Below are 57,671 nucleotides of genomic sequence, written 5' to 3'. Positions count from 1 at the left end.
TCGTTTGGTGCAGTTTGAGTAACGGATTTTCAGTCCTATTTTTACTTAATACCTCCTCACAAATAATCTTTTTCCTACAATTAGCTCATTTGAATTTTTTAAAAAATATGAAAACCACGGTTGAGTCCGGGTGAGTTAATTGTTATAATATGGATATATTTGAAGGAGGTGGAAATATTATGAAAAAGAAAATCACCATGATTATCTCTGCAATTGTAATGGTAGGAGTATTTTCTGTAACACCCTTTGAGTCTACTACGTATGCGTATACGGTACCCCAGTGCATCCTTGACAATGGTGGGGATGGTGGCGGAACCGGGGGTGGAACTGGCGGTTGCTGACATTATAAGATAGAACCAGCCAAATGCTACACAGCCGTCTTCGGCTGTGTAGCATAAATTACCCTATGTAGGGCAAACTAGGAGGTGGAATATGAAATCAATCTATCACTTTCTTATCACAACTATAGGAATATTGATGTTGGGCTCACTTCCGTATTTGTTTTCCGATGAAATTTATCAGCTCCAATCAACTTTAAAGTTATTGCAGACTGGAGCATTAAAAGATGCTTCTTTCCTTAGCCACGATATTGGTTTTCACCCAGTAAACTATCTGGTACATATGTTTGGTACGATCAAAGACCTACTTAATTTAAATGGAATTAACTACTACTTTGAAGGAATGTTTCTACCACTTTTTCCAGAGTTTTTTTATAAATATTTATATTCCATGGCAATATTTTCAGGCGCACTTTTTGTAGGGATATTACTTGCTGTTTTAATTACTTTCATTATCATGTTGATACCAACCAAGTATAAAAAACCCGTAAATTTTTTACTTCTTTTGTTAGAGTCGCTACCAGACTTATTTGTAATTCTACTTCTTCAGACAACTATTAGCTGGCTATACGGAAAAACAGATATCTTACTTTTTGAAACTCTTTCATCATATCAGGAACCTGCTTATTTATTGCCTATTCTATGTCTTGCTACGTTACCGGCAATTTTTCTTATTAAACATCTAGTGCAGTTGTTTGAGGATGAATTAAGCAAGGAATATGTTGAATTCGCAAAAGGAAAGGGTTTACAAAAAAGTTTTATTTTACTTGTTCATATTTCACGAAACACGTTTCTCATTTTATTTTATCAATTCCGAACTATATACTGGTTTGCACTTTCCAACTTACTAATGCTGGAAATTATCTTTAATATGAAAGGTTTCATGCAATTTATGTGGGCTTATGCACCAACTACACCCATTATATTAACTATTGGGTTATTAATGGTTTTTCTACCCTTCTACTTGTTCTTTACCTTTGGAAAAGTAGCATTGATAAAAGGAGGTTTGGTAAAACATGGTATGGAAAATCTTTAAAGAGCCTCTATTTTTAATGGGGATTCTTACTATTTTCTTTATGTTAACGGTCAGTATTTTTTATAGCTTGTTTACCGAACCTCCACAGCCATTAAAAAGTATATTGGTATATAATGAGAATGGCCAGCTTATCGGAAAACACCCTCTGCCCCCTTCTGAAGAATATCTTTTGGGTACAGATTCTCAAGGTGTAAGTATGGTTTATAAAATCATACAGGGAGCGAAATATACCATTGGCTTTGCAATTATAGTAGCGTTGCTTAGGATGATCCTATCTTTATTAGCTAGCATAGCTTTTAGTACATCTCTGAGAAAGTTAAGGCCAACATTGAAAAGCTTTTCAGATTCATTTACATATGCTCCTTCCGCTCTGGTTGTATATATCATACTATCGCCAGTAGTAGTCATTTACAGTTGGGCTTTTACGGGACCTGAGAAAGTTCTTCTAACCTTTACATGTCTCACTCTCATTGCATTACCGACATTAACTTTTATAATTAGTGAGGAAGTTACGGAAATAGGGAAACATGAGTTTATTACCAGTGCACGATCATTAGGCAGTAGCCGGGTCCAAATACTATGGCGCCATGTCGTCCCCTTTCTTTTACCTCGCCTATTCATTTTGTTTGCGCAACAAATCGTTCAGGTGTTATTACTATTTGCACATCTTGGTATTCTGGGACTTTTTATTGGCGGTACAAACCTTATAGTAGAAGATAGTAGCTTGGAAATGGGGAATCAACCGGAGATGATTAGTTCATCTCTTTCCTATGAGTGGGCTGGCTTAATTGCTGCGGCACGAGATGTCATCAATATTTACCCGTGGATGATTTATCCTCCTGTCATCGCTTTAACGCTTACGATTCTAGCAATGATTTTTATCGTGGAAGGCCTGAAATCGGCATTCCTTGACAAGAAGCCCTTCACCATAAAACGAAGGGCAGTTAATCAAACGAAAGATCAGGGTGACCCTATCAATCATGAATCATTTGAGTTTTTGAATGACAACCAAAAAATAATGTAAACCACTTTCGACCATTCACAAAAAAGAAGTAACCACTGCCGACTAGGGTCCGTGTGTTACTTCCAGTTTTATGCTAACATTTCAATTCGTTTTCAATAAAACCTAAGATTGATCCCTATCGACCCTTCCATTCATGTGCAGGTCGTGAATCCTGTCCACGATACATGGAAATCAGCGCCGCTCCAATGGAAAGGATAACAAAAAAACCGCCCACAGTCGCAGTTTGTTCGATAGGCGCACGCTCAATAACCAAACCGCCAATTAAGGATCCAAATGCGATACCCAGATGGAGAGCTGAGTTATTCAGGCTCTGCTGAATGTCGGATGTTGCAGGTGACAGGTTAATAAGATAGGACTGTGTTGCTGGTGCCAATGTCCAGCTGAGCATCCCCCAGATTACCAGAATCACCAAAAACACCGGCAAAGCGAAAGTGGTATATGGGATGGCGAATATAACCAGTGCAAACAGAACAGTTGTTAACATAATAGTGCGCTTCGGGCTTAGGGTGTCCGATAAAGTACCGCCAATTCCCCCACCACTTACCGCAGCGATTCCGAAAATCATATAGATTACGCTAACCCAGGTTCCGTCAACCCCCATGGTTATTTTAACGAATGGGGTTAAATAGGCATATAGAACAGTATGTCCTGTTATAAATAGAAATGTTATAGCCTGCCCAAAAAATATCTTTCGGTCTCTTAATGTAGCAAGTTGTTTTCTGATTGGGCTTGAAGGCTTTGGTTCAATCCGCTCCATTAGTAAGAATACACCAATCATGGAGAATACTGCCAAAACTGTTATCAGTACAAACGGCGCACGCCAACCAAAAGCATTCCCCAATAAAAGCCCGACAGGAAGACCCAGCACAATCGATGCACTGACCCCCATGGATACTATCCCAATTGCCCTCCCACGGTATTTTGGATGAACGATTGACGGTGCAATCGTTAAACATAAAATGATCAGCAATGAACCACTCAATGCTGAAATAATTCTTCCTATAAAGACAACCATGTAAGTCGGACTGAATACAGTCACAATATTCCCCAGCAAAAATACAGCCAGTGATATAAGCATTAGCTGTTTTCGCTCTAATTTGGAGGTTAGGATTAATAATATCGGAGCCCCAACAGCAAAAATCAGTGAAAATACAGTGATCAGGAATCCAACCTGGCCTAAACTGACACCAAGATCCTCTGCCATCAGATCCAATAATCCACCAATTATTAATTCGACCATTCCTACAACAAATGCCACAATCATTAAAAAATATACACGTTTATCCATTTCATGACGCCTTTCGTCTTGCTTAATTTGTCCAAAGACTTATCGTATACCCAAATGAATTATAAAACAAGCTTGTTAACTAAAGAAAAGGAAGTAATCGCTTCTGAACAATAATAGCGATTACTTCCCCCTCCATACTATTTCTTTACAAAGTATATTTCTCCAAGCAATTCCTTCGCCTGATATGCTTCTGACGAAAGCCTTTTTTCAACAAATTCATTCACATCTTCTTTTTCAATGTCGTACATTACTTCAATCTCTTTCGAAAATAGAAGTTCTTCTTTTTCCAGCAAACCGGAAAGTGCAGGCTGTTGCTTTGGTTCAAGCTCTTCTACATCCAGAACCTGTTTAAGTCCGGATATATAGTACTCAAGAGGACGACCACCAACAATTTTCACCCCTTTATTTTCCTCATTCACCATAATAATAGTAGGAAATCCTCTGGCGCCCAAGCTTGCAGCAAGTGAAAAATCTTCATCCAATAGCTGCTGTCCGTCCGGTAATTCCGCCTTATTCACAATATCTTCTCCATCGAATCCAAGCTTATTAACGATATCAATAAGAACGTTTTTATCAGCAATATTTTGATTGAATGCAAAAACTGCTTCCCTGGCACGCCGTAGAAACACTCCTGCTAACGCTTCATTCTGTTTCTGGATCACTTTAAATACGCGGGAAGGTGGGTATGATGAGTGAACAGGGTTACTGTACCAAAGCGTTCCATCAATTGGCATGCGAGTCTGTTGCCCAACTTCCTGCCAATGTCCAGCAACATCTGCTGGCCCTGAGATTCCATTTGCGGGGTCAACCGGTCCGCCGCCCCATTTTTCCAGTAACCCTCCCATAACCGTATGAACATTGAAATAATCGCCATACTGTTCAACAAAGCGACGAAGAACTGGTTCCAATGCCCAGCAATGAGAACAAATTGGGTCTGTCACATAATATAAATCAATCGTTTTCTTTGGTTTGTTTAAATCTATTACCTGTAATTCGTCTCCCCCTGGTACACCGCAAACACCCGTTTCCAAATCACAAATCATGTTATCGTTGTTCGCCATTTAATTTTCCTCACCTTCCATTGGTAATTTAACTTCCATGTATTGCTGTGCCCATTCTTGAATCGGTTTAAGACTATTGGCCAGAGCTCTTCCCTTTTCTGATAATTTGTAAGAAATCGTAACAAACGATCCACTTTCCACTAGTTTCTCAACTAATTCCTCATCTGCTAGTTCAGAGAGCTTCATGGATAACGCTCTAGACGTAATTCCTTTTAAATCACGCTTCATCTCCGAAAAATGAGCCGTTTGATTCTCACATAAGGATAAATAATGGATGATTTGCCCATTCCACTTTTTTCCCAATATTTGAAAGGAGGCCTCAATATATGGACAAGTTTGCATATGCAACACCTCTTTATGAAAAAGTATACCATGTATAAAAATAATATCAAGTATATTTTTTATACTTATATACCTTAAAAAAGAGGCTGGTACACAACCAACCTTTTCTTACAAAATTCGAGTGATAAAAAGTATAAATTAATAATGTTATCCTCTTGTAGATGATTTTTACATTGGAGTTGATATAAAATGCGAAACAACTCGTAGCTTCGCTGTTATATCGCAGGTTATAGAAAATCTGCTGTCCCGCCACTTTCCGATATTTTTATTATTTTTTATGGAACTTCAAAATTAGCTCCACTTCCGTTTTACCACAGTTCAAACTTTTGGCTATTTCGTCAGACGATAGCCCCTTACTATGAAGCTGAAGGATTTGTGCCTGCTGTGACATCTCCGGTGCGTCTGTTACTTTAGATATATTCGGGAGATAGTCCTGATTTTCCTCTGCTTTTTGAGAATGCGAAGTAGCAGCTTCCTTCTGTGACATATAGGTATCCCCTGTTACCCGTTGCTCCGTTACCCTATTGTTATTGGGATTTTGTTCACGGAGTTTTATTTCAAGAATCCGGTTTTCTTCCCTTATCTCCTCTAAATAAGTATCCATCAGTTCGATAATCTCCCGGGAGTCTCCACTTTTTGACGACTGTAATTGCTTGAACAGCTGATAGATTGCTGTCAGTGCAATAATATGCAGAATAAAACTGATGATCAGTAACATTGAAGTCATAAAATCCCTCTATCCATTAAAATCTATTTGCGTGCCGAGGTAGGGATGTGCAGATAATTCCCCACGGCTTTTCTGTCTGGACTGTTTCTCTTGCTCTTTCTCCTGACCGTCAATCTCCTGTTTTTCCTTTACTTTTGTGCCTTCTACATTATCCATTTCCTGTACACGTATACGCTTACGTTCCGCTTCTTTCAATTGACTTCCAGCAAGTGATTCCTGAAAATGCTGGTTTTGTTTCAGCATTTGTTCCTGAAGTTTTCCAGCATCCTGGGTGCGAGGAAGAGCCACCTGCATTTCGATTGATTTCCAGCTCAACAGTCCCACTTCCTTTTATATTATTATAAAAGAATTCATACCTTCTATTTCGCTGGAAAGATGAGAAAACCCTCTTTTTTGCTGAATAATTCCATAAAACATGCCTTTACGTAACAGATTGAATTTTATTCAATGTATTTCTTAACTTAAAAATCGCTTTTTTGTGGATTTGTGAAATTCTTGAGGTAGTTAATTCTAAAACCTGTCCAATTTCTGTTAATGTCAGTTCCTGATCATAAAATAAGCTAATAACCATTTGCTCGTTCTGGTTCAACTGTTTCATACTCTCCACAAGTTCACGCTTCACTTCCGACTGCATTATATGATTGTCAGGTAAAACAGAGGATTCATCAGGTATGGTATAACCAATTCCTTCTTTATGCTCCTGTCCCCCGTCTTTTGGTTTTTCTTCGATGGATAGAATATTGGCGTATAAAGAATCACGAACCAGCGTTTCTACTTCATTTGCAGGAATTTCAAGTTTGTCGGCAATTTCCTTTGACGTTGGGGCGCGATGGTAAATCTGTTCGAGTTCCTGTGAAACAAGTTCAACTTTTTTCGTCTTCTCCCTTATGGATCGTGGCAGCCAGTCTTCTTTGCGCAGCCCATCAATAATGGCACCACGGATACGGAAAGAGGCGTATGTATCAAACTTTAAATCACGCTCAGGCTCAAATTTATTTAAAGCATCAAATAATCCTAGTAATCCAAAGCTCTTCAAATCGTCTTTGCTAACATTACTCGGAAGATGACTGGAAACTCTTTCGACGTGAAAGTTAACTAGATACATATAGTTTTCTATCAATTTATTTGCAGCCTCATTATCCTGGTTATCCAACCAGTTACGCCATAGTGTCTGTTCTAGAGGAGATTTGTTGCCTGTCATAATCTCGCTCCTCCCTCTTTTGAAATCTTAAAGACAGAAATAATTGCCCGTACTTAAATAACTCGTTCGCCCTCTGAAATAGTTCTGATATGCAGCTTTCCAGTTTCAGGATCGAACTCGATTGTTCGTCCGCTATTTCCACCAATGTCTTTTGCTATCAGCCGAATTCGATGGAATTTAAGTCTCTTTTCTACTGCAGCAGCATTACGGGGACCAATGCGCATAAAATCATTTCCTGAGGTAAACTGGAACATTTGCGCACCACCTGCCATTTTAGCTTTCAAGGCGAATTTTTCCGCCCCCGCAACAATAAGTTTATCTACCAATATATCAATTGCTGTATCAGCGTATTTATACTTGTTCAGGTTATCCTGCTTTGCCATAGCGGAGTCAGGAAGCATTACATGGGCTAGACCGGCCATTTGATTTGATAAATCATAAATTACAACTCCGATACACGAACCAAGACCGGAAGTACGTATTTTATCGGGGACACTGACAATATTCAGGTCAGCAATCCCAACTTTTACTACCGTCGCAGTGTCACCCATCATTCTGTATCCCCAATGAATGGAATAGCCTGGCGCATGAGTCGGGGTCAGGCAGAAACAGGAAGTTGCCCTTTATACCATTTTCCGTTTCTCCCTCATTAATCTGTGTATCAATAATAATTGCATAATCAGTCACAGTTGAAACATCAATAAGACCAGCAGAGAGTACAGCCCCAGCCATATCGACACTCAGGTATGGGACGGATGGCTTTAACAGAAGACCGGTAAAGTCAGAAAGCGCCGTTATATAAGATCCTGTAAGTATATTCCCTGTTTCTTTGACGGCAGAAACCACCAGGTCATCCTGCTCAGTATTGTTAAGTAAGTCGACATCTTGTTGCCCGGTTATACTCGTTATTAGCGATTTTGCTTCCTCGATGGTTAGTATGAAATATACCTTTCCAGGAGCCTCACCTTCTATATTTATCATTACCGCTGCTACGGGGGTTTCTGCTCCGCCCACCAGTTCCATAACTTCATCAAAAGTAATGATTTTCACCGAAGGCACCTGCATATCTACTTTTTTATTGATCAGCCTGGACATCGATGTAGCAGCATTGCCTGCTCCGATATTACCAATTTCTTTTAATACATCTATTTGAACTAGTGAAAAAGGATTTTTTTCTTCCATCCTCCCTAACCTTCCACTGTTTTAAGTTCATCGACTTCTTCTTCTGTTAGTACCTTTTGCAGATTCAATAGGATCAGTAACCGGCTATCCAGTTTCGCAACCCCGTCAATATAATCAACGTCAACTGAACCAACAACTTCCGGTGGAGGCTCAATTGCTGATTCTGGAATATCGATGACATCGTTGGCAGCATCCACAATCAGTCCGATTTCCATATCTTCCATATAAACAATAATTATTCGGGTTGACTCTGTAGCCTCGATTTCATTAAGTCCCACGCGGGTCCGTAAATCGATTACAGGAATGACTATCCCTCGAAGATTGATTACACCTTTTACGAATTCAGCTGTCTGCGGAACACGTGTAATAGATTGATAACGCTCAATGGATCCTACCTGCTGTATAGAAACAGCATATTCTTCGTTATTTAACTGAAATACGATTACTTTCCGTTCTTTTACCGACTCATTACTCACCTAAAACCCTCCCGAATGATTATTTTATTAGTGCGTTACTGTCTATTATTAAAGCAACTTCTCCGTCTCCCAAGATGGTAGCACCGGATACTGCAAAGGTATCTGACAAATAGTTCCCAAGTGACTTTAGCACTACCTCCTGCTGACCGATAAACGAATCTACCACAAGACCTGCCATACGTTCTCCTTTACGGACAATGACAACTGACAGGTTTTCCTGGTGGAGTTGGTATTTACCAGGTACCTGAAAAACATCATTCATAAACACCAACGGGACAACTTTCCCGCGAAAATCAATTACACGCTTATTGTGTGCCTGCAGAATCTGGTCTCTATGTATTTTTGCTGTTTCAATAATAGAAGAAAGCGGAACAGCGTACGTTTCAGCCTGTAATTTAACAAGTAATACGGAAATAATTGAAAGTGTCAAAGGCAATTGAATCGAAAATTTTGTCCCTCTGTGGGGTTCTGCCTCAATCGCTATCGTTCCACCTAGAGATTCAATCGTGTTTTTTACAACATCCAGCCCAACACCCCGTCCTGATATATCAGAAATGGTATCTGCGGTGGAAAAACCACTCGCCATAATTAATTCATTTACCTGTCTGTCTGATAGTGTCTCTGCTTGTGTACTGTCAATCACTCCGTTGGATATCGCTTTATCAAGTACTTTCTGTCGGTTAATTCCTGCCCCATCATCTGATATCTCAATGAATACATGATTTCCGCTGTGATATGCCTGAAGATGAATAGTTCCCTGTTCAGGTTTCCCCTGACTGACACGGCTTTCTGGTGTTTCAATTCCGTGATCCAGTGCATTTCTGATTAGATGAACCAGAGGATCACCGATTTCGTCTATGACTGTTCGGTCAAGTTCTGTGTCAGCTCCTTCAATTTCAAGGTTGACGTTTTTATTAAGATCCCGTGCCAGCTGCCTTACCATTCGTGGAAAACGGCTGAATACCTGGTCGATTGGAACCATCCGCATGGTCAGGATAATATCCTGCAAATCACCGGAAATTCTGGTTATCCGCTCTACTGTCTCCTGAAGATCCTGGTTGCCAAGTTCTCCGGAGATTTGTTCCAGACGGCCACGATCAATTACCATTTCTTCAAACAGATTCATCAGAATATCAAGTCTGTCGATATTGACACGAATTGTTTTACTAGATTTCGTCCGGCCACCTGCAGGGACTTCGCCGGACATCTGTGTCGATTGCTCTGAAGAAGATGCAGCTTCTTCCTGTGCATGTTTAGCCTGTTGTTGCTTATTAAATACATCGACTGAAAATGACTCAACAGTCACACGTTCAATTTCTGATACTTTCATAATACTAGACTTAATTTCTTCAGGTTCCGATTGAGAAACCAGGATAACGGTAAAAGAACTATCAAACTTCTCCTCCTCCAGATCACTGACAGAAGGTTCCGACTTTATAACTTCACCGATTTTTTCTATGGTTTCGAATACCATAAAAACACGGGCACCTTTCAGAAGACAATCTTCCCTAAGCTGAACCGTAATTTCATAGTTGAAAAAACCCTGCTCATTTGATGCTTTTAAAATTGACAGCTCAAACTCATCGAGCGTAAGTGCCGTTTCCCTCGTACTGACAGGTTCTGCAGATTCCATGCTTACATCCACTTCTCCGCGCTCTAACCGTTCCAGTGACATAACGATACTTCCGACATCCCGTTTCCCATCGCCACCGTTACTAATATCTTCCACCATGAGACTCAGGGAATCAACTGTATCAAACAGAATATCCATCATATTCGGCTGAACAGTTAATTTATCATACCTGATTCCATCAAAGACATTTTCAAGTTTATGAGTAAGATCAGCAATATCACTAAAACCCATAGTTGCCGACATACCTTTAAGTGTATGGGCAGCACGGAATATCTCCTCAATAACCGTTTTATCTTCCGGTCGTTTTTCCAGTTCCAGCAACTGATTGGACAAAACTTCAAGATGCTCATTACTCTCATCAATAAAAACCCCTAAATATTGTGCTGTATCCATTTAATTCCCCCCTTAACTGTTTACAATTCCGGTTAAAACCTGTCCTACTTGTTGCATAGGTATAATTTGATTGACATGATCTGTATTTACTGCCGCTTTCGGCATGCCGTAAACAACAGCTGATTGTTCTGCTTCAGCTATTATATGACTGTTGTGATCACTCGTCTTTAAGCGGATGATCCCCTCAGCCCCATCACTTCCCATACCGGTCAGGACGATAGCCACTTTCCGTACCCGGTTCAGGTCTGCAATCGATTCAAACAATATATCAACTGATGGTCTGTGCCCTTTTCGTTGGATATCACTGTTGAGTTCAATTGAAAGAGCAGTTCCCACATTAATAACTTTCATATGCTGATTGCCTGGTGCAATATATGCTGTGCCTCTTTGTAGAATTTCTCCATGTTCCGCTTCTTTTATATGTATATCAGCAAGGGAATTCAGACGATCAGCGAGCGATTTGGTAAACCCGGCCGGCATATGCTGGACAATCAGTACAGGCGCCGGGAAATTTGCCGGCAGACTTGTTAGGACCTGTTGCAGGGCACGTGGTCCACCAGTTGAAGCGCCAATCCCTATTACTGTCTTTTTCTGTCCGTGCCAAGAGTTTGTATTCACCTTGCTTGCAACAGAGGCAATGGGTGAAAAGGAAATATTTGAGTTAGCTGCTTCAAAAACCTTTGTAAGTATTTCCTGCTCAATTCTATCGATATCCAGAGATATTGGCCCGGAAGGCTTAGTGATGAAATCAACCGCCCCACTCGAGACCGCTTCTATGGTCTTCACTGTACCTCTACCAGTCAGGCTTGACAGCATGACTACCGGTAGGGGCATAGTTTCCATAATCTTTTTTAATGCGGTAATCCCATCCATCACAGGCATTTCAACGTCTAGAGTAACCACATCAGGATGATAGTCTTTGATTTTCTGCAGGCCATCTAAACCATTTCTAGCAGTCGCCACCACTTCAAATCTGGAATCTCCTGAAATAATTTCTGTAAGCATTTTACGCATGAAGGCCGAGTCATCGACCACTAGGACACGTGTCGGTTCCACATTTTTACCTCTCTATCATCAATTGCTTTAACTTTTGAACAAAGGAAGAAGATTTCCGTTTAATTACCAGGTCTTCCTGCCTGTCCATTACATAATTGGTGGCTATTTCATTAACTGCCTTTGAAACTGGAGCTTTTTCATTCAGAAGTACGTATGGTATCTGACGGATAACTGCAGTCGATACTGTTTTATCATCAGGCAGAATACCAAGTTTGTTAATTTCGGAATCTAAAAACTTGAACACTACCTGGTGAAACCTGTCCAGTGCCTTCCTCCCGCTTTTAGTGGAAGCTGAACGGTTCATAATCACCGAAATTGGCATGGTGGACCTATTACTTAATATATATTTAATCATGCCGTATGCATCAGTAATGGCAGTTGGCTCGGGTGTAGTGACAACAATACATTCATCAGCAGCAATGATAATTGAGAGAGAGTCTGATGTCGCACCTGCTCCCATATCAAAGATAATATAGTCATAGATTTCTATAAGCTTCTCATACTCGCTTAAAAAGTACTCTCTATTCTCATAATTTAAAGCGAAAAAGTCAGATAGTGCTGAACCTGCAGAAACATAGGCAAGTCCACGCGGTCCCGTCTCAATAATGTCGTGAACCGGTAAATGTTCCTGAAACATATCGACAATTGATTTCTTAGCTTGTAATCCAAGCAGAATATCGATATTTCCCATACCAACATCCAAATCAAATAAAAGTACTTTCTTCTCCTGTTTCAACAGTTCCAGGGAGAAATTCAAAGCTACATTGGATTTCCCAACACCACCCTTACCACTTACAATGGCAATGGTCTTTGCCTGTCTAGGGCTTTTGGATATTTCCAACCGGCGTCTGAGACTCGAAGCCTGATCACGAACCACTATATTCACCTACTATATAATCTGTAATAATCTCCGGTGAAGGATGGATGATATCATCTGGAACATCCTGTCCGTTAGTCATGTAGGCCACTCCGACATTTTTGAGAAGCGTGATATTTAATATACTTCCATATTGTGTAGTTTCATCGGTCTTGGTAAAAATAACTTCTCTGATATCCAAATGTTGAAATTGTTCATAGATATCCAGAATATCTTTTGGCTTGGCAGTAAGCGAAAGTACCAAATATGTCTCAATATCGTTATGAAACGATATACTTTCCTGCAATTCCTTGATATAACGCTCGTCGCGAAAATTACGCCCTGCCGTATCTACCAGGATAAGGTCGTATGATTCAAATTTTTTAACAGCTGATTTGTAATCTTCAATACTGTATGCCACTTCCAGTGGTACATCCAGTATTTTTGAATACGTTTTTAGTTGCTCAATTGCAGCGATTCTGTATGTGTCAGCAGTGATGAAAGCAACTTTTTTGTTATCTTTTAGCATGCTTTCAGCAGCTACTTTAGCAATTGTTGTTGTTTTTCCCACACCGGTAGGACCGACAAATTGAAGAATTTGTTTGTCATAGGTCACTCCCTGGAACGGTAATTCAGCCAATCGCTTTTTCAATTCGTTTTTTACACCTGCAAGCAAATTCCCCTCTGGCTTGGGAGAGTCCCTATCCTCAGAAATTGAATCAATCAAATCTCTCGCTAGTCCTTCGTCTACTTCTTGACTGGTAAGATAATTGTACATTACCTGGAAATCAGCAGAATAACCGGTCGGGTTTTGCTTGGACTGCAGCTCAACTACCTGCTTAAGCTGTCTGATTTCATTCAAAATATGCTGGTTGTCGTCATTGCCGGGGTTTTTTGCTGGAACTTGGGTTTTTACCGGTTCCTGCTTTGCCGGCGGCGGACCCGGTTGCGGATCCAACGCTGCAATAACTTCTATATTGCGTTTTTTAAACATACCAAGGAACCCACCTTGATATATTTCCTTTGAATTAAGAATCACTGCTTCCGACCCCAACTCTTTCCGTATTCGGTTCATTGCTTCCGGCATTGTTGGTGCCACAAATTTTTTCACCTTCATGCTACATTCACCACCCCTACACTTTGTACTTCAATATTCGGATCCAGCTCATTATACGATAAGACTACAACTTGCGGCATGAAACGCTCAAGCAGCTGTTTTAAATACATTCTGATAGCCGGTGAACAAAGAACAATTGCCGTTTCCTCCTGGAGAGTAAGTTTCTCGACTTCTTCGTGAAGCGTTCGGACGATAAGCTGCTGCGATTCAGGGTCCAGCGCCAAATAGTTACCGTGCTCCGTCTGTTGAATATTTTCAGCAATCATTTTTTCCACTTTGCCTGACACTGTTACCACTTTAAGTGACATATCATCGGATGCATACTGTTTGGTTATCTGTGAAGACAATGATTGTCGAACATACTCGCCAAGCAATTCCGTATCATTTGTCATTCGGGAAAAATCGGCCAGCGTTTCAAAGATAACCGGAAGATTACGGATGGATATATTCTCTCTGAGCAGCTTTGCCAAGACCTTCTGTACATCGCCGACCGCCAGTGGTTCGGGGGTCACCTCTTCCACCAGGATGGGATAGCTTTCTTTCAGATGGTCAATCAGCTGTTTTGTCTCCTGCCGTCCAAGAAGTGTATGTGCATTTTGCTTAATTACTTCGGTAATGTGCGTAGACACAACAGATGGTGGGTCAACAACAGTATACCCGGAAAGTTCAGCATCGTCTTTATGTTCTTCACTAATCCATTTAGCCGGAAGTCCAAAAGCAGGTTCCTTTGTATCGATTCCTTCGATGTCCTCATCCTCAAAATCCGGGGTCATTGCCAGATAGTGATCAAGCAGCAGTTCTCCGGCAGCGACTTCATTGCCTTTAATTTTAAGCCTGTATTCATTTGGGCCTAACTGTATATTATCGCGGATACGTACAACAGGTACGACAATACCCAGCTCAATTGCCAGCTGTCTGCGAATCATAACTACTCGGTCAAGCAAATCCCCGCCTTGACTGGCATCAACCAATGGAATCAGCGCATAACCAAACTCAAATTCAATAGGATCATGATTCAGCAGGCTCACGACACTTTCAGGTGACTTCATCGCTGATGACTCAGCCTGTTCCTCTTCCTCGGTGTCCGGTTCTGCGATTTCTTTTTCCTGACGCTTTAACGCCAGGGCACCAATGATAAGAATGGCGGAAATTGCAGTCGTAAGAAAGAAGTTTATGGGTGTCAGTCCCAGCAGAAAAATGGCACCGGCAGCAATTATCAACAAATTTGGATATTGAAGTAACTGACCAGTTACATCGCTCCCCAAGTTTCCAGTTGAAGTGGTACGGGTTACAACAATCCCTGTCGCAGTTGCAATTAACAGTGCAGGAATTTGACTGACAAGCCCGTCCCCTACAGTAAGACGCATGTATGTATTTATTGCTTCCTGGAAAGTAAAGTCCATCTGCACCATACCAATGATTAATCCAAACACAATATTTATAAGGACAATTATGATACCTGCTATCGCATCGCCTTTAACGAATTTACTGGCACCGTCCATCGCGCCGTGGAAGTCAGCTTCATTTTCCACTTTTTCGCGACGTTCTTTTGCCTGCTGTTCGGTTATTAGTCCAGCGTTTAAATCTGCATCAATACTCATTTGCTTTCCCGGCATAGCATCCAAAGTAAAACGTGCTGCAACTTCCGATACTCTTTCCGCACCCTTTGTAATAACCAAAAATTGAATAATAACTAAAATTACAAAGACGACAAAACCTACCAGCGGGTTACCTCCAATTACAAAGGATCCAAAAGTGGCAACCACGCCGCCAGCCTCGGCTTCAGACAAAATCGATCTTGTTGTTGACACATTCAGTGCCAGTCTGAACAATGTTAGTAACAGCAAGAGAGCAGGGAAAATGGAGAACTGCAGTGCCTCCTGTGTATTCATGGAAACAAGGATAACAATAAGGGCCAGTGATATGTTAAGTAAGATAAGAATACTTAACAGCCATCCCGGCAATGGGACAACCAGCATAACAATAATTAAAATAACTCCTAATAGGACTGATAAGTCACGTGCTTTCATGGGTGGTGTCTCTCCTTATTTCCCAGCTTTTTTCTCTAGTCGGTATACATATGCAAGAACTTCGGCAACTGCCTGATAAAACTGTTCGGGAATTATATCCCCTATCTCAATAAAATCGTATAATGACCTGGCAAGCGGTCTGTTTTCAACCGTGGCTACATTATGTGCTTTTGCAACTTCCCGAATTCTTAGGGCTGTATGGTCTACACCTTTTGCCACAACATACGGTGCATCCGCTTTGTTCTCATCATACCTGATTGCAATCGCAAAATGCGTCGGGTTTGTGATGACAACATCAGCCTGGGGAACCTCACTCATCATTCTTCTAGTCGCCATCTGACGCTGCTTTTCTTTAATCTTGGATTTAATTAAAGGGTCTCCTTCGATGTTCTTATGCTCGTCCTTCTGGTCCTTCTTTGACATCCGTATATTCTTTTCAAAGTCATATTTCTGATATGTGTAATCGAATACGGATAGAAACAAGAGCGTGAATGCTGCAGCGAGACCCATCATGATGGTAATTTCACCAAAGAAACCTATTGCATTTTCTGCATTTTTAAACGCAAGCATCATCATATCTTCTCTGTAAATCCAGATAATGAAAAAAGTGATTACGCCGATAAATACAATTTTAAGCAATGATTTGAGCAATTCCACAAGCGCCCTTGCTGAAAAAATACGCTTAGCACCCTGAATGGGATCCAGCTTTTTAAGGTCCATTTTTAGCGGATCGGTTGTAAACAGAAAACCGATTTGGGTAAGATTTGCTGCCAACCCGGCAACCATGGCAATCAGCATGATGGGAGCAAGCATCTTTCCCATCTCAATCATTGTTTCCAGGAAAACCTGATTCACTGATTCCACTGTCACATCCCAACTGATATACTCGGTAAAAGAGTAGCGGAACATCGTTGTCATACTGTCTTTCATCGAGCCGCCAAATACCATCAGGATCATAAAACAAAAGAATAAAAGAAATGCAGTATTGATATCCTGACTCTTGGCTACTTTTCCTTTTTTACGCTCATCCTGCCGCTTTTTTGGGGAAGCTTTTTCCGTTTTTTCATCGGCTCCTGCAAAGAACTGCAGATCCAATTTCAGTTTCAAACTACCCACCCCCAAAAAGTTGCATTAAACTGCGCATTGCTTCAAATGTGACTGAAAATAAATTCTCAACTAATACGACATATAAACTAAGAAAAAATAGAATAGCTACAAAGCTGACAAATATTTTCAACGGTAATCCAACTACAAAAACATTCAGTTGTGGAACAGTTCTGGCAATAATTCCAAGTGCCACATCAACCAAGAATAAACAACCGACGATAGGGATTGCCATCTGGAATGCGATTAAAAACATCTTATTAAACGTTGTAATAATAAAATCTGCCAGACTTCCATCCTGAAACGGTATAAAGGCATCAATAGGTATAAATTCATAACTGAAAAAAATTCCATCTATTAATAAATGATGACCATTGACCGATAATAGAAAAAGAAGGGCGATAATATAAAAGTATTGCCCTGTCAAAGGGCTTTGCGCGCCCGTTTGCGGGTCAATAACGTTGGCGATTGCAAACCCCATTTGGAAATCTATGAACCCACCGGCAATCTGGATTGCTGAAAGCATTATATAAGCAAGCAGTCCAATCAGAAGGCCAACTAACGCTTCCTTAATAAGTAAGAACAGATACATATCATCAATTGTGATCTGTGATCCATCAACCGTATAATACATAATCAGCGACAGAAAAAATGTAAAACCGATTTTAAAAGGTGTCGGGATAGTACGGTACGAAAATAATGGAACAGTCATAAAGAAAGCCGCCACGCGAACAAAAACCAGAAGAAATATTGGAATACTTGATAGATTAATAAGCTCAGTCATATTCTACCCTACAAACTGATTCAGGTTCTGATAGAGATCGGCTGTAAATTCGACCATCTTTGTCAGCATCCATGGACCGAAAAATATCAACCCGACCAGTACTGCTACAATTTTGGGAATGAAGGCAAGTGTCTGTTCCTGTATCTGTGTGGTAGCCTGGAATATACTCACCAGGAGACCCACAGCCAGTGCCAGAATCAGTAATGGACCGGAAATAAGCAAAATAATATAAACGCCTTTTTCAGCTAATGTAAGTACAAATTCACTATCCAATATAGAACACCTGCCCTAGAAGCCCTGTAACAGTGACTGGGTGATTAAATACCATCCATCCACAAGTACAAACAGCAATATTTTAAAAGGTAACGAAATCATTACCGGAGGGAGCATCATCATCCCCATAGACATTAAGACGCTGGCTACAGCCATATCTATAATCAAAAACGGTACAAAAATCATGAATCCCATCTGAAAAGCGGTTTTTAGTTCACTTATAGCAAAAGCAGGAACCAGGGTGGTCAATGGAATCTCCTGAACTGATTCCGGTTTATCAAGCTCTGCATAGTTGATAAATAATGCCAGATCCTTTTGCCGAGTATGTTTCGCCATGAAATCCTTCATCGGCGCACTTGCCCGGTCATAGGCTTCATCAAGCGTTATTTCTTCTTCAAACAACGGCTGAAGTGCTTCATCATACACTTCATTAAAAGTCGGTGCCATTATAAAGAATGTCAGAAACAGCGCCAGACCTATAAGGACCTGGTTTGGCGGCATTTGCTGTGTGGCAAGAGCCGTTCTGACAAACGAAAGAACAATAATAATTCTAGTAAAGCTTGTCATTAATATTAGAATGCTTGGTGCCAGTGACAATACAGTCAGCAGCAATAACAGCTTTACTGATGTGGATATGGACGCTGGGTCAGAGCCGGAAAACATATCAACAAATTCATTCATCTTTATCTTCCTTTTGCCTATTGATTAACTTTTCCCGACTTTGCTTCAGCTTTGTTAGTTCACTGGAGAACATTTTTTTGAAATCTGTGCCAGACTTACTTTGCGTCCCGGAAGTTTGTTTTTGCTGAAAGAACGAGTTTAGCATAGCCTTTGGTTCGACTGATTCTGTTCCCCCATTATGTAAGATATCATTCTTCAGTTCTTCATCTTCAATTTCCTGTAGCATTTCCACGTTTTCGCCAACACCTATCAAGTACACTTTTGTACCGATTCGGACAAGCTGTACTGACTTATTTGGCCCTACTGAAATTCCTCCCAGGTTTTCGAGCGCCTTTACTTGCTGGAAAAGTTTATTCCGTTTGTTTAAAAACTTGAGGAGCAGGTAAATTAGACCCAGAACCAGTAACAGTGCGAATGCCATTTTTACAAGGTTAAATATCAATGATCCAGTACTGGCGCCTGCTACTCTTTCTTCGTCACCGGCATTCCCGGATTCCTGCTGGTCTGCCTCGGTACACTCTTTTTTTCCTTCAAGACAATCTGAAACATTCGGCGAAGCAACTGCAACATCAGACCAAGCAAAAAATGCTGCCAGGAATATGATCAAGCCAATACCTATTAATCTCTTTTCTAACATTTTACCCACTCACTTCTATCCCAGCGCTTTCTGAATCGCTTCCACTACCCGCTCTGCCTGAAATGGCTTTACAATAAAGTCTTTTGCGCCAGCTTGAATTGCATCAATCACCATTGCCTGCTGCCCCATTGCGGAACACATTATAACGTTTGCCTTAGAGTCGTGTTGTTTTATTTCTTTTAATGCTGCCAGTCCGTCCATCTCAGGCATGGTAATATCAAGTGTTACAAGGTCTGGTTCCAGTTCCTTATACTTCTCAACTGCTTGAGCTCCATCCTGCGCTTCACCAACTACTTCAAAGCCATTTTTATTTAAAATATCCTTAATCATCATTCGCATAAAAGCTGCATCATCTACTACCAAGATACGTTGTCCCATTCATGTTTCCCCCATATTGTTTATTTAAGTTTCATTAATCTGTCCGACCTGCTGATAATATCCGTAACACGGACGCCGAAATTCTCATCAATTACTACTACCTCGCCTTTAGCAATTAACTTTTCGTTAACCAGTATGTCTACAGGTTCTCCAGCCAGTTTATCCAGTTCGATAACTGAACCTGTTGACAACTCAAGAATATCTTTTATAGTCCGTTTGGTTCGTCCCAATTCAACTGACACGCGAAGTGGAATATCAAGAAGCATATCCAGGTTGCGCTGTTCATTTCTGTTAAGTTCCATCTGGTCAAAATTCGAAAAAGTGGCTTGATGGATCGTTGCATTGGAGTGGTTAATATTATCACCCAGATATTGTGGTTCCTCCGAATCTGAATCCTCTTGCTGTTTTACAGGCTGCTCGTGGACCTTCTTCTCCGTAACTTCCGCCTCTTTAGTGACTGCTGCTTCTTCCTGGGCAGGGCTAGATGAGGCGTTTATTAATTGTTCCACCAGTTGTTTGGCAAATTCAATTGGAATTAACTGCATAATATTTGAATCAATCAGCTCGCCAACTTTAAGTTGAAAAGAAACCTTTACTAAGAATTCTTCCGAGATAACTTCTGTATTTTCTTTTTCACCAGTCTTTTCTAATGCAATAGATGGCGGCGAAATATCAACTCGCTTTTGAAATACAGTTGACATGCTAGTTGCAGCAGTGCCCATCATCTGGTTCATTGCTTCCTGTACAGCGCTCAAATGAATTTCATTCAAATCTCCATCTGGTGAAGTTCCATCTCCACCAAGCATAATGTCTGATATAACTGCTGCGTCTTCTGATTTCATAACGAGAACATTCTCTCCATGAAACCCTTCAACATAATTGACTTTTATACTGACGTGATCAAACCTAAATTGATCACTGAGATCTTCTTTTGTTATAATGGATACTTCTGGGGTAGTAATATCCACCTTCTGGTTAAGTAATGTGGATAGAGTAGTGGCGGAACTCCCAAAAGAGATATTTCCTATTTCCCCCAGCGTGTCTTCTTCAATAGTGGATAAGAAATCAGCAACATTTGCCGTCTGCTGGTTATCCAGCTCATCCTCTTCCTCTCCAACCTTCAGAAGAGCATCAATCTCGTCCTGGGATAGCATGCCGTCATTCATTCTCGTTCCCCCCTCTAATTTCTTCAAGTACCTGAACTGACATTTTATTTCTGGATTTGCCAGGTTGTACATAAAACTTGGGTTCATCATTTACAGTCAGCTCTAATGGCTGGTCAATTTGTTGATTTAACGCTATAATATCGTCCTTTTTGATATTAAGTAATTGTTCTACACTGATTGCTGCCTCGCCAAGTAATGTTTTCACATCTACTCGTGCCTGCTGAATATTCTTTGTCAGCTTTTCATATGACTCGGTATCCCGTTTCTTCGGTACACTCTGCATCCAGTAGTGAGCTGATAACTTAGGAATGATAGGTTCAAGCACAATATGTGGAATACAAATATTAATCATGCCGCTCGCCTCTCCAATAGTAGTATTCAGCGACACCACCACAACAGTTTCATTCGGTGAAACCATCTGCAAAAACTGCGGATTAACCTCAAAGTCCTCAAGTATCGGATCAATTTCTATCAGCGATTCCCAAGCCTCCTGTAAATTAACAGCAGCTTTTTCAAACAGCTGTGACATCAGGATTGTTTCAATCTCTGTTAGATTCTCAACCTTATTGACACTATTTCCTTTTCCACCCAGGATTCTGTCGAGCATACCATAAGCAATGTTTGGGTTTACCTCCATCAGAATCCTGCCATCAAGTGGCTGTAAACTATAAATATTTAATACAGTCATTTTAGGGACTGATCTTATAAATTCTTCATATGGTATCTGGTCCACCGATGCTACTGATATACTCACGTGTGTCCGTAACTGCGCTGAAAAATAGGTCGTCAGCAACCGGGCGTAGTTTTCATGGATTCTTGATAAGCTGCGTATCTGATCTTTTGAAAACCTTAATGCACGCTTAAAATCATAGACTCTTACCTTTTGCTCTTTTTTCTCTTGCTTTAGTTCATCTGCATCCATTTCTCCGGACGATATAGCGGATAGCAGTGCATCAATCTCATTCTGTGATAGTACTTCTTCCACGAACAACCCCACCCCCTTAATCGGTGAATTCACCACGTTACTGCAATATTTTATTAATTGTATAAACGTCGGTTATTTTACCTTCAGACATTACCTGGTTTAATTTTAATTTGATAGAATCTTCCAGATTGGACAACCCTGTCTTGAAATCTTCTTCATTCATTTTTGCAAGTTCTTTTATAAGTATATTTTTTAATTGGAACTCCCGCATTTTTACTTCTTCTTTGGCGTCCTTACTGTCTGTTATAATCTGAAACTGAATTCTTACAAAACTACCATCCTGTAAATCCGTGGTGATGTCAGATGTCTGATAGGAATTTTCAATAATTTCATCTAATGATTGCGCACTGCCATTTGCTTTTTCACCTGTGACATTTAATACGATTACTAAGGCTACTACTCCGAGTAATAATAAAACGATCAATGATGTTGCCATTGTTTTTCCGAGTTTACTAATCATCTGTCTCACCCGCCTTTTTGAACCAGCCATTTACACCGATTTTCTCGTAATAGTTTGTCACTTCCTGTACAACATCCTTTTCCGAATTGCGCACCACGATCTTTTTTCCATTCATTAAGGTGATCGTAGTGTCCGGATACGATTGAATCTGTTCAATCATGATTGCATTTAATGAAAAAAGTTCTCCGTTTAACCTGGTAAGTTGAATCATTATTATGGCGGGAACGCCTTATTGACGCCCCCTACCTCCCTGCATTTATCGTTTTAAGTTTACTAGTTCCTGAAGAATTTCATCTGAAGTAGTGATAATTCTCGTGTTAGCCTGGAATCCACGTTGCGCTGTAATCATTTCGGTAAAAGCTGACGCCAGATCAACGTTTGACATTTCGAGTGATCCACTGACAATAGAAGCTACTCCATCTGTTTCAGGCTCGGCAAGACCCGTAAATCCGGCGTTTTCCGTGTTCAGAAACAGACTGCTGCCAGCTTTCTGTAGACCTGCTGGATTGGAGAAGTTAGCAAGTGCAACCTGGCCAGCTACCTGGGTGTTCCCCTGTGCATCAATATAATTAACGGTTCCATTTGACTGAACGCTGAAGCTTTGAGCGTCTTCCGGGATGTTAAGCGCAGTAATATTATTAGTATCGCCTCCCGCAAATCCCATTAAATATAAACCTTCAGAGTTTACTATGTTGCCATTGGTGTCAAGGTAGAAATTCCCTGCCCTTGTATAAGAAACATTTGATTCATCTAAATTAATAGAATCAATCTCAACTGGGTTACTAGGATTAAAGACATCACCTTGTGGGTCATTTCTTACGATATCACTTGCCACAACAAACATACCGTCACCTTCCAGTGCAAAATCAAGCGGGTTGTTTGTGGTTTGGCGGAACCCCTGTGTATGGATATTATCAATTGAGCCTGTTTGGGCACCAAGACCAATCTGTGCTGCGTTTACCCCACCGCGTGTGGCTGTCGGACCTTGTGCTCCTGACGACATCTGACTCATCATATCTTGGAAAGTTACACGACCTTTTTTAAAACCTGCTGTATTTACATTGGCGATATTGTTACCAATCACGTCTAACTTTGTTTGAAAACCTTTCATTCCAGAAATCCCTGCATACATTGAACGTAACATTTAAGTAATCCCCTTTATTGGTTTTTTGTGACTTGCTTGAAGTCCGGCTGTCTCGTTCGGTCAACAACCGTCGGCCTCCCAACTGGGTCCAGCCTAATCATTAATTAATATTGTTCCATTGATATTGGTGAAAATTTTGCTAGCTGCTTCTTCTTTATTCATCGCTGTAACTACTGTATTATTTTTCGTACTGACAAGTAATGCTGCTTTATTTGTTAAAACAAGTGAATCCGTTACACCTTTTTGTTTGGCTTCACTCATCTTTTCTGAAATACTTTGCCATTGATTATCACTGATCGTGATATTTCGTTGACTCAATCGCTCCTTAGCATGTTTACTGACTTTCAGTTCTTGGACACCGGCTAGTACATCCTTGAAACTTTCTGTGTTCTGTCTGGCGGGTGTTTTTTTAACAGTAGGCTGCATGATGTGATGCTGTTGTACCTGATGGATGTGATGACTCATGCTACGCACTTCCTTCAGTGACATTATCAGGCTGACTCACCTTTGTAATAGCATCTGCAAATATTCTTTCACCGTTTTGAAGTTCCAAGACCGCTCTTCCCTGACTCTGACTGACTGCAACTACATTGCTTTCTTTCCCATCAAGTTTTTCGCCTGTTTCTTCATCGGTCACCTGGTAAGAAACTTCTTTACCGATCATGTGACTATACTGAAGAATTGGAGAAACACTCTGATTCTGAATCAACTTATCGATTGAACTGGTCATATTCATCATTTGTTCCAATGATGAGAAGTTAGACATCTGAGAAATAAATTCTGTATCTTTCATCGGGTTACTAGGATCCTGATTCTGCAGCTGGGTCATTAGAATTTTGAGAAAGTCATCTTTACCTAGCTCAGGACTAGGAGTACGCTCGGTTTTCTGGCTCTGTAAATAAAGTGATGGATCTATCCTTGTCATGTAATCACCTCCAAATTTTCATTCAGCGCTTCTTCAAACTGTGACTGAAAATCATTTTCATCTGACTGATCACTTTGCTGATGCGAATGTTCAGATTCATCGTTTGGATTTTCACCAGCTGATTGTTGGTCATGTTCCTTCTGATATGCTTGTCCAGCTTGCTGTGCTGATAATTCCTGCTTTTCAACAACTACCTGTTGCGGTGTAAACATATTTTTCAGTTGATGCATGTTAGATTCGAGCATTTCTTTGGCTGCTTGGGATGTTACCATAATCTTCACAGTCATTTCACCATTAATTTGGGTCAGCTTTACCATCATTTCGCCAAGATTCTCGGGCCGTAAAGTAATGGAAAGTTGTGAAGTTCCATTGGTAGCAGATAGGAATCTGCTTGTTTTAATAACCTTTTGAAACTGTTCAATCAACTGATTTTCAGCAGGGGCTGAATTTGTATTTGTGTTCATATGAATGATAAACTGCTCAACTTTTGACATTGGCGCAGCCGAATTAATTGAAACCTGCGGCTGGACAACAGTTCTATCAAGTTGCTGCTGATTTCTCACAGCATGCTGAAGCCATTTAACTACGTCAGATGTAGTAACTTTTGCGTCTGCGTTATACTGTTGTTTTGCGGCAAACTGATTTCTTTTCTGGAACGCCTGAACAAGTTCCTTCCAACTGGTCATTTCTTTACTTGTATTTTTCGTCTGCTCCAAAACCATCGGAGAAGCAATCCTGTTACTTTTGTCAAGTGCTGTCCACTGTTCCAGCAGACTCAGAACAGCTGGTGCGGCCTTACTGATACTTGCTTGGTCAGTCAATTTTGCTAATACAGTTTCTGCCTTACTGAGTATTGCTTCTAATTGTTTGATAAGTTCCTCTGTTTTCACACCAATTGCCTTATCAGGACTAACCATGCCCGGAAAAATCTGACTTATAGAAACATCAGTTGCTTCACCACTTAAATCAGAAGACTTTTCGATCAGTTTTCCGATCAGCTCCTGTGCAGTTCGATCAATTGCTTCACTCGGTTTAATTTCGGATCCTTCCATTTCCTTTTGGGCTAGACCCATAAGAATGCTCAGTAAGGTCTTCTGATCCTTTCCCTGCGATGCTCCAGCTTCGCCAAGGATATTGGATAAAGAAGGGTCAGCTTTTACAAGCAAACTCTGGAAAGCCATATCACTTCCTGCAGTGGTTTTTCCTGTTTTATTTCCTGCCGACGTTTTGATGGCCGGCTGTGAAGATTGCTGCAATACCATATTGGTCATGTTCATTTTTTTCACCCCCCTTCAATTAAAACGTTTTATAAAAAACTATTGACCAGATTCTATATAGAGCTGGGTGAGATCAGCTGCCTTTTGTGCATCCATGGCTTCAAAAATGCTTCCTCGTACATCGTCTTTCAAATTTTTGAGAATGGAAACAGCGAGTTCTGCTTTCATATTTTCAAGAATTTGGGCAGCTTGTTCAGAATCCATATCCTTAAAGGATGAGGAGATTGTCTCGACCGGTTTTCGTTCGTTTTGTTCATCATTTTGAATCTCTGTTTCGTTTTTTTTCTTGTTGCTGTTCTCCAGTTTAATAATTTCCTGTTCCAGATCATCGATGGTGGACTCTAAATTTGAGACCTCCTGTGTTAACGAAGAGATTTTTTCATCCTTACTGGCGATGGCATCTTTCAGCTTTTCTTCCGTACGCTGCTGGTCCTTCTCCTGATCGGTTTTAACTACTTTTGCTAGAACAGGTACATTGTTTGCGGTATTTTTCATCCATCCAATTGCATCTACCCCTGCCGCAGAAAAGATGATAACAGTAAGCGTAACTGCAACCGCCAATGGAATAACAATTGCAAAAAAGAACCATAAAAGCGGATTAAGTTTTTCTTTTTGTTTTGTCTTATCTTTTGCCATTTGTTTCACCTGATTTTTCGGCTTAAATACTGCTGAACAGAAATTTCATCCATTGAAACAGCCTCGTTTTTCTTCATGAGCTGTATTCGGTCTGTATCTCTATGTTCAATAATTTTTTCAAACTTTTTAACTTCCACATGTGCCGTTTTTAGCTCTTCATGCTTACTTTCCATTTTACCTCTGGCATGCTGGACATCTACCTGAAGTATGTTAACCTGAGCGTTTAACATATCCATGTATCCTGCCTGTTCCCTTATAGTTTCAATAGAAGTGGGCTTGTGCAGTGAGTTTTCATACAGCTCTTCTACCGCCTCTTTTTTACGCAGGAGGTTATAAAGTTTAGTTGCTGTATCTTCAAATGAGTCCACTGCCAGCTGGTAAGCTTTCTGGGCATCCTGTTTCTCATTTTCCCGTACATGCAAAATCTTCGATAGTGCGACTGTTCCTGCCATCAAACTCCCCCTTTAAGCAATTCCTTCATCAGCTTTATTGATTCATCAAGTGACCGATATTCATTAACATCCTGACGCAGAAAGGACTGTATTTTAGGATGGTATGCGATTGCCTTATCGATCTCCTGATTAGTCCCTCGCTTGTACGCCCCAATTTGGATAAGTTCACTGTTCTCTTCGTATACTGCCATCAGTCTTCTAAGCTCCTGGGCTGATTCCTGATGTTCTTTGTCCGCAACCTTGTTCATAACCCTGCTGATTGATTTCAAGACATTGAGCGCAGGAAACTGTCCTTGTTCGGCTAGTTTCCGGTCCAAAATAAAATGTCCATCCAGAATCCCACGAACCGTATCGGCGATCGGTTCATTCATGTCATCCCCATCAACCAACACAGTGTAAAACGCTGTAATTGATCCATCTTTACTCGTCCCGGTCCGCTCAAGCAATTTAGGCAACACTGCAAACACGGAAGGGGTATATCCCTTTGTGGTCGGTGGCTCCCCTGTGGCAAGGCCAACCTCCCGCTGTGCCATTGCTACCCTGGTTACGGAGTCCATCATCAGATTGACTTCAAACCCCTGGTCACGAAAATATTCACTTATCGCAGTGGCGGTGTACGCTCCCTTAATTCGCATAAGTGCCGGCTGATCGGATGTAGCTACAACGACAATTGACTTTTTCAGTCCTTCCTCGCCAAGGTCATGCTCGATGAATTCTCGGACTTCACGGCCTCGTTCGCCTATTAATGCAATTACGTTAATATCCGCACTGCTGTTTCTCGCAATCATTCCCATTAATGTACTTTTACCGACACCACTACCGGCAAAGATTCCTATTCGCTGTCCTTTGCCAACAGTCAGTAACGAATCAATCGATTTGACACCTACCTGAACAGGCTCTGATATCTTTTTTCTTGTCATCGGATTAGGTGGTGATTGTTCTGTTGGATAATTAGCGAGTCCTTTAGGAAGTTTCGATTCATCAAGTGCCATCCCAAGCGAATCAACTACCTTACCAATTAACCCCCGGCCAATTTTAACCGACAATGCCTCACCGGTTGCTTCAACCAGACACCCGGGTCCTATCTCAGCAACCTGCGTATACGGCATAAGAATGATTTTTTCGTGGTTAAATCCGACAACTTCCGCCTTCACGGGCTTTTTATCTGCTGAACTATGTATCAAGCATACCTCGCCGATATTTGCTTCCGGACCTTGTGATTCAATCATCAGTCCAACAATCCGCAACACCTTTCCATATCGTTTATAAGTGTCTATCCGATCAACTGCGTCCAAATATTGTTGGATATTCATCAATGGTTCTCCAAACTGATATCATGTAGTGCAGACCGGATTTCCTCCAACTGGGCATCAATCCCAGCATCAATCCGACCAAATGGGTGTTCAATAAGACAACTTCCTTCGCTTAAATCTTCTTTGACATACACAGATAGGTTTACATCCCTGTCTACCAGACTTGCAATTTCTTCTTTTTGCTGGCTGACCAACTCATAACTGTCTGGATGTACATATAAAGACAAGTTTGACTGATCTTTTATTTCCTTAATGGCAGCCTTTACGATTGATGTATACAACTCCGGCTTTTCATCCAGCTCGCACTTAATAATCTTCTCAGAAATTCGAATGGACAATTCGAGTATGCTCTCCTCACTTTGCTCAATGGTGGCGTGATAGTCAGCTGTTGCAGACTCAATTATTCGATTGGCTTTTTCAAGGAGGCCTCTATATTGCTCAATACTTTCCTCTTTACCTAAAGAAAAACCATTATCATAACCTTCCTGGTGAGCCTGTTGTACAAGCTTCACTTTCTCCTGCTTCCAGGACTCCTTTGCGGCAGCTACTTCGTTATTAGTCGCTTCAATAAGATTCTGCTGTTGTGTCTTAATCTCTTCCAATTCCCTATAAGTAGCTTCTACCTTGGACTGTAGGTTACTCTGCTCATCTTCAAGCGCAGTATCCCTAGACTCCGGAGTATTGCTGTGTATTTTTCTGATTTTGATAACTTTTTCTTTCGCCTGGTCAGAATGATAATAATGGTAATTAGACAATGATATCGTCACCTCCACCCCGTGCAATAACGATCTCGCCTATTTCTTCAAGTCGTCGGATAGCACCTACAATTCTAGTCTGAGCTTCCTCAACATCTCTCAATCTGACAGGTCCCATATATTCCATTTCCTCTTTAAAGGTTTCGGCCATCCGTTGGGACATGTTTTTGAAGACAATATCTTTCACTTCATCACTGGCCACTTTAAGCGACAGACGTAGGTCTTCATTTTCAACTTCCCGGATAACCCGCTGAATTGACCGGTTATCAAGAACGACAATATCTTCGAAGACAAACATCCGTTTCTTAATCTCTTCTGCCAATTCTGGATCCTGTATTTCAAGGGCATCAAGAATAGTTCGCTCAGTACTTCGGTCTACACCATTCAAAACTTCCACCACCGCTTGAATACCACCTGTCTGTGTATAGTCCTCAGTTAGTGAAGATGACAATTTGCGTTCAAGCACCTGTTCCACCTGGCTAATAATCTCAGGTGAGGTAGAATCCATGGTTGCTATCCGTTTTGCTATTTCCGCCTGCATTTCTTGGGGCAAAGCCGATAAAATCTGACCCGACTGCTCAGGGTCAAGATAGGATAAAACCAAGGCAATTGTTTGCGGGTGTTCGTTCTGAATAAAATTCAATACCTGTTGCGCATCGGCTTTACGTGCGAAATCGAACGGTCTTACCTGCAGGGAGGAGGTCAATCTATCAATAATATTGCTTGCCTCCTGCTGGCCAAACGCTTTCTCAAGTACTGTCTTTGCATAACCAATGCCGCCCTGGGATATATAGTCCTGCGCAAGTGCAATTTGGTGAAACTGTTCAAGAACATCCTCTTTCATATTGGACTCCACTTTTTTGACTGAAGAAATTTCCAGGCTCAGCTTTTCAATCTCTTCTTCTGATAAGTGCTTATAAACTTGTGCCGAAACATCCGGCCCCAGGGAAATTAGCAGAATAGCTGCTTTTTGTTTTCCAGTTAACGTTGTCTGCCTAGCCATCGCTGGTTTCCCTCCTTAATCATCCGATATCCAGCTTTTCAAAAGCTTGGCGAATTCTTCCGGTTTGTCTTTTGCCATTTTTTCCAATTGCTTTCTCCGAACAACGGCCTCTGAATCATTGCTCTCTGGCATCTCCGGTATTTCAGGATCTGGTCTTGCAGGAATTGATTCCTCAAATTCCTCTTCAGTTGTTTTCCTGTTACGCAGAAGAATCACAATCAGAACTATAATCAGAAGGAGCAATATCCCCCCAGCAATGTATACCCATAGAGGAATTACAGGTGCAGCTGGTTGTGGTGTGCCCACACTTTCTGAGAATTCCTGAAAGACGATTGAAATCTTATCTTCAGGCTGTACTTCTCCATATTCTGCATCAACTGATGTATTAATAATTGAATTGAGAATCGATGCAATCCCAGCTTGTACTGTATCCTGTTCCTGTGCTGTCAGGTACTGTACTTCTTGACCATCACGGCCCTTGACTTCATTAACTGCAACCTGGATACCCAAGTCTCTGATTTTATAGGGGCTTTCTACTATAGCACCAATCATCTGTTGTAGTCTGCGTCTGATATCCCGTTCAATATCCTTTTTAACATTCTGCTGGTAAGTGTATACATCCTGGGTTCCTGGTCCATTTTGCTGATTACGATCGAAATATTCAAAGTACTGATTCATAATTACAATATTTTCAGCAGGCAAATTCGGTACTGCTTTCGAAACAAGGCGATAAAGCGTATCTATTTGGTTCCCTTTGAATTCATATCCAGGTTGGGTAGTCAAGACAATTGAAGCACTGGCCGGTTGTGATGTTTCACTTACAAAAACCGGTTCCTTTGGCATGTTAATCATGACTTTTGCCTCGTTAATTCCGTCAACTCCCTCAATAAGAGTAGCTAATTCTGTTTGCATGGCATCAAGCTTAATCATATTGAACTCATTGTCAGTTATTCCCCATGATGCATTTTCACTAAAAAAAGAATAATCTATATTTCCAGTATCCGGGATTCCCTGACTTGCTAGATCAACAAGCAAAGAATCAACATGGGTATCCGGCACTAATATAGTTTTACCTCCCCCATCAATTTCATAGGTTATCCCCCGTGCATCCAGTTCAGCTTTTATCTGGCCGACTTCCTGCAGTGACAAATCATTATAAAGGGGTACAAGCCGAGAATTGGACGAAAATAGAATAACTGCTGCGATGATGGCTGCAACTATTGCGATAGAACCTATAAAAATACCTTTTTGACTCTTTGTTCGCCTGGTCCAAAAAGATTTAGCATCTTCTTTTAGTTTTAGTAGTCTCTCTTTCATATATTCCCCCGCCAAATCCTTCGATTCTTTTCACCTTAAGGTATCATTTTTATAGCAACTATTAGGACCTCGTCTAAATAAACTTTTATTTTAAGTACTTTTGGTGAAAACCCTTTTAGTTTTAAATTTGCATACGCATAATTTCGTTGTACGCATCTATAACTTTCCGTTGAATCTGTACGGAAGTTTCAAGTGTTACGCTTGCCTTTTGTGCTGTGATCATAACATTATGTAAATCTTCTGCCTGACCATTAGCTAGTGCCTGCGTCATTTTATCAGAAGTAATCTGAGTGTTATTAACACCCTCAATAGCCGACTTTAATGTATCGGCAAATTTACTTTGTGCTTCACCTGGTGAAATTTCAGGTTTAGTTTGTATAGTTTTAGGGAATGTCGTTTGAGAAATCCCATTTACCAATGGATTCATTTAGTTTACTCCTTTAATTTACAATTAGAATCACTTCATTTATAGAGATTGTTACATAAAATTATTATCTGCCAATCTCCAACGCCTTTAAGAGCATACTCTTACTAGCATTAAGTGTGGTGACGTTCGCTTCATAGGAGCGAGTTGCACTCATAAGATCAACCATTTCTTTTAATGGATCCACATTCGGCATTTCTACATAACCAGCTTCGTTGGCATCCGGATGATTGGGATTAAAGACCATCTTAAACGGAGACTCGTCCTCTATAATACTTTTAACCTTCACCCCTGTATTCTGACTGGAAGAGGTGTTGGCAGCGTTATGTAAATAGGATTTAAAACTTTGGTTTTCTGGTTCCATGACGACCATCTTGCGTCTGTAGGGTGTATATTCACCATTTTCATTAACTGTTGCTCGAGTTGACTGCGCATTTGCAATGTTGGAGGAGACAACGTCCATCCGTAGTCTTTGTGCCGTCAAAGCACTGGCACTTGTATTTATTGCATTAAAAATTGACATTTTATCTTCCTCCTCTTATTACAGTTTGCAGACTGCTGAATTTACCATTTATCCGATCAACCAAACTCTGATAATAGATTTGGTTTTTTGCGAGTTCAGCCATCTCTTTGTCAACATCCACGTTATTACCATTATGGTTGTACATTGTATTTTTTCTAGTCACTGTTTGAAAAGAAGTTAATTCTCCACCATTGAATGGTATGTGTCTTGGGTGGGTCCGCTTGGCGGTCAAAGGCGAATCCATAGTATCATTCAGGACATTTTTGAACACAACGTCTTTTGCTTTATAATTTGGTGTATCAATATTTGCGATATTACTTGAAATTACTCTGTTCTTAGCCGATGAATAATTAAGAGACCTTTCAAGTTGTTGAATGGTACTGCCAAATAAATCCATAGCATCCCCTCCAATTTTCTTATAAAATGACCGACATAAACTGCTCTGCATCTACGAACATTGTAATTTATCTAACGTGCAAAGTCTATCATATTTCGACACTTTTCCACTTGGGCAAACTATTTAGTTAATATTAACCAGGACTATTTCCTCTAAAAAATTACATTATTTGTAAATAACTTGCATAAAATGTACATTTTTGATGGATATTAAGCGGTAAATCACCATATTGATATTTTTACCAAAAGAAAAGCACATGGAATTTTCATTTAGAAAATCCATGTGCTTTTTTTATTATCTTTTAATTTAACCAGTCTTCAGGTTACTTATCTTGAGCGAAGCTTTTCAAGTTCGACGAGAAATTTACTGTTCAGTACTTTAATATAGGTACCTTTCATTCCAAGGGAACGTGATTCGATTACTCCTGCACTCTCAAGTTTTCTAAGGGCGTTAACAATTACTGAACGTGTAATGCCAACCCTGTCTGCAATTTTACTTGCAACAAGCAGCCCCTCATTACCATTTAGTTCTTCAAAGATGTGGTCAATTGCTTCCAGCTCGCTGTAGGATAAAGAGCTGATCGCCATTTGCACAACAGCTTTACTTCTTGCTTCAAGTTCAATTTCCTCTGTTTTCTCGTGAAGGATTTCCATTCCAACCACAGTTGCGCCGTATTCGGCTAATAACAAATCATCATCATTGAAGCTGTCAGTCAGTCTGCTCAGAATCAGCGTACCTAGTCGTTCACCACCGCCGATGATTGGTACGATGGTAGTCAGACCGTTTTGGAAAAGCTCCCGGTTCTCAACAGGGAAAGCGGTATACGGACTGTCAATATCCAGGTTAGCTGTTGTTTCGTGAATGTTGAATAACCCTTGGGTATATTCTTCCGGAAACTGTCTTTCTTCCAACATAGATTTCATACGGTCATTTTCAATTTCCTGATTAATAGCAAAGCCCAACAGCTTGCCACGACGACTGAGAATAAATACATTCCCGCGAATAACGTCCCTCAGGGATCCTGACATTTCGTTAAAGTTTACTGATTTTCCTGTTGCCTTCTGCAGCATAGCGTTAATTTTTCTTGCGCGATCTAAAAGTTTCATAATAATCCTCCATTTCACTAATTCGATTTATAGAATAAATTGGCTTAAATCCTTATTCTTTGCTATGTTCTTTAATTTCTTGTCAACATAGTCCTCCGTTATTTCCACAGTTTCCAGATTAATATCCGGAGCTTCAAACGATAGGTCCTCCAACAGTTTCTCCAGTATGGTGTGAAGCCGCCTTGCCCCAATATTGTCTGTCTCCTGGTTAACCTGATAGGCAATTTCTGCCAGTCTACTTATAGCTTCGTCTGTAAAAACAACATTTATACCTTCTGTTTTAATTAAAGCCTCATATTGTTTTAAAAGGGCATTGGAAGGTTCTTTTAAAATACGTTTGAAATCTTCCACGGATAATTTTTCAAGTTCTACCCTTATAGGGAATCTACCCTGAAGCTCGGGGATTAAATCAGAAGGTTTGGACATATGAAAAGCGCCAGCAGCGATAAACAGCATATGATCTGTTTTCACAGGTCCGTGCTTTGTTACAACGGTTGATCCTTCCACTATGGGTAGAATATCGCGTTGCACACCCTCCCGGGATACATTTGCTGTATTATCTTGTTTCCCGGCAACCTTATCAATCTCGTCGATGAAAAGTATTCCTGATTGTTCTGCACGGAAAATTGCTTCTTGTGAGGCCTCTTCCATGTCAACCAGTTTTTGTGCTTCCTGCTGCGTTAGTAATTTTCTCGCCTCTGAAACAGGAAGGTTTCGTTTCTTTTTTTTCTTCGGCATGAACTGGCCAAAGGCATCCTGCATGTTCATCCCCATCTGTTCCATTCCAGAACCCTGGAGCATATCGAACATGGAAGGTGGCACCTCTTCGATTTCCACTGTTACCAGTGTATCCTCCAGCTCGCCCAGCGCCAGTTGGTGTTCCACTCGTTTTCTCTTGCTGCGTATTTCCTCATCTCTAGGTGCAGTTTGATCATCATCGTCTTCTTCCTGAGTAGAAAACAACATTTCAAACGGATTTTTCATGTTGTTCTGTTTCTGGGCCTGGGGGACCAATAACTGAACAAGCTTTTTGTTTGCCTCCTGCTCAGCGCGGTCCCGTACTTCTTCCATCTTTTCTTCTTTAACCATCCTAAGAGACATTTCCACCAGATCACGGACCATGGATTCTACATCCCGACCAACATAACCAACTTCGGTAAACTTGGTAGCTTCCACTTTCACGAAAGGGGCTCCAACAAGCTTTGCAAGCCGCCGTGCTATTTCGGTTTTCCCCACCCCAGTCGGGCCAATCATCAGAATGTTCTTCGGGACTACTTCATCTTTAAGTGTCTCATCAAGTTTCATGCGGCGATAACGATTCCTTAAGGCTACCGCTACTGACTTTTTGGCATCATTCTGACCGATTATATACCGGTCCAGCTGACCCACAATTTGCCGTGGAGTATAATCAGTGCTCATTGTCATTGAAGGCCTCCTTATTATTCAAGTACCTCTAACGTAATATGGTCATTTGTATAGACACATATTTCACCCGCAATTTCCAGTGCACTGCGGGCAATCTCTTTAGCCGAGAGATTATCTGAATGGCGCGCTAAAGCCCGCCCTGCACTCAGCGCATAGTTACCGCCGGAACCTATAGCAAGAATGCCATCATCCGGTTCGATTACCTCTCCAGTACCGGAAACAAGGAACATGTCATCCTTATTCATAACAATAAGCATTGCCTCCAGCTTACGAAGAACCTTATCACTGCGCCATTCTTTGGCAAGTTCAACAGATGCCCGCGCCAGATTTCCATCGAAAGTTTCCAGTTTACCCTCAAACTTCTCAAACAGAGTAAACGCATCAGCGACAGATCCGGCAAAACCGGCAAGAACACGGCCATTGAATAAGGTCCGTACCTTCTTGGCCTTATGCTTCATAACCACAGCATTTCCAAGCGTAACCTGCCCATCACCACTCATTGCACACTGACCATTATGCTTAATAGCAAAAATGGTGGTGGCGTGCATTTCACTTGTCATAAAATCACCTCTCAGTGGAGCTTATTTATCACTCGCCCTCGGATGGCTGTTCATATATACACTGCGTAAACGATCTTTTGTTACGTGGGTGTATACTTGAGTAGAGGATAAATTTTCATGACCCAATAATTCCTGAACTGTCCGCAAATCAGCACCCTCATTCAGCATGTGAGTTGCAAAGGTATGCCTTAATTTGTGGGGATGTACATGAACAGTCAGTGCTGCCTTTTCTACAATCTTATTCAGTACAAGTCTGAACCCTCGTGCCGTTAAAGGATTGCCTCTAGCATTGAGAAAAACAGAATTGGTAGATGTTTTCCCTTTTGCAAGAAGCTTTTCCCTTCCATCATTTATGTAGGTTTGCAGGGAATCTTCTGCAAAACGGCCAAACGGAATATACCTCTCTTTTCTCCCTTTACCTCTTATCAACATGGTGCCAATCGTAAAGTCAATATCCTCCAACAAAAGACCCTGACACTCACTTACCCGTACACCTGTTGCATACAAGGTTTCAATAATTGCCTGATTGCGCTGGCCCACAGGATCCGACAAATCATTCACCTCGAATAACTTTTCCAGTTCCTCCATATATAAAAAACCGGGAATGGGCTTGGCAGCTTTGGGAAGCGTAAGATGAATGAAAGGATTTCCATCAACTTTTCCGGTCCGTTCCAGAAATCTGTAAAAAGTTCGCAGACTGGAAATCTTCCTGGATACGGACCTTCGGCTTAGTTTCTGATTGTAAAGAGTAGTGAGAAATAGCCTAACTATCTGGAAATCAACTTTCTCTAACCGATCAATGTGCTCCTTATTCAGAAACACAAAGAACGTTTCAAGATCATCTTTATAATATTTGACGGTATATGGCGAAGCGTTCTTTTCAAGACGTAAATACTCTGTAAAAGCTTCACTTAACTCTTTATAATGGTTCAACTCTCCACCCCGTTAAAACAGCGAGTAAATCATAACACAGAAAACTCTGAAAAGCAATAAACTTAACTAAATTGTAACAACATTCTGAAATGAACTCAATTATTTTTATAAAATGAGTAAAGTTACCATCAATGTTTCTTCGGGTAACCAGCTACTGTCAAGTAAATTGGCTTTCCAATGCGTAATTATATCTCCTACATTACAAATAGTCAACGCTAAACAATTGAATTATCTAAATAGTGATTTCTATTCAGTTAAAACAGCCCCAATTGACTGATTTTCTCTTTTGTTTCCGCAGTTCCCAGTTTATATAATCGGCGGTATATTTCTATGAGGTGGTCACTATACCGATTTCTGGTGTCATCTGCTCCCCACTCATCAAATGGTTTCTTCAGGTACTTAACTGCATTTCTGCCATCCTTGTCTTTTTCAATAAATAGTTCTTGGATTTCTTTTACTTCCTGAGGAGTTGCAATTATTTCATATTCAATCCCGCTTTCTGGCACGGAAAACTCGCGTATATCCTCCGTGTCCACGGTAACGAAATAACTTTTACGTTCAATCATGAAGATAACCTCCTTTTACATAGGCCACATTCCCTCATTTTTTGACTTAAAAACATTTGCGTGGAGGACGGAAAAGAAAAGACTACCCTTTTTGAGGGTAGTCAGCTCTGTATACTCTCTTTATAATCACAATTGGTACATGTTATACGTGTTTCTTTTTTATTTTTCTTCTCAACTAGCAAGGATTCGCATTTGGGACACGGTCTAGAGATAGGTTTATCCCATGAAACGAAGTCACAATCCGGAAAACGATCGCATCCATAAAACGTGCGTTTCTTTTTCGATTTTCGTTCGACCACGTTTCCTTCCTCACACTTCGGACATTTAACACCAATTTCTTTTAGGATCGGTTTTGTATTTCTGCAGTCAGGAAAATTCGAACATGCAAGGAACTTTCCATATCTGCCCATCTTGTAAACCATCTCATGCCCGCACTTTTCACAATCGATACCGGCTGGCTCATCACGTATCTCGATTTTTTCCATCTCTTCTTCCGCTTTTTCAAGCCGAACACGGAAATCGGAATAAAACGTGTCAATAATGCGTACCCATTCGGTTTTTCCTTCTTCGATCGAGTCAAGGTTACCTTCCATATTAACGGTAAATTCAACATCGATAATTTCAGGGAAAAATTCTTCGAGTATACTTGTTACAATCTTACCAAGTTCTGTTGGTATAAATCGTTTGTTGTCTATGCTTACATATCCGCGACGCTGAATGGTGTCAAGGGTAGGAGCAAATGTTGATGGTCTTCCGATCCCTTGTTCTTCCATAGTGCGTACCAACCGAGCTTCCGTATAGCGAGGAGGTGGCTGTGTGAAGTGCTGATTTGGTGTAATCTCTTGCGCATCCACAGTTTCTCCCTCTTTCAAATCCGGAAGAATTTTGTTCTCATCTTTCTTGTTATCGTCCGTGCCTTCCACGTATACACGCATAAATCCTTTAAATTTTATTTTAGATCCAGTAGCACGGAACTCTATTCCATTATTAAGAAGGTGCACAGTCATGGTATCCATCACAGCCGGAGCCATCTGACTTGCCAGGAATCGTTCCCAAATAAGTTTATAAAGGCGGAGTTGGTCTCTTGAAAGTACATCTTTCAGCGATTGTGGATGTCTCATAACCGAAGTCGGACGTACCGCTTCGTGTGCATCCTGTGCACCTTCCTGCTTTTTCCCTTTTCCAGTATAACCGAGATATTCCTTACCAAATTCTCCTTCAATATAACTTTTGGCTTCCTGTTTTGCAGTTTCAGAGATTCGGGTGGAATCCGTACGCATGTACGTTATCAAACCGGTAATCCCGCCTGATTTTTTACCAAGGTCAATACCTTCGTACAGCTGCTGTGCAACCATCATTGTTTTCTTTGCCCTGAAGTTAAGCTTCCGGGCTGCTTCCTGCTGCAGCGAGGATGTAGTAAACGGCTTGGCAGGATTTCGTTTTCGCTCCCGCTTGTTCACTTTATCGATAGAGAAGGTTTTACCTTCCATTTTGGCAGTAATTGATTTTACATCATCTTCTGACTGCAATTTCTGTTTTTTACCATCCACACCGTAAAAAGAACCTTCAAATTCTTTTTTGCCTTTTTTGAAACTGGCATCAATTGACCAGTATTCTTCCGGCTTGAAATTCTCAATCTCTTTCTCCCTGTCAATAATCATTTTGACGGCAACAGATTGTACTCGTCCAGCGCTAAGTCCTTTTTTGACTTTCTTCCATAGTAAAGGACTTATGTTATATCCAACGAGTCGGTCAAGAATACGTCTTGCCTGTTGGGCATCCACCAAATCATGATTAATTGACCGCGGGTGTTTGAATGATTCTTTGATCGCGTCCTTGGTAATTTCATTGAAAACCACACGGCAATCTGAGTTTTCATCCACCTTCAGCGCGTGGGCGAGGTGCCAGGCAATTGCTTCCCCTTCTCTGTCGGGGTCGGCTGCAAGATAAACTTTCTTCGCTTTTTTAGCAGCTGATCTTAATTCTTTCAGGATATCACCTTTACCTCGTACGGTGATGTATTTTGGTTTATATTCATCTTCTATATCGACACCCATTTGGCTTTTAGGCAAATCTATGACATGGCCCATGGATGCTTTAACCTTATATTTTTTTCCTAAATAGCGTTCGATCGTCTTCGCCTTGGCTGGCGACTCTACGATCACTAGATAATCTGACATTTATTTTCCTCCCAAATTGAGGTCCAGCCGAAATAATTGGAAATCTTCACTAATATTAAATAGTTACTACTCATTTGTCAAACATGTTACAAAAATCATATTATAAATACTTTATTCATATGCACCAGTTTGATGATAGTATGTCCCAGTCTTCCAGGATATCTTCTACGTCCAAAACAAGTTTTGCACCATCCTGTATCATCTTGTGGCAGCCCCTGGTCTGTGGGATTAGCGGAGAACCTGGGACTGCATATACTTCTCTACCCTGGTCAAGTGCCTGATCCACTGTTATCAAGGTACCACTCTTTTCAGTTGCCTCGATTACAAGTGTACCGAAGCTTAATCCGCTTATAAGCCGGTTACGCTCAGGGAAACGGTACCTTTCCGGTGGTGTGTCGGGCGGATATTCAGATAGCACTAACCCATGTTGAACAATTTGATGAGACAAATGGGTATTATGTTTAGGGTATATATGTTTAAATCCACTCCCCAGTACAGCTATTGTTTTCCCATTATTTTTCAAAGCAAGCTGATGGGCAAGACTGTCAATACCAGTTGCCATTCCGCTGACGATCACCCATTCCCGCTTAATTAGCGGTAAAACATATTTAACCATTTTTAACGCTGCATCCTGGGATGGTTTCCGTGTCCCAATGACACTTATTGTTGGAATTTTATTAAGCAAATCAGTATTACCCATGGCATAAAGTACCAGGGGCGCGTCTTTTATAGTTTTTAACACATAAGGATAGCAATCGTCAACTACGGTTATTATTTTATATGTTTTCAAATTATCCTTGAATTGGGTATTATCCTGCTGGTGGAGGTCGTTGTAGAATAAGGATGCATTTCGGGTGGTGATAGAAAAGAGTTGACTGATTTGAGTTGAGGAAAGTTTATATATGCTCTCTAAAGTGGGATCATACCGTATAAATTTACGGATGGTTCGCCGTGTTATTCCACGACACTGGTGAATATGAATCAAACGAATACGTAGTCTGTTCAATTTATCACGTCCTTTTATAGGAAGAGACCCACTGACATTAAGCCAGTGGGTTCTATTGGCTATTTAATTGTATAGCCATTGTGCCCAACGAGTAGCGTGACTTCCCTTACCCCCGTCCGATAAGTTAACATCAGTTCGACACTTAAGGAAGGCCGACTAAAACCGGGCTTTGCGTCCAACGTTGGCATACCCCTGTGAAAGGGCATGTTTTCTTTATCTCCTACGGAAAGAGTCGCAGCCAGCACGTCGCTTAACGGGCATTCCAGCTTTCATAATTAGTGAGTTTTACATTTATCCTGCAGATTGTTTTCTTTAAGGACACTGATCATGGTTTCACCCATAACAGCTGGTGTTTCTGCAACTTTAATTCCACATTCATTCATAACGCGGATTTTTTCGTCAGCAGTTCCTTTACCACCAGAAATAATCGCACCAGCATGGCCCATGCGTTTTCCTGGAGGTGCAGTGGCGCCACCAATGAAGCCAACAACAGGTTTCGTCATGTTCGCTTTAACCCATTCAGCAGCTTCTTCCTCGGCAGTTCCACCAATTTCACCAATCATGATGACTGCTTCTGTATCATCATCTTCATTGAATGCTGACAATACATCTATAAAGTCAGTACCGTTTACTGGGTCACCGCCGATACCTACTGCTGTAGATTGGCCGTATCCAGCTTCAGAAAGCTGATGAACCGCTTCATATGTTAATGTACCGGAACGGGAAACAACACCAATGTGACCTTTTTTATGAATGTAGCCAGGCATGATACCGATTTTACATTCTTCCGGTGTAATAACACCAGGGCAGTTTGGTCCAACAAGACGAGTTTTCTTGCCTTCCATATAACGTTTTACTTTTACCATGTCCATAACAGGAATATGCTCTGTAATACAGATTGCCAGGTCAAGCTCCGCATCCACCGCTTCAAGAATTGCATCTGCTGCGAATGGTGCAGGCACATAAATTACAGATGCAGTTGCACCTGTCTTTTCAACTGCTTCCTGTACCGTATTGAATACAGGTACTCCTTCGACTTCAGTACCACCTTTTTTAGGTGTCACGCCACCAACAATTTTGGTGCCATACTCAAGCATTTGTTTTGTATGGAATTTAGCTGTGCCACCGGTAATACCTTGGACAATTACTTTTGTATCTTTATTTACATATACACTCATGTTCGTCCGTCCTTTCTTCACAAAATACGTTCGTTATTTGTAAAAATTAAACCATCTTGGCTTTTGAAATTATTTAACCATGGAAACGATTTTTTCTGCGCCGTCTGCCATTGAACCAGCTGAAGTAATGTTCAGGCCTGATTCATCAAGGATTTTCTTGCCTAATTCAACATTAGTACCTTCCAGACGTACAACAAGTGGAATTTCTAATCCTACTTGCTTAGTTGCTTCCACGACACCTTCAGCAATGACATCACATTTCATAATACCACCAAAGATGTTGACAAATATACCTTTTACATTGGAATCGGACAAAATGATTTTAAATGCTTCGGTAACTTTTTCGGCTGTAGCACCGCCCCCAACATCAAGGAAATTAGCCGGATCTCCGCCATAATGCTTGATAATATCCATAGTGGACATAGCAAGTCCGGCACCGTTAACCATACAACCAATGTTACCATCTAGTGAAATATAGCTAAGATCATATTTGGAAGCTTCAATTTCTTTTTCATCTTCTTCGTCAAGATCACGTAGTTCCATTACATCTTTTTGACGGAACAATGCGTTATCATCAAAGTTCAGTTTGGAATCCAGTGCAAGCACTTCTCCATCACCAGTAGTCACAAGTGGATTAATCTCCGCAATGGAGCAATCTTTTTCGACAAATGCGGTATAAAGACTTGTCATGAACTTAACAGCTTTTCCAATCAGCTCATCTGGAATGTTAATGTTAAATGCTAGTCTTCTAGCCTGGTAACCGGAAAGTCCAACAACAGGGTCGATAACTTCCTTGAAAATCTTTTCAGGAGTCTCTGCGGCTACTTCTTCAATCTCTGTACCGCCTTCTTCGGATGCCATCATGACAACACGAGAAGTTGCACGGTCAAGTACAAGACCTACATAATATTCTTTTTTAATATCGCAGCCTTCTTCAATAAGCAAACGCTTTACTTCCTTACCTTCAGGACCTGTTTGATGCGTAACCAGGGTTTTACCCAGGATTTCATCTGCGTATGTACGCACTTCATCCAAGTTTTTAGCAATCTTTACGCCACCAGCTTTACCGCGACCACCGGCGTGGATTTGTGCTTTAACTACTTTTACGGAACTGTCCAGTTTCTTTGCAGCTTCAACTGCTTCATCCACCGTATATGCAACATGCCCATTAGGAACACTTACACCATAGCTTCGCAAAATCTCTTTGCCTTGATACTCATGAATGTTCATCTTTCATCCTCCCATCAAAATTCACTGCATTCCTATTGTATTAAAAAACAACAAATTTCACAAGAATAAGGGATATGTCACGCATTTTACCGATTTTCCTGTCAAATCAGGCACATACTACTAAACTATCAATCTTTGAGAACGTTGCGTTACAAATATACAGAAAGTACCAGCAAACCACTTACGTTTGCTGGTACTTTCTCTTGCAAATTATTAGTCACCGAAGTTCCGGTCTGCCTGGTAGATGAAAGCAAATACTTCAGCAACCGCCTTGTATAATTCCTCCGGGATGGTTTCATTAATATTTAACTCAGCCAGGAGTTCGACTAGTGAGGAGTCCTCCTGGATGGGTACATTACTCTCTCTGGCCTTTTCCAATATGTTATCTGCTACTATACCTTTTCCTGTTGCCGTCACTTTTGGCGCCTGTCCACTGTCCTGGTCATACCTCAGTGCTACCGCTTTATTTCGCTTCTGCTTCATATCCGGTAATCCACCCCCTGATATGATTGTTGGTAGGTATGGCTTGCATTATTACCTGATTTCGTTTCATGGATAGGCTTTACCAGCACTGTTGAAAGCTGATAGTCCAATTTATCCAACCCCTCTTTCACCATAGGCTTAAGTGATGCAACCATCGAGTTTGTTAGCCCGTGATCATTATAAACCGTCACTGTGACACTCCGTTTTTGTATGCTCATATCAATGATTGTTTCTTTCAGATTTGCCAAATCCAGATAGAATAAAATCCGACAAAAATCAGGGTTGATTTTTCCATCCTCATTTTTCTTCCCTTCAAAGTCAAGCTGGATATCACCTGCCAACCCGAGCTTCTCTGCTGGAAGCTGCAGACTTGCCTGAAGAAAATCCGCCGATTCATTTACAGACTGAACCTGCATTCCATTTATATAATGAAGAAGCTGTTGCGCTTGATCCGGCACTCTACCTTCGCCATACTGAATCATCTGAATCAGCAGGGATTTTATAGTGTTGGACTGCTGGTTGCCTGAACCTTCCGCAATCATATTTTCATAAGTAAGCCCGGTTACCTTCATTACCTGCTGGAGGTGGTGAAGGAACTGCTCTTTTGGCGGCAACTGCAGAAAAGCATCTGATGACTTATAAGCACTTACAAGTTGTTCAGAAGACACATAGAGCTGATCACTGCCTAAACCTTGAAACGCATACAACAGCTGTCTCATTTGCTGAGGTTGGTTATACAGCAGCTTGGATAAATTCTGCTGTTGTTCTGTGGATAAGAGAGGCATAAGGTTCCTTGTTATCTGCTGTTCCATTTGAGAAAATTGCTGACCAGTTAATGAGGTGTCGACAGAATTTAGAACGGTTCCCCATTTCTGTAAAAAAGCCTTTACTGTCGTTTGAATAAGTGCTCTATTACTTCGCAGGTGCTCAAGCTGGGTAACATTGTCTGCGTTTGAGGTACTACTGTTCTTTTGGGCTACTAATGGCTGTTCTTTTTTCCACGAAGAAAAGTCCACATCTGGGTCAATTGTGCCGGCAAGCTTCATGGCATTGAAAACCGATTCATCTTGGCCAATAACCTGACCTAAGATGTTAGGTATTGTAGTTGATATTCCGGAAACCTGGTGCAACCGATTAAGCAAGCGGTTTGACGAGGAATCAGATGCTTGACGCAACTGTTCTGTAAGGTTTGTAATTTGTTCACCAAACCCACTTTCTTTTTTAACGATAAGCGCTTGGAATACAGAATCTGTTACAGGCAGTCTCGCAGCTATCATATTTTTTAATACGGTGTATGCCTGGGATTTGTTTTTTGCCTGGTCAAGCAATTGAAATGCCTTGCGTAGTTGATCTTTGGTAAATGGGATTCCCTCTTTGACCAATGCCTGCATAAAAGCTATATTTGATTTTGTTGCTTTCAACCCGAGCTGCTGCATTAAACTCATTATATTCGCCCTTGCCTCATTCTTCAGCTGATCACCAATCACTTTTAATTGGATTACTTCTTTGGAGGCCTGAACCTGAAAATGATACCTTTCGCCAATTGTCAGAGATGCTTCAAGTTGAGCAACCATTTTTTGCGTTCCCAGCTGAATTTGTGCTTTATTCCCAGGATATATTTTAATTATTTTTCCCTGAACAATCTGCCCGGGTTTTAGCTGCTGCGGATTTACAGATACCTTGGTACCACTGATTCTTTGTTGACTGGTCACGTTATGGATACTCAATTAAGCCATCCTCCTTACTTATTTGGCTGTATTTCTTACCGGCGCAAACGACTTGCGATGGTAAGGGGAAATTCCGTGTTCCTCTAGCATTGTCATATGATGTTTAGTCCCGTATCCCATATTGGATTCAAAACCATATAGAGGGTATTTTTTATGTAACTGTTTCATTAAATTATCACGAGTTACCTTTGCGAGTATACTTGCAGCCGCAATGGAGACACTTTGCTGATCGCCTTTTACGATTGCCTGCGTTGGACAGGGAAGACCATCAAGTCTTACTGCGTCAACTAACACGTGATCTGGCGAAGGATTTAACTGTTCGACCGCATCTACCATTGCCAGTTTTGTAGCCTCATAGATATTAACCTCATCGATTTTGGTGTTATCGATGATGGAAATCCCATAACTCACAGCTTGACTCTTAATGATTTCAAAAAAATCATTTCGCATTGATTCGCTAAGTTGTTTCGAGTCATTTAAACCAAGTAACTTAAACCCTTGCGGTAAAATGACTGCAGCAGCAACTACTGGGCCGGCTAATGGTCCTCGCCCAGCTTCGTCCATGCCGGCGATATACTGACGGCCATTCTCGTAACAAGCATTTTCATAACGCATCATCTGGGTGAAGTTCTTTTCCAGACCCTTTTCTTTCAATTTTTGCTTTTCATACCGGCGAAGCAGCTGCTGAACACCTTTCCGTTCATCGAGTTTCATTTGTTCTATTAACTGCTCATCTATCTTATTACTTTCCAGTAAATTTTTTAGTTCATTTATTGAAATTTTCTCCACATAATCACCCTATCTCTCTTTATATCGGCAAAAAAGGATAAAACTAAAAGTGACATCCATCAAGAGATGTATGCCACTCAGTCTTCAGGCGTTTCAAGTGTAATTCTACCGAGTTTGCCCGTTCTTACATCACGAATGACAAGGTCTGAAACCTTATCGAAGTTAACATTTCCGCCACTCTCCAGTGCGCCACGCTGTTTACCTATCGCTACGAATATTTCCCACATATCTTCCATATCTTGTTCGATGTTGTATCGCTCCACTAGTCGTTCAGGGTAATTTCGTTGCATATAGGTTATAACAAAAGCCACAATATCCTGCATGGAAAGAAGTTGGTCTTTGATTGTACCGATGGCCGCGAGACGGTATCCCACCAGTTCATCCTCAAACTTCGGCCAAAGTATACCCGGTGTATCCAGGAGCTCAAAGTCTTTCTTGACTTTAATCCATAACTGCTGCTTTGTTACACCAGGCTTGTCCCCTGTTTTGGCAATCTTCTTATTGGCAAGACGGTTAATGAGTGTAGATTTGCCTACATTGGGGATCCCAATAATCATTGCACGGGCAGGACGAGGCTGGATGCCTTTTTTGGCTAGCTGATCCATCTTTTTCTGACCCATTTCTTTTCCAAGTTGAATGATACGCTTAATATCAGCTTTATCGTTAACATTAATGGCAATGGAAGGGATATCCCTCTCTTTAAAATATGCTGTCCACTGATCCGTAACCCGGTTATCCGCCAGGTCTTTCTTCATTAAAATAATCATTTTTGGTTTGTTCTGAAGAACCTGGTGAAGCATCGGGTTTTGAGATGATAAAGGAGCCCGTGCATCTACAAGCTCCATAACGAAATCAACCAGTTTGAGCTTCTCCTCCACTTCCCGCCGCGCTTTTGCCATATGGCCAGGAAACCATTGTATAGTCATATTTATCACCTACTCTTCTAAAATCTGCATCCGCTCAAACGGCCAGTAAATAAGACTCGTTTTGCCAACAATCTGTTCCAATGACACTAAACCAAGTATTCGGCTATCCGTCGAATTATTTCGGTTATCTCCCAGTACCAATACATGGTCTTCCGGGATTGTCTCATGTCCGCCGGGCAGATCTTCAAGCTGAAAATCTTCCGTATACGGTTGGTAGGACATCATTTCTTTCTTAGCTTCGGCTAAAAATGGTTCTTTAACCTTTTTTCCATCAATATACAGTACATTATTCTCCACAGCAACATGCTCTCCCGGCAGACCGATAATCCGTTTAATAAAATCTTTTTTATCTGACGCGTGGAAAACTACTACGTCAAACCGTTCTGGTTCCTGAATATCATATAAGAATTTATTTACAATCATCTGATCCCCATCATGCAGTGTAGGCATCATTGATGGGCCATCAACCACAATCGGGGCGAAAAAAAAGGTCCTTACGATAAAGGCCAACGCAAAAGCGATCAATAATGCCTTTACCCATTCAAACCATTCACTTTTCCGTTTAGCCATGTATTCCCCTCCGAAAAACTTTTTTACACCTTATCGTATTTTAGGTTTCTTTCACTATATCATGCAAAACTTGTTATATGTATGTCAAAGACTGTTATAAAAATGGTTGTTTTTCACCCAAAGACTACCTTGTAAAATATCTCTTTGGGAATACCCTGCGCTTTTACGCTTGATTCCATGAGTATTTTTTTCTCCGTAGAATGTAAAAAGGAGCTTGCACATGGGCCAAGCTCCTTTCCGATAACACTATATTACCAGGTTTCAGAACCATATCAGTAGTTCTTAAACCTCTAGTACTATCTGCGTTCTTTAATACGTGCGGCTTTACCACGAAGGTTACGAAGATAGTATAGTTTAGCACGACGTACGATACCACGACGGGAAACTTCAATTTTCGCAATACGAGGTGAATGTACTGGGAAAGTACGTTCAACACCAACACCATAAGATATCTTTCTTACTGTAAATGTCTCGCTGATTCCACCGTTTTGACGTTTGATTACAACGCCTTCGAATACCTGAATTCGTTCACGTGTTCCTTCAACAACTTTAACATGAACTTTAACAGTATCACCTGCGCGGAAATCAGGATGATCAGTACGAAGCTGATCCTTTGTGATGTCTTCAATCAATTTTTGCATCCTGTTTCACTCCTTCCAAACCAATGCTCATATCTCGTATGGGGACAGCGGAACATCGTTTATACGACCTAAGTATAGTACTTAAGCACAACAATAAATATACCATAGTGATTCATTAAGTTCAACCATAATTCTATCCATTGTATAGTTCATTCAGTATTTTACGCTCTTCTTCTGACAAGGCGTCTTCATTGATAAGATCCCGACGCCGTTCCGATGTCCGTTTAAGTGATTCCTTCCTGCGCCATGCATCTATTTTTGCATGATCACCCGACAGCAGGATATCGGGCACCCTCATACCGCGGAAATCAGCCGGTCGAGTGTAGTGCGGATGTTCAAGCAGACCAGTTGAGAAAGAATCCTCCGGTGCTGATTCCTTATTTCCAAGCACATCAGGAAGCAAGCGAACCACACTGTCGATTACGACCATTGCCCCCAGTTCACCACCGGTAAGCACATAATCCCCGATAGATATTTCATCAGTCACAAGGTGTTCCCGTATCCGTTCATCATACCCCTCGTAGTGTCCACAGATAAATATGAGATGCTCTTCTTCAGCCAGTTCTTCTGCCTTTTTCTGTGTATACGGTTCGCCTTGAGGACACATCAGAATAACCCGCGGCTTAGCCTTACTTTTCTTAGTGACATCCTCTACGGCATCAAAAACCGGTTGCGGTGTTAGCACCATTCCTGCACCCCCACCGTAAGGATAGTCATCCACTTTATTGTGTTTGTTTTCAGTATAGTCACGGAAGTTTACCAGATTATAACTGAACTTCTCTTTTTCATAAGCTTTTTTTAAAATGGAAGCGTCAAAAACCCCTGTGAACATTTCGGGAAATAACGTTAAAATATCTGCATGCATCAGTCCAGCAGTCCTTCCATTGGTTTTATGATTACTTTCCCGTCCTCTGGTTCCACTTCTTTCACTACATCCTCAATATAAGGAACAAGGATGTCTTTTCCCTTTTGTTGCTTAACCACCCACACATCATTTGCGCCAGGTGAAAGAATTTCTTTAATAGTGCCCAGTTTTTCTCCATTATCGAGATATACCTCGCATCCAATAATTTCATGGTAATAGAACTCATCTTCGTCCAGATCAGTGAGCTGCTCTTCTTTTATATTCAACAAATCACCTTTAAAATGTTCTACATCATTAATATTCTCGTAGCCTTTAAATTGAAGAAGATCAAACCCTTTATGCTGCCGGTGTGATGCTACCTCCAGCTCAACAATCTGCTTATTCCCCTGAGTAAGATACAAGATGTTACCCGGTTTGAAACGTTCTTCAAAATCACTGATCCGGAGTACCTTTACTTCTCCTTTAATCCCATGTGTGTTTACAATTTTTCCAACTTCAAACAGTCTGTCAGTCATTTTATCACCTATTCATCTATCCGGATTACAATATCATCTTTAATGACGATTTTAGCTTCTTTCATAAGCTCATCCCAATGCGAACCTTCCTTCACTTCAACAAGAGCTTCAACTTCCTTCTCCGTTATTTCACTTCCAATCTCCAGCATATCCAGCTGTTCAATTTTAAATTCCGCTAGTTTTATTTTTTCTTTACGGTTTTTAATTTCCTGCTGAAATCGCTGGGACAGATCCTGTCTTGAAATGCCGGCCTTATTCTGCAGTTTCCGTTGTTCAAACAGCAGTTGTTGACACTCTTGTTCAAGCCGCATTTTATGGTCAGAGAAGTTTTTATGCAGTTTCGCTTTACTCTTTTCGGTGACAACCTGCTTAATAAGTACTTTCTTAATAATTTGCACTACTGTTCACCGCTCTCTAAACGATCTTAGGAATGTGGACGTTAAACTAGAATTAGATGCTGAAAAAGGGAAAGGTATCCCCTCTCCCTTTACTACATAATATCCAGATAAATACGTTTGTCAGCATCCGATTTTGCTGCATAGACAACAGTCCGGACAGCTTTTGCGATACGTCCATTCTTGCCGATAATCTTACCAACATCTTTCTGATTAACAGTAAGATGATAGACAATCTTTGTTTCCTCTTCTGTTTCTGTAACCACAATATCTTCCGGGTGGTCAACCAGAGGTGTAACAATCGATTCGATTAGGGCCTTCATGATATCACACTACTTTACTATTGATTTTTCTGTTCGTGAAATTTTTTCATGATGCCTTCTTTTGAGAAAAGGTTACGAACTGTATCACTTGGTTTCGCGCCTTTAGTCATCCAATCAAGAGCTTTTTCTTCATCTATTTTAACTTCAACCGGATTCACTACAGGATTATATGTTCCAATTTGTTCGATCAAGCGGCCATCACGTGGAGAACGTGAATCAGCTACAACGACACGATAAAATGGATTTCTTTTAGACCCCATACGCTTTAAACGAATTTTAACAGCCATGTTCTTGCACCTCCAATAAATATGTTTTACACAATTTTAAATTCTAACAGAAAGACTAATGTCTGTAAAGTGTTTTTACATTACAACGTAAAAAATGTTTAAAACAAATCTAAAATTAATATAATTTTTCATTTACATAAACGGAAACTTCATGCCGCCTTTTCCTTTTTTGCCCTTTTGCATGTTTGTCATTTGCTTCATCATTTTTTTCATTTCCTCAAACTGCTTAAGCAGGCGATTCACCTGTGAAACAGACGTGCCTGACCCTTTGGCAATCCGCTTTTTACGGCTTGCGTTCATCACGCTCGGGTCTTGACGTTCTATCTTTGTCATGGACTGGATGATTGCTTCCACGTGGGAAAGCTGCTTCTCATCAATCTGAGCGTTCTTCAGCCCTTTCATCTTGTTAGCACCAGGAATCATTGCCATCAGATCTTCAAGCGGTCCCATATTTCTGACCTGCCCCATTTGTTCGAGGAAGTCATCAAATGTGAAGGAAGCTGTCCGCATTTTCTCTTCCAGCTCTTTTGCCTGTTTCTCATCCACATTGGTCTGTGCTTTTTCAATAAGAGAAAGCACATCCCCCATACCGAGAATCCGGGAGGCCATGCGTTCCGGGTGGAATGGTTCAAGTGCATCCAATTTTTCTCCCATACCCGCAAACTTAACAGGTTTATCGGTAACAGCCTTAATAGAAAGTGCTGCCCCACCCCGAGTATCGCCGTCAAGCTTGGTCAGAACTACACCTGAAATATCAAGCTGCTCATTAAAACTTTCCGCTACATTAACCGCATCCTGGCCAGTCATGGCATCAACAACCAGGAAAATTTCGTCCGGTTTCACAGTTGCTTTAATTTGCTCGAGTTCGTCCATAAGGTCAGTATCAACATGGAGCCGTCCTGCGGTATCAATAATTACGTAATCGTTATGCTCTGCTTTAGCTTGCTCAATCGCTTCTTTGGCGATATCGACTGGGTTGGCGTCGGTACCTTTGGAAAACACAGGCATGCTGAGCTGTTGGCCAAGTGTTTCCAGTTGGTTGATCGCTGCTGGACGGTACACGTCACAGGCAACAAGCAATGGTGACCGGTTATGGTTTTTCCGCAGATGGTTGGCAAGCTTACCAGTTGTGGTTGTTTTACCAGCACCCTGGAGTCCGACCATCATAATCACCGTTGGCGGACGTTCTGCAACAGCAATCTTGCTTTGCTCTCCGCCCATTAATGCAGTCAGTTCTTCTTTTACCACTTTAATAACCTGTTGTCCTGGTGTCAGGCTTTCCATAACCTCCTGATCAACAGCACGCTCTTTTATTCGCTTTATCAAATCTTTAACAACTTTGAAGTTAACGTCAGCTTCCAAAAGAGCAAGACGGACTTCGCGTGTCATTTCCTTAACATCTTGTTCGGAGACCTTCCCTTTACCAGTGATTTTTTTAATCGTTCCCTGTAAACGGTCGGCCAGTCCTTCAAATGCCATAGAAGGTGTCCCCCTAATCCAGTTCTTGTAATTGTTTAATCAGTTCCTGCAAGTTGCTGTCATCACCGGCAGCTTTCTCAAGTTGAGTGATGATAGCGGACCGCTGTTGAAATTTATCGTAGAGTCTAAGCTTTTCTTCATAGTTTTCAAGCATTGTTTCGGTACGCCTGATATTATCATATACAGCCTGCCGCGAAACCTCCAAAAGCTCTGAGATTTCACCCAGTGAGTAATCTTCGAGATAGTACATCTCCATATAATTACGTTGTTTTGGGGTCAGCAGTGTCTGATAGAAATCAAACAGATAATTGATTCGTGTTGTTTTCTCAAGCAAACTCATCACCCCATGTTAAGTGAAATCCCTTTACAAAAAGCTTAACATTATTCCTCGTTGTCTTCAAGAAGATCAGCAAACAAGCCATAGACAAATGCATTTGCATCGAACTCCTGGAGATCCTCGACTTTCTCACCCAATCCCACATACTTTACCGGGATATTCAGTTCATTACGGATTGCAAGAACAATCCCGCCTTTTGCGGTGCCATCCAGTTTCGTCAGGACAATCCCGGAGACGTCGGTTGCCTCGGAGAATGTTTTTGCCTGGCTCATTGCATTCTGACCGGTTGTTGCATCAAGCACCAACAGGACTTCATGCGGGGCACCGGGAATCTCACGTTCAATTATCCGTTTCACTTTCGAAAGTTCATTCATCAGATTAACTTTATTCTGCAAACGTCCTGCAGTATCACAAATTAGAACATCAGCATTACGTGATTTCGCCGCTTTTAATCCATCAAAAATAACTGCGGCCGGGTCACTCCCCGCTCCCTGTTTTATTACATCAACGCCAGCTCGCTCACCCCAGACATCTAGCTGTTCTATTGCACCAGCGCGGAAGGTATCCCCTGCTGCCAGAACAACTTTTTTCCCATTCTGTTTCAGCTTGTGGGCAAGTTTACCAATAGACGTCGTTTTCCCGACACCATTGACACCAACAACTAGAATAACCGAAAGCTCTCCGTCCTGGATTTTCAGTTCTTCAATTTCTTCGTCATCCTCACCATAATAGATTTCAACCAGCTTTTCTGATATAACATCCCGGACTTCCTTGGTGTCTTTGATGTTTTGCCGTTTGACCTCCATCTTAAGCTCGTCAATTAAATCCATTACCGTCATTACACCGACATCTGCAGATATTAGGACTTCTTCTAGCTCCTCAAAAAAGTCCTCATCCACTTTACGATAACGGGCAATCAGATCGTTAATTTTACCGGAGAAAGAGCTTCGTGTCTTCTCCATGCCTTTTTTATATTTCGTTGAGACTTCTTCAGTCTCTTCATTCTGTGAAAATTTATTTTTCAGCTTTTGCATAAAACTCATTATACAATGCCCTCCTTATGACTTAACCAGTTCTTTTGTATCCTCAAGTTGGACTGAAACCAAACGAGACACCCCAGACTCCTGCATGGTTACACCGTATAGAACATTAGCTTCTTCCATAGTGCCTTTACGGTGTGTAATAACAATAAACTGGGTATTTTTACTATATTGATTAACGTACTTGGCAAAGCGGGCTACATTGGCCTCATCAAGTGCTGCCTCCACTTCATCAAGCACACAGAAAGGAACAGGCCGTACCCTCAGTATTGCAAATAACAGGGCAATCGCTGTTAATGCACGTTCCCCTCCAGAAAGAAGTCCTAGATGCTGCAGTTTTTTTCCAGGTGGTTGAGCAATAATATCCACTCCAGTGTCCAAGAGGTTTTTCGGGTCGGTTAACTTCAATTCAGCCCGTCCGCCGCCAAACAGCTGCTTGAATACCAATGCGAATTCATCCCTGATTTGGCCGAACGTCTCACCGAATCGTTTCTGCATTTCCTCATCCATCTCAGAAATAACACTGTACATTGTTTGTTTGGCCTCAACCAAATCATTGCGCTGTTCAGACAGAAATTCGTACCGTTCAGAAATACGCTCGTATTCGTCAATCGCTCCCAGGTTGACCGTACCAAGACGGTCAATAGCCTGTTTGATCTGTTGGACAGTTGACCTGGTGGCTTCCAGATCTTCTGTCTTATCATAAACCTGTTTCGCCTTTTCAAAAGTAATCGTGTATTCGGTCTGAAGCTTGGAAATCCGGTTTTCCAGTTCAACATCAAGACGATTAGCTTTCACTTCTTTATCCTGAATTGACTTTATAAATACCTGGTGCTTTTTATTTTCCTCTTTCAGTTCATTTTCCTGATCCTGCATAATTTGTGTACGCTTTCCACGTTCAGCGCGCATATCCTGAATTCTTGCTGTTATTGTCTGTTTATCTTCTTTTGCTGCAAGGATTTGCTGATCTATCTCTTCTTCTGTCTCATTACCATTATGCATTTCTAGCAGTTCATCCAGCTCTGTAGCATAACGCTCATGTCGGTCTGTATACTCAGCTACTTGTTCCTTTAGTCCATTGGCTTTTTCCCGTTGGCTCTTAAGTCGTTCGTCCTGCTCAGCAAGTTCAACCCGTTTAGTCTGCAATGTTTCCTGCAGATGATCCTGGTTTTCCCTCAGCTCAGCCTCCTGCTCGGTTAGACGCTCAATCTCATTCTGTATATCTTCTATCTTGCCTGAGATTTCTTCCAGTTCACCATTAAGCTCCCTGTCACGTTTTTTAAGCGAATCACTGTCCTGATCAAATTGTTGTTTATCCTGATCATAAAGGGCAAGATTATCATTTAGTGTAGCAAGCTTCATTTCAGTTTCTTTGAATGCCGAACGGATTTCCTGAAGACTTTGCTGCTCCTCCGATACAGTTTTTTCTTCGGACAATAGCCGGCTTTCGAGATCTGCTATATCCTGTTTCTGCTCGGCAACTTTCTGTTCGAACAATGCAGCTTTCTTTTGAAACTCACTCAGTTTTTCAGTTACTTCCTGAAGGTCTTTTTCCCGGGTGAACAAGGATTGGTTTGATTTTTTCTGTGCTCCTCCTGACATTGAACCCCCAGGGTTAACAACGTCGCCCTCAAGTGTTACAACTCGATACCTTCGTATAACCGTTTTGGCAATATCATTTGCGTCTTTTAGAGTCTTTGCGATAATTACGTGTCCCATTAAATGATTTACAGCTTTCTCGAATTCATTGCTAGTGGATACCAGGTTTGCGGCAATTCCTACAAACCCTGGATGATTCTCTACTTTAGCAAGCATGTCCTTAGGGACGAAACGTGGCTGGATGGATGCAAGCGGCAGGAATGTTGCCCGTCCATTATTTGTTTTTTTCAGCCAGCTGATTGCATTCCGCGCCGCCTGGTCGTCGTTGACCACAACATGCTGTGCTTGTCCACCAAGTACAGTTTCAATTGCTGTAATATATTTTTTAGGGACATCAACAAGTTCAATTACAGCACCGTGAATCCCGTGAAGCTTTTGTTCTTCCCGGGCCTTAAGTACAGCTTTTACGCCATAATAGAATCCTTGAAAATCCTCTTTCATGTCTTCAAGCATTTCTTTTTTCGACTTCATCTTCTCGATATGCTGGAATCCCTGATACAGTTTAGTCTGTGCTTCCTGAAAAGAATTCCTTTTACTGCTTATTTCTTCTTTAAGTTGCTGAACATGACTGACTTTATCTTCGTATGTTTTTTCTATTTCTGAAAGGCTTGAGGCCAGTTCATCCCGCTTTGATGTAAGGGTCTTTCTTTGCGCAAGAAGATCCTCAAAGCGTTCAGCCTGCTTATCTTTCTTTCCTGAAATCTGTTTAAGCTGCCGATCCACTGATTGCTTCTCATTTCGTTTTGCCGCCTGCTTATTAAGCAGCTCGATATAGTCCGATTTCATTTCTTCAATTTGATTGGCTATACTTTCCTGGCCTGAAGTTAACTTATCTTCCAGTTCCTGAACCTGCTGTTTAGTTTCACGTCTGGTCTGCTGCAGTGATGCCAGTTTTTCATTTTCTTCAGCAAGTTCCGCCTGTAGCTTGTTCAGTCTTGCCTTTGTTTCTTCTCGTTGTGTTTCGAGATTCTCTTTATTCTCAGCAAAGTGTTTGGTCCGTTCGTTAAACACTTGCTTTTTACCCTCAAACTGCTCAAGTTTCTGGGTTGCTGTCAGTAATTTTGCCTGATAGTGTTCAATCTCCCCGTCAAGCTTTTCTACTAATTGGCGCTCTTCTTCCAGTTTGGCTTCTTTTCGTTGAATTTCTGTTTTAAGATTTATCTCTTTCAGTTTCTCTTTATCTAGTTCATCAAGTAAACTCTGCCATTTGCCATGCAGATCTTCAATTTCTGTAACAAGCAGTGAAATCTCCTGCTGTTTCAGCTGCTCCTTTTTCTCGAGGTATTTCTTGGCAGTTTCAGCCTGCTCTTGAAGGGGATCTATCTGCTGTTCAATCTCATGTATAATATCTTCCACCCTGTTTAGATTCTCCTGGGTTTCTGCTAATTTATACTCTGCCTTTTTTTTACGCTGTTTATACTTAAGTACACCTGCAGCTTCCTCAAAAATGGTGCGGCGCTCTTCTGCTTTAGAACTGAGAATTTCTTCGACTTTACCCTGACTGATAATGGAGAATGCTTCACGGCCGAGACCTGAATCCATAAATAATTCAACAATGTCTTTCAGACGACAGGACTGCTTATTGATATAAAACTCACTTTCCCCTGACCTGTATACACGCCTGGTGACACTCACTTCTTCATAGTCCAGTGGGAGTTTCTTATCAGTGTTGTCCATTACCAGTGTAACTTCAGCAACATTGAGCGGTCTTCTGGTATCGCTTCCCTGAAAAATAATATCCTCCATTTTGGAACCACGAAGAGACCTGGCAGACTGTTCACCCAGGACCCATCTGATTGCATCGGTAATATTACTTTTTCCGCTTCCGTTTGGGCCAACAACCGCTGTCAATCCAGGAACAAAATCTACGTTGATTCGCTCGGCGAATGACTTGAAACCCACACTTTCCAATCGCTTTAAATACATATACATTCTCCTATTTAACATCGGGATAAAAACATTATGTACCCTATTCCGTTTGGCTTTTTACCGCATTTATTTTATCATAAAGAAAGGAACAAAAGAAGATGTAACGGATACATACAAGGAATTATTGCTTTTGTTGCTGAATAATGGAATGAGGTGATTGCATGAATCTGGAAAATCCTTCTAAAGAAAATATGGAATTTATGCTTAATGAGATTGCTGAACGGTTGAGTGTAGTAAATCGCTCCATTATGGACGTGGAAGACTATGACCTGGATAAATATGATGATATAAAGTTTATGTATGAAATGGTAAAGCAAAAGGGTCAGCTCAGTGCTTCTGAAACACAAGCCTTTATTGACGAACTGCGGACTGTTAGAAAATCATAGTTTAAGAGGGCAAACTATATACGTATGAATCAACTTCAATCCAGCGAGGGAAATACATGGAGACTCCTGCGGGAAAAGCAACAGCTGAAAATCCCGCAGGAAGTGGTTTTCTTCCGAGGAAGTTGAAGCGTTGCCCGGCGGCAAAGGAAACACTGTGAAAGCTTTAGCTTGAACAGATGTTGACCTTGCACCCGGAGTGGTGAAAGCGGAATGTATTTCCAGAGCGAAGCTCAAGTTATGTCGCAGTTTACATGAATTTCGGAGCTTTTAGGGCAACAAAATTTATGAAAATAGCCTCATAGGAAGCAAAGTTAAAAAGAAAATGAGTAAATCGGCATTTTCAGCAACCGGTTTACTCATTTTTGAGTTTAATCATTAAATGTATCTAGTCCATTTTTAGCTGCACGTTGTTCAGCTTCTTTTTTTGTTCGGCCTACTCCCACCCCGGCAACCTCACCTTTGATCAATACCTGGGCGACAAACTCTTTATTGTGGGATGGCCCTTTTTCCTCAACTATCACATACTCTATACTTTGATTACGGTGCTGCTGGACGAGTTCCTGCAGCTGGCTTTTATAATCCATCGCATGCGAAAAAGCACCTGTTTTGATTTTCGGAAAGACATACTTTTCAAGGAACTGTATAGCTACATCATATCCTTGGTCAAGGTAAAGAGCTCCCAGAAACGCTTCAAAAACATCCGCGAGTAGTGCAGGACGGTCTCTGCCGCCTGTCTGTTCTT

66 protein-coding genes (1 of these 66 running past the window's edge) are annotated in these 57,671 nt (G+C 41.1%); 4 read left to right on the top strand and 62 right to left on the bottom strand.

Going from position 1 to position 57,671, the window contains the following annotated elements; translation table 11 throughout:
* Positions 1–179: 179 nt before the first annotated feature.
* The 3 genes from ACFO3D_RS02845 (at position 180) to ACFO3D_RS02835 (ending at position 2,398) form a co-directional block, all read left to right on the top strand.
* Positions 180–341, top strand: coding sequence for a hypothetical protein (locus ACFO3D_RS02845; RefSeq protein ID WP_390293087.1), 162 nt, complete (start codon positions 180–182; stop codon positions 339–341).
* A 91-nt stretch (positions 342–432) separates the two neighbouring features.
* The gene (locus ACFO3D_RS02840) at positions 433–1,374 is read left to right on the top strand and encodes an ABC transporter permease subunit (protein ID WP_390293086.1); all 942 of its coding nucleotides are present in this window, start codon (positions 433–435) and stop codon (positions 1,372–1,374) included.
* On the top strand, positions 1,355–2,398 hold the full coding sequence (locus ACFO3D_RS02835; protein WP_390293085.1) for an ABC transporter permease: 1,044 nt from the start codon (positions 1,355–1,357) through the stop codon (positions 2,396–2,398). The genes ACFO3D_RS02840 and ACFO3D_RS02835 overlap by 20 nt, the downstream gene beginning before the upstream one ends.
* Before the next feature lie 115 nt (positions 2,399–2,513).
* On the opposite strand, the gene ACFO3D_RS02830 is transcribed toward ACFO3D_RS02835, so the two are convergent.
* The 61 genes from ACFO3D_RS02830 to smc form a co-directional block, all read right to left on the bottom strand.
* Complete coding sequence (locus ACFO3D_RS02830; RefSeq protein WP_390293084.1) at positions 2,514–3,686, bottom strand: MFS transporter; 1,173 nt, start codon at positions 3,684–3,686, stop codon at positions 2,514–2,516.
* A gap of 137 nt (positions 3,687–3,823) precedes the next feature.
* Entirely contained in the window at positions 3,824–4,747 is a 924-nt protein-coding gene (locus ACFO3D_RS02825; RefSeq protein ID WP_390293083.1) for a DsbA family protein, read from the bottom strand.
* Positions 4,748–5,089: a winged helix-turn-helix transcriptional regulator gene (locus ACFO3D_RS02820; RefSeq protein ID WP_390293082.1), complete on the bottom strand. Its 342-nt coding sequence runs from the start codon at positions 5,087–5,089 to the stop codon at positions 4,748–4,750. It abuts the gene before it with no gap.
* A gap of 268 nt (positions 5,090–5,357) precedes the next feature.
* On the bottom strand, positions 5,358–5,816 hold the full coding sequence (locus tag ACFO3D_RS02815; protein WP_390293081.1) for a DUF6115 domain-containing protein: 459 nt from the start codon (positions 5,814–5,816) through the stop codon (positions 5,358–5,360).
* 9 nt (positions 5,817–5,825) lie between these two features.
* Entirely contained in the window at positions 5,826–6,140 is a 315-nt protein-coding gene (locus ACFO3D_RS02810) for a hypothetical protein (protein ID WP_390293080.1), read from the bottom strand.
* 97 nt (positions 6,141–6,237) lie between these two features.
* Complete coding sequence (locus ACFO3D_RS02805) at positions 6,238–7,017, bottom strand: FliA/WhiG family RNA polymerase sigma factor (RefSeq protein ID WP_390293079.1); 780 nt, start codon at positions 7,015–7,017, stop codon at positions 6,238–6,240.
* Between the two features lie 53 nt (positions 7,018–7,070).
* On the bottom strand, positions 7,071–7,568 hold the full coding sequence (locus ACFO3D_RS02800; protein ID WP_390293407.1) for a chemotaxis protein CheD: 498 nt from the start codon (positions 7,566–7,568) through the stop codon (positions 7,071–7,073).
* Entirely contained in the window at positions 7,561–8,199 is a 639-nt protein-coding gene (locus tag ACFO3D_RS02795; protein ID WP_390293078.1) for a chemotaxis protein CheC, read from the bottom strand. Before ACFO3D_RS02795 ends, ACFO3D_RS02800 begins: the two co-directional genes overlap by 8 nt.
* Before the next feature lie 5 nt (positions 8,200–8,204).
* On the bottom strand, positions 8,205–8,675 hold the full coding sequence (locus ACFO3D_RS02790) for a chemotaxis protein CheW (RefSeq protein WP_390293077.1): 471 nt from the start codon (positions 8,673–8,675) through the stop codon (positions 8,205–8,207).
* Between the two features lie 19 nt (positions 8,676–8,694).
* Complete coding sequence (locus ACFO3D_RS02785; protein ID WP_390293076.1) at positions 8,695–10,701, bottom strand: chemotaxis protein CheW; 2,007 nt, start codon at positions 10,699–10,701, stop codon at positions 8,695–8,697.
* A gap of 12 nt (positions 10,702–10,713) precedes the next feature.
* Entirely contained in the window at positions 10,714–11,757 is a 1,044-nt protein-coding gene (locus ACFO3D_RS02780; protein ID WP_390293075.1) for a protein-glutamate methylesterase/protein-glutamine glutaminase, read from the bottom strand.
* Positions 11,758–11,761: 4 nt separating this feature from the next.
* Positions 11,762–12,634, bottom strand: a complete 873-nt coding sequence (locus ACFO3D_RS02775; RefSeq protein ID WP_390293074.1) for a MinD/ParA family protein — start codon at positions 12,632–12,634, stop codon at positions 11,762–11,764.
* On the bottom strand, positions 12,624–13,730 hold the full coding sequence (flhF, locus tag ACFO3D_RS02770) for a flagellar biosynthesis protein FlhF (protein ID WP_390293073.1): 1,107 nt from the start codon (positions 13,728–13,730) through the stop codon (positions 12,624–12,626). Before flhF ends, ACFO3D_RS02775 begins: the two co-directional genes overlap by 11 nt.
* A complete protein-coding gene (gene flhA / locus ACFO3D_RS02765; RefSeq protein ID WP_390293072.1) occupies positions 13,727–15,760 on the bottom strand; it encodes a flagellar biosynthesis protein FlhA in 2,034 nt (677 codons plus the stop codon). Before flhA ends, flhF begins: the two co-directional genes overlap by 4 nt.
* Positions 15,761–15,775: 15 nt before the next feature.
* On the bottom strand, positions 15,776–16,867 hold the full coding sequence (gene flhB, locus ACFO3D_RS02760) for a flagellar biosynthesis protein FlhB (protein WP_390293071.1): 1,092 nt from the start codon (positions 16,865–16,867) through the stop codon (positions 15,776–15,778).
* A 1-nt stretch (position 16,868) separates the two neighbouring features.
* On the bottom strand, positions 16,869–17,648 hold the full coding sequence (fliR, locus tag ACFO3D_RS02755; protein ID WP_390293070.1) for a flagellar biosynthetic protein FliR: 780 nt from the start codon (positions 17,646–17,648) through the stop codon (positions 16,869–16,871).
* A gap of 3 nt (positions 17,649–17,651) precedes the next feature.
* Positions 17,652–17,921, bottom strand: a complete 270-nt coding sequence (fliQ, locus tag ACFO3D_RS02750; RefSeq protein WP_390293069.1) for a flagellar biosynthesis protein FliQ — start codon at positions 17,919–17,921, stop codon at positions 17,652–17,654.
* Between the two features lie 15 nt (positions 17,922–17,936).
* A complete protein-coding gene (fliP, locus tag ACFO3D_RS02745) occupies positions 17,937–18,602 on the bottom strand; it encodes a flagellar type III secretion system pore protein FliP (RefSeq protein ID WP_390293068.1) in 666 nt (221 codons plus the stop codon).
* The gene (locus ACFO3D_RS02740; RefSeq protein WP_390293406.1) at positions 18,595–19,239 is read right to left on the bottom strand and encodes a flagellar biosynthetic protein FliO; all 645 of its coding nucleotides are present in this window, start codon (positions 19,237–19,239) and stop codon (positions 18,595–18,597) included. Before ACFO3D_RS02740 ends, fliP begins: the two co-directional genes overlap by 8 nt.
* A gap of 15 nt (positions 19,240–19,254) precedes the next feature.
* Complete coding sequence (locus tag ACFO3D_RS02735; RefSeq protein WP_390293067.1) at positions 19,255–19,617, bottom strand: response regulator; 363 nt, start codon at positions 19,615–19,617, stop codon at positions 19,255–19,257.
* Positions 19,618–19,637: 20 nt separating this feature from the next.
* Entirely contained in the window at positions 19,638–20,783 is a 1,146-nt protein-coding gene (gene fliY, locus ACFO3D_RS02730) for a flagellar motor switch phosphatase FliY (RefSeq protein WP_390293066.1), read from the bottom strand.
* Positions 20,776–21,768, bottom strand: coding sequence for a flagellar motor switch protein FliM (fliM, locus tag ACFO3D_RS02725; protein ID WP_390293065.1), 993 nt, complete (start codon positions 21,766–21,768; stop codon positions 20,776–20,778). Before fliM ends, fliY begins: the two co-directional genes overlap by 8 nt.
* 37 nt (positions 21,769–21,805) lie before the next feature.
* On the bottom strand, positions 21,806–22,228 hold the full coding sequence (gene fliL, locus ACFO3D_RS02720; protein WP_390293064.1) for a flagellar basal body-associated protein FliL: 423 nt from the start codon (positions 22,226–22,228) through the stop codon (positions 21,806–21,808).
* Entirely contained in the window at positions 22,221–22,439 is a 219-nt protein-coding gene (locus ACFO3D_RS02715; protein WP_390293063.1) for a flagellar FlbD family protein, read from the bottom strand. Before ACFO3D_RS02715 ends, fliL begins: the two co-directional genes overlap by 8 nt.
* 45 nt (positions 22,440–22,484) lie before the next feature.
* On the bottom strand, positions 22,485–23,372 hold the full coding sequence (gene flgG, locus ACFO3D_RS02710) for a flagellar basal body rod protein FlgG (RefSeq protein ID WP_390293062.1): 888 nt from the start codon (positions 23,370–23,372) through the stop codon (positions 22,485–22,487).
* Positions 23,373–23,465: 93 nt separating this feature from the next.
* The gene (locus ACFO3D_RS02705) at positions 23,466–23,837 is read right to left on the bottom strand and encodes a TIGR02530 family flagellar biosynthesis protein (protein WP_390293061.1); all 372 of its coding nucleotides are present in this window, start codon (positions 23,835–23,837) and stop codon (positions 23,466–23,468) included.
* Position 23,838: 1 nt separating this feature from the next.
* Positions 23,839–24,297: a flagellar hook assembly protein FlgD gene (gene flgD, locus ACFO3D_RS02700; protein ID WP_390293060.1), complete on the bottom strand. Its 459-nt coding sequence runs from the start codon at positions 24,295–24,297 to the stop codon at positions 23,839–23,841.
* Entirely contained in the window at positions 24,294–25,574 is a 1,281-nt protein-coding gene (locus ACFO3D_RS02695; protein WP_390293059.1) for a flagellar hook-length control protein FliK, read from the bottom strand. Before ACFO3D_RS02695 ends, flgD begins: the two co-directional genes overlap by 4 nt.
* Positions 25,575–25,613: 39 nt before the next feature.
* Positions 25,614–26,210, bottom strand: a complete 597-nt coding sequence (locus ACFO3D_RS02690; protein ID WP_390293058.1) for a MotE family protein — start codon at positions 26,208–26,210, stop codon at positions 25,614–25,616.
* Between the two features lie 5 nt (positions 26,211–26,215).
* Positions 26,216–26,662, bottom strand: a complete 447-nt coding sequence (gene fliJ, locus ACFO3D_RS02685) for a flagellar export protein FliJ (protein WP_390293056.1) — start codon at positions 26,660–26,662, stop codon at positions 26,216–26,218.
* Complete coding sequence (fliI, locus tag ACFO3D_RS02680; protein ID WP_390293055.1) at positions 26,662–27,975, bottom strand: flagellar protein export ATPase FliI; 1,314 nt, start codon at positions 27,973–27,975, stop codon at positions 26,662–26,664. The genes fliJ and fliI overlap by 1 nt, the downstream gene beginning before the upstream one ends.
* Positions 27,975–28,730 (bottom strand): flagellar assembly protein FliH, encoded by a 756-nt coding sequence (fliH, locus tag ACFO3D_RS02675; RefSeq protein WP_390293054.1) that lies wholly within the window; start codon positions 28,728–28,730, stop codon positions 27,975–27,977. The genes fliI and fliH overlap by 1 nt, the downstream gene beginning before the upstream one ends.
* Positions 28,723–29,733, bottom strand: a complete 1,011-nt coding sequence (gene fliG / locus ACFO3D_RS02670) for a flagellar motor switch protein FliG (RefSeq protein WP_390293053.1) — start codon at positions 29,731–29,733, stop codon at positions 28,723–28,725. The genes fliH and fliG overlap by 8 nt, the downstream gene beginning before the upstream one ends.
* Before the next feature lie 15 nt (positions 29,734–29,748).
* On the bottom strand, positions 29,749–31,050 hold the full coding sequence (gene fliF / locus ACFO3D_RS02665) for a flagellar basal-body MS-ring/collar protein FliF (protein WP_390293051.1): 1,302 nt from the start codon (positions 31,048–31,050) through the stop codon (positions 29,749–29,751).
* A gap of 121 nt (positions 31,051–31,171) precedes the next feature.
* Complete coding sequence (gene fliE / locus ACFO3D_RS02660; protein ID WP_390293050.1) at positions 31,172–31,477, bottom strand: flagellar hook-basal body complex protein FliE; 306 nt, start codon at positions 31,475–31,477, stop codon at positions 31,172–31,174.
* Between the two features lie 64 nt (positions 31,478–31,541).
* Positions 31,542–31,997 carry a flagellar basal body rod protein FlgC gene (flgC, locus tag ACFO3D_RS02655; protein WP_390293049.1) on the bottom strand — a complete coding sequence of 152 codons (456 nt, stop codon included), beginning with the start codon at positions 31,995–31,997 and terminating at the stop codon, positions 31,542–31,544.
* Between the two features lies 1 nt (position 31,998).
* Entirely contained in the window at positions 31,999–32,394 is a 396-nt protein-coding gene (gene flgB / locus ACFO3D_RS02650) for a flagellar basal body rod protein FlgB (RefSeq protein ID WP_390293048.1), read from the bottom strand.
* Between the two features lie 326 nt (positions 32,395–32,720).
* Positions 32,721–33,500: a GTP-sensing pleiotropic transcriptional regulator CodY gene (gene codY / locus ACFO3D_RS02645; RefSeq protein ID WP_390293047.1), complete on the bottom strand. Its 780-nt coding sequence runs from the start codon at positions 33,498–33,500 to the stop codon at positions 32,721–32,723.
* 27 nt (positions 33,501–33,527) lie between these two features.
* Positions 33,528–34,919, bottom strand: coding sequence for an HslU--HslV peptidase ATPase subunit (hslU, locus tag ACFO3D_RS02640; protein ID WP_390293405.1), 1,392 nt, complete (start codon positions 34,917–34,919; stop codon positions 33,528–33,530).
* Positions 34,920–34,939: 20 nt separating this feature from the next.
* Entirely contained in the window at positions 34,940–35,485 is a 546-nt protein-coding gene (hslV, locus tag ACFO3D_RS02635; RefSeq protein ID WP_390293046.1) for an ATP-dependent protease subunit HslV, read from the bottom strand.
* A 21-nt stretch (positions 35,486–35,506) separates the two neighbouring features.
* Positions 35,507–36,418 carry a tyrosine recombinase XerC gene (xerC, locus tag ACFO3D_RS02630; protein ID WP_390293045.1) on the bottom strand — a complete coding sequence of 304 codons (912 nt, stop codon included), beginning with the start codon at positions 36,416–36,418 and terminating at the stop codon, positions 35,507–35,509.
* Between the two features lie 254 nt (positions 36,419–36,672).
* Positions 36,673–36,984: a hypothetical protein gene (locus ACFO3D_RS02625; RefSeq protein ID WP_390293044.1), complete on the bottom strand. Its 312-nt coding sequence runs from the start codon at positions 36,982–36,984 to the stop codon at positions 36,673–36,675.
* 101 nt (positions 36,985–37,085) lie between these two features.
* Positions 37,086–39,164: a type I DNA topoisomerase gene (gene topA / locus ACFO3D_RS02620; RefSeq protein ID WP_390293043.1), complete on the bottom strand. Its 2,079-nt coding sequence runs from the start codon at positions 39,162–39,164 to the stop codon at positions 37,086–37,088.
* A gap of 115 nt (positions 39,165–39,279) precedes the next feature.
* Positions 39,280–40,170 carry a DNA-processing protein DprA gene (gene dprA, locus ACFO3D_RS02615; protein ID WP_390293042.1) on the bottom strand — a complete coding sequence of 297 codons (891 nt, stop codon included), beginning with the start codon at positions 40,168–40,170 and terminating at the stop codon, positions 39,280–39,282.
* Positions 40,171–40,445: 275 nt separating this feature from the next.
* On the bottom strand, positions 40,446–41,348 hold the full coding sequence (gene sucD / locus ACFO3D_RS02610) for a succinate--CoA ligase subunit alpha (RefSeq protein WP_390293041.1): 903 nt from the start codon (positions 41,346–41,348) through the stop codon (positions 40,446–40,448).
* 69 nt (positions 41,349–41,417) lie between these two features.
* Complete coding sequence (sucC, locus tag ACFO3D_RS02605) at positions 41,418–42,578, bottom strand: ADP-forming succinate--CoA ligase subunit beta (protein ID WP_390293040.1); 1,161 nt, start codon at positions 42,576–42,578, stop codon at positions 41,418–41,420.
* Positions 42,579–42,791: 213 nt separating this feature from the next.
* Positions 42,792–43,061 carry an EscU/YscU/HrcU family type III secretion system export apparatus switch protein gene (locus ACFO3D_RS02600; RefSeq protein WP_390293039.1) on the bottom strand — a complete coding sequence of 90 codons (270 nt, stop codon included), beginning with the start codon at positions 43,059–43,061 and terminating at the stop codon, positions 42,792–42,794.
* The gene (locus ACFO3D_RS02595; protein ID WP_390293038.1) at positions 43,058–44,788 is read right to left on the bottom strand and encodes a hypothetical protein; all 1,731 of its coding nucleotides are present in this window, start codon (positions 44,786–44,788) and stop codon (positions 43,058–43,060) included. The genes ACFO3D_RS02600 and ACFO3D_RS02595 overlap by 4 nt, the downstream gene beginning before the upstream one ends.
* Before the next feature lie 18 nt (positions 44,789–44,806).
* Positions 44,807–45,577, bottom strand: a complete 771-nt coding sequence (locus ACFO3D_RS02590) for a ribonuclease HII (RefSeq protein ID WP_390293037.1) — start codon at positions 45,575–45,577, stop codon at positions 44,807–44,809.
* 77 nt (positions 45,578–45,654) lie between these two features.
* Complete coding sequence (ylqF, locus tag ACFO3D_RS02585) at positions 45,655–46,503, bottom strand: ribosome biogenesis GTPase YlqF (RefSeq protein WP_390293036.1); 849 nt, start codon at positions 46,501–46,503, stop codon at positions 45,655–45,657.
* Positions 46,504–46,512: 9 nt separating this feature from the next.
* Positions 46,513–47,073, bottom strand: coding sequence for a signal peptidase I (gene lepB / locus ACFO3D_RS02580; RefSeq protein ID WP_390293034.1), 561 nt, complete (start codon positions 47,071–47,073; stop codon positions 46,513–46,515).
* A 296-nt stretch (positions 47,074–47,369) separates the two neighbouring features.
* Positions 47,370–47,714: a 50S ribosomal protein L19 gene (rplS, locus tag ACFO3D_RS02575; protein ID WP_088050170.1), complete on the bottom strand. Its 345-nt coding sequence runs from the start codon at positions 47,712–47,714 to the stop codon at positions 47,370–47,372.
* 133 nt (positions 47,715–47,847) lie between these two features.
* Positions 47,848–48,579, bottom strand: a complete 732-nt coding sequence (trmD, locus tag ACFO3D_RS02570; protein WP_390293033.1) for a tRNA (guanosine(37)-N1)-methyltransferase TrmD — start codon at positions 48,577–48,579, stop codon at positions 47,848–47,850.
* Positions 48,579–49,094 carry a ribosome maturation factor RimM gene (rimM, locus tag ACFO3D_RS02565; RefSeq protein ID WP_390293032.1) on the bottom strand — a complete coding sequence of 172 codons (516 nt, stop codon included), beginning with the start codon at positions 49,092–49,094 and terminating at the stop codon, positions 48,579–48,581. The genes trmD and rimM overlap by 1 nt, the downstream gene beginning before the upstream one ends.
* Before the next feature lie 8 nt (positions 49,095–49,102).
* A complete protein-coding gene (locus ACFO3D_RS02560) occupies positions 49,103–49,492 on the bottom strand; it encodes a YlqD family protein (RefSeq protein ID WP_390293031.1) in 390 nt (129 codons plus the stop codon).
* Positions 49,493–49,584: 92 nt separating this feature from the next.
* The gene (locus tag ACFO3D_RS02555) at positions 49,585–49,812 is read right to left on the bottom strand and encodes a KH domain-containing protein (RefSeq protein ID WP_390293030.1); all 228 of its coding nucleotides are present in this window, start codon (positions 49,810–49,812) and stop codon (positions 49,585–49,587) included.
* Between the two features lie 17 nt (positions 49,813–49,829).
* Positions 49,830–50,099 (bottom strand): 30S ribosomal protein S16, encoded by a 270-nt coding sequence (gene rpsP, locus ACFO3D_RS02550; RefSeq protein ID WP_390293029.1) that lies wholly within the window; start codon positions 50,097–50,099, stop codon positions 49,830–49,832.
* 132 nt (positions 50,100–50,231) lie between these two features.
* Complete coding sequence (gene ffh / locus ACFO3D_RS02545) at positions 50,232–51,578, bottom strand: signal recognition particle protein (protein ID WP_390293028.1); 1,347 nt, start codon at positions 51,576–51,578, stop codon at positions 50,232–50,234.
* Positions 51,579–51,591: 13 nt separating this feature from the next.
* Positions 51,592–51,912, bottom strand: a complete 321-nt coding sequence (locus ACFO3D_RS02540; protein ID WP_390293027.1) for a putative DNA-binding protein — start codon at positions 51,910–51,912, stop codon at positions 51,592–51,594.
* A gap of 47 nt (positions 51,913–51,959) precedes the next feature.
* Positions 51,960–52,958: a signal recognition particle-docking protein FtsY gene (ftsY, locus tag ACFO3D_RS02535; RefSeq protein ID WP_390293026.1), complete on the bottom strand. Its 999-nt coding sequence runs from the start codon at positions 52,956–52,958 to the stop codon at positions 51,960–51,962.
* 15 nt (positions 52,959–52,973) lie between these two features.
* The gene (gene smc / locus ACFO3D_RS02530; protein ID WP_390293024.1) at positions 52,974–56,540 is read right to left on the bottom strand and encodes a chromosome segregation protein SMC; all 3,567 of its coding nucleotides are present in this window, start codon (positions 56,538–56,540) and stop codon (positions 52,974–52,976) included.
* A 164-nt stretch (positions 56,541–56,704) separates the two neighbouring features.
* Between smc and ACFO3D_RS02525 the strand changes: the two genes are divergently transcribed.
* Positions 56,705–56,929: a DUF1128 domain-containing protein gene (locus tag ACFO3D_RS02525; RefSeq protein WP_390293023.1), complete on the top strand. Its 225-nt coding sequence runs from the start codon at positions 56,705–56,707 to the stop codon at positions 56,927–56,929.
* Between the two features lie 368 nt (positions 56,930–57,297).
* On the opposite strand, the gene rnc is transcribed toward ACFO3D_RS02525, so the two are convergent.
* On the bottom strand, positions 57,298–57,671 hold the 3' portion of the coding sequence (gene rnc / locus ACFO3D_RS02520) for a ribonuclease III (RefSeq protein WP_390293404.1). It continues 310 nt past the right edge of the window; 374 of the gene's 684 nt are visible here — the last part of the coding sequence; its start codon lies beyond the right edge, outside the window; the stop codon is at positions 57,298–57,300.

The organism is Virgibacillus kekensis (assembly GCF_042654125.1).
Classification (GTDB): domain Bacteria; phylum Bacillota; class Bacilli; order Bacillales; family Amphibacillaceae; genus Lentibacillus; species Lentibacillus kekensis.
Note: the sequence above shows the minus strand (reverse complement) of the source record. Positions and strands in the feature narration are given on the sequence as shown.

What these genes read in the sequence shown, in the direction of transcription:
- ACFO3D_RS02845 (WP_390293087.1), top strand. Translation starts at nt 180, where the DNA reads ATGAAAAAGAAAATCACCATGATTATCTCTGCAATTGTAATGGTAGGA.
- ACFO3D_RS02840 (WP_390293086.1), top strand. Translation starts at nt 433, where the DNA reads ATGAAATCAATCTATCACTTTCTTATCACAACTATAGGAATATTGATG.
- ACFO3D_RS02835 (WP_390293085.1), top strand. Translation starts at nt 1,355, where the DNA reads ATGGTATGGAAAATCTTTAAAGAGCCTCTATTTTTAATGGGGATTCTT.
- ACFO3D_RS02830 (WP_390293084.1), bottom strand. Translation starts at nt 3,686, where the DNA reads ATGGATAAACGTGTATATTTTTTAATGATTGTGGCATTTGTTGTAGGA.
- ACFO3D_RS02825 (WP_390293083.1), bottom strand. Translation starts at nt 4,747, where the DNA reads ATGGCGAACAACGATAACATGATTTGTGATTTGGAAACGGGTGTTTGC.
- ACFO3D_RS02820 (WP_390293082.1), bottom strand. Translation starts at nt 5,089, where the DNA reads ATGCAAACTTGTCCATATATTGAGGCCTCCTTTCAAATATTGGGAAAA.
- ACFO3D_RS02815 (WP_390293081.1), bottom strand. Translation starts at nt 5,816, where the DNA reads ATGACTTCAATGTTACTGATCATCAGTTTTATTCTGCATATTATTGCA.
- ACFO3D_RS02805 (WP_390293079.1), bottom strand. Translation starts at nt 7,017, where the DNA reads ATGACAGGCAACAAATCTCCTCTAGAACAGACACTATGGCGTAACTGG.
- ACFO3D_RS02800 (WP_390293407.1), bottom strand. Translation starts at nt 7,568, where the DNA reads ATGGGTGACACTGCGACGGTAGTAAAAGTTGGGATTGCTGACCTGAAT.
- ACFO3D_RS02795 (WP_390293078.1), bottom strand. Translation starts at nt 8,199, where the DNA reads ATGGAAGAAAAAAATCCTTTTTCACTAGTTCAAATAGATGTATTAAAA.
- ACFO3D_RS02785 (WP_390293076.1), bottom strand. Translation starts at nt 10,701, where the DNA reads ATGGATACAGCACAATATTTAGGGGTTTTTATTGATGAGAGTAATGAG.
- flhF (WP_390293073.1), bottom strand. Translation starts at nt 13,730, where the DNA reads ATGAAGGTGAAAAAATTTGTGGCACCAACAATGCCGGAAGCAATGAAC.
- flhA (WP_390293072.1), bottom strand. Translation starts at nt 15,760, where the DNA reads ATGAAAGCACGTGACTTATCAGTCCTATTAGGAGTTATTTTAATTATT.
- fliR (WP_390293070.1), bottom strand. Translation starts at nt 17,648, where the DNA reads ATGACTGAGCTTATTAATCTATCAAGTATTCCAATATTTCTTCTGGTT.
- fliP (WP_390293068.1), bottom strand. Translation starts at nt 18,602, where the DNA reads ATGAATGAATTTGTTGATATGTTTTCCGGCTCTGACCCAGCGTCCATA.
- ACFO3D_RS02740 (WP_390293406.1), bottom strand. Translation starts at nt 19,239, where the DNA reads ATGTTAGAAAAGAGATTAATAGGTATTGGCTTGATCATATTCCTGGCA.
- ACFO3D_RS02735 (WP_390293067.1), bottom strand. Translation starts at nt 19,617, where the DNA reads ATGGGACAACGTATCTTGGTAGTAGATGATGCAGCTTTTATGCGAATG.
- fliY (WP_390293066.1), bottom strand. Translation starts at nt 20,783, where the DNA reads ATGAATGACGGCATGCTATCCCAGGACGAGATTGATGCTCTTCTGAAG.
- fliL (WP_390293064.1), bottom strand. Translation starts at nt 22,228, where the DNA reads ATGATTAGTAAACTCGGAAAAACAATGGCAACATCATTGATCGTTTTA.
- ACFO3D_RS02715 (WP_390293063.1), bottom strand. Translation starts at nt 22,439, where the DNA reads ATGATTCAACTTACCAGGTTAAACGGAGAACTTTTTTCATTAAATGCA.
- flgG (WP_390293062.1), bottom strand. Translation starts at nt 23,372, where the DNA reads ATGTTACGTTCAATGTATGCAGGGATTTCTGGAATGAAAGGTTTTCAA.
- ACFO3D_RS02705 (WP_390293061.1), bottom strand. Translation starts at nt 23,837, where the DNA reads ATGAGTCATCACATCCATCAGGTACAACAGCATCACATCATGCAGCCT.
- flgD (WP_390293060.1), bottom strand. Translation starts at nt 24,297, where the DNA reads ATGACAAGGATAGATCCATCACTTTATTTACAGAGCCAGAAAACCGAG.
- ACFO3D_RS02695 (WP_390293059.1), bottom strand. Translation starts at nt 25,574, where the DNA reads ATGAACATGACCAATATGGTATTGCAGCAATCTTCACAGCCGGCCATC.
- ACFO3D_RS02690 (WP_390293058.1), bottom strand. Translation starts at nt 26,210, where the DNA reads ATGGCAAAAGATAAGACAAAACAAAAAGAAAAACTTAATCCGCTTTTA.
- fliJ (WP_390293056.1), bottom strand. Translation starts at nt 26,662, where the DNA reads ATGGCAGGAACAGTCGCACTATCGAAGATTTTGCATGTACGGGAAAAT.
- fliI (WP_390293055.1), bottom strand. Translation starts at nt 27,975, where the DNA reads ATGAATATCCAACAATATTTGGACGCAGTTGATCGGATAGACACTTAT.
- fliG (WP_390293053.1), bottom strand. Translation starts at nt 29,733, where the DNA reads ATGGCTAGGCAGACAACGTTAACTGGAAAACAAAAAGCAGCTATTCTG.
- fliF (WP_390293051.1), bottom strand. Translation starts at nt 31,050, where the DNA reads ATGAAAGAGAGACTACTAAAACTAAAAGAAGATGCTAAATCTTTTTGG.
- fliE (WP_390293050.1), bottom strand. Translation starts at nt 31,477, where the DNA reads ATGAATCCATTGGTAAATGGGATTTCTCAAACGACATTCCCTAAAACT.
- flgC (WP_390293049.1), bottom strand. Translation starts at nt 31,997, where the DNA reads ATGTCAATTTTTAATGCAATAAATACAAGTGCCAGTGCTTTGACGGCA.
- flgB (WP_390293048.1), bottom strand. Translation starts at nt 32,394, where the DNA reads ATGGATTTATTTGGCAGTACCATTCAACAACTTGAAAGGTCTCTTAAT.
- codY (WP_390293047.1), bottom strand. Translation starts at nt 33,500, where the DNA reads ATGAAACTTTTAGATCGCGCAAGAAAAATTAACGCTATGCTGCAGAAG.
- hslU (WP_390293405.1), bottom strand. Translation starts at nt 34,919, where the DNA reads ATGAGCACTGATTATACTCCACGGCAAATTGTGGGTCAGCTGGACCGG.
- hslV (WP_390293046.1), bottom strand. Translation starts at nt 35,485, where the DNA reads ATGACAAGTGAAATGCACGCCACCACCATTTTTGCTATTAAGCATAAT.
- ACFO3D_RS02625 (WP_390293044.1), bottom strand. Translation starts at nt 36,984, where the DNA reads ATGATTGAACGTAAAAGTTATTTCGTTACCGTGGACACGGAGGATATA.
- topA (WP_390293043.1), bottom strand. Translation starts at nt 39,164, where the DNA reads ATGTCAGATTATCTAGTGATCGTAGAGTCGCCAGCCAAGGCGAAGACG.
- sucD (WP_390293041.1), bottom strand. Translation starts at nt 41,348, where the DNA reads ATGAGTGTATATGTAAATAAAGATACAAAAGTAATTGTCCAAGGTATT.
- sucC (WP_390293040.1), bottom strand. Translation starts at nt 42,578, where the DNA reads ATGAACATTCATGAGTATCAAGGCAAAGAGATTTTGCGAAGCTATGGT.
- ACFO3D_RS02600 (WP_390293039.1), bottom strand. Translation starts at nt 43,061, where the DNA reads ATGAAGCAGAAGCGAAATAAAGCGGTAGCACTGAGGTATGACCAGGAC.
- ylqF (WP_390293036.1), bottom strand. Translation starts at nt 46,503, where the DNA reads ATGACTATACAATGGTTTCCTGGCCATATGGCAAAAGCGCGGCGGGAA.
- lepB (WP_390293034.1), bottom strand. Translation starts at nt 47,073, where the DNA reads ATGGCTAAACGGAAAAGTGAATGGTTTGAATGGGTAAAGGCATTATTG.
- rplS (WP_088050170.1), bottom strand. Translation starts at nt 47,714, where the DNA reads ATGCAAAAATTGATTGAAGACATCACAAAGGATCAGCTTCGTACTGAT.
- trmD (WP_390293033.1), bottom strand. Translation starts at nt 48,579, where the DNA reads ATGCATGCAGATATTTTAACGTTATTTCCCGAAATGTTCACAGGGGTT.
- rimM (WP_390293032.1), bottom strand. Translation starts at nt 49,094, where the DNA reads ATGACTGACAGACTGTTTGAAGTTGGAAAAATTGTAAACACACATGGG.
- ACFO3D_RS02555 (WP_390293030.1), bottom strand. Translation starts at nt 49,812, where the DNA reads ATGAAGGCCCTAATCGAATCGATTGTTACACCTCTGGTTGACCACCCG.
- rpsP (WP_390293029.1), bottom strand. Translation starts at nt 50,099, where the DNA reads ATGGCTGTTAAAATTCGTTTAAAGCGTATGGGGTCTAAAAGAAATCCA.
- ffh (WP_390293028.1), bottom strand. Translation starts at nt 51,578, where the DNA reads ATGGCATTTGAAGGACTGGCCGACCGTTTACAGGGAACGATTAAAAAA.
- ftsY (WP_390293026.1), bottom strand. Translation starts at nt 52,958, where the DNA reads ATGAGTTTTATGCAAAAGCTGAAAAATAAATTTTCACAGAATGAAGAG.
- smc (WP_390293024.1), bottom strand. Translation starts at nt 56,540, where the DNA reads ATGTATTTAAAGCGATTGGAAAGTGTGGGTTTCAAGTCATTCGCCGAG.
- ACFO3D_RS02525 (WP_390293023.1), top strand. Translation starts at nt 56,705, where the DNA reads ATGAATCTGGAAAATCCTTCTAAAGAAAATATGGAATTTATGCTTAAT.